Origin of the sequence: Nocardia gipuzkoensis, from assembly GCF_021183645.1 — a bacterium.
Lineage (GTDB): Bacteria > Actinomycetota > Actinomycetes > Mycobacteriales > Mycobacteriaceae > Nocardia > Nocardia abscessus.
On the sequence record NZ_CP089225.1, the window covers coordinates 7,486,574 to 7,543,765 of the forward strand.

Annotated in this window: 55 protein-coding genes (1 of these 55 running past the window's edge); 24 read left to right on the forward strand and 31 right to left on the reverse strand. The window is 68.4% G+C overall.

Annotation, left to right across the window (positions count from 1 at the left end):
• Positions 1-86 precede the first annotated feature (86 nt).
• The 4 genes from LTT66_RS33980 to LTT66_RS33995 form a co-directional block, all read right to left on the reverse strand.
• On the reverse strand, positions 87-1,793 hold the full coding sequence (locus LTT66_RS33980; RefSeq protein ID WP_233062583.1) for a DUF4153 domain-containing protein: 1,707 nt from the start codon (positions 1,791-1,793) through the stop codon (positions 87-89).
• A gap of 75 nt (positions 1,794-1,868) precedes the next feature.
• On the reverse strand, positions 1,869-2,798 hold the full coding sequence (locus LTT66_RS33985) for a HAMP domain-containing sensor histidine kinase (RefSeq protein ID WP_233069491.1): 930 nt from the start codon (positions 2,796-2,798) through the stop codon (positions 1,869-1,871).
• A 170-nt stretch (positions 2,799-2,968) separates the two neighbouring features.
• Entirely contained in the window at positions 2,969-3,664 is a 696-nt protein-coding gene (locus LTT66_RS33990) for a response regulator transcription factor (protein ID WP_233062584.1), read from the reverse strand.
• A gap of 78 nt (positions 3,665-3,742) precedes the next feature.
• A complete protein-coding gene (locus LTT66_RS33995; protein WP_233062585.1) occupies positions 3,743-4,192 on the reverse strand; it encodes a MarR family winged helix-turn-helix transcriptional regulator in 450 nt (149 codons plus the stop codon).
• A gap of 153 nt (positions 4,193-4,345) precedes the next feature.
• Here LTT66_RS33995 and LTT66_RS34000 point away from each other — a divergent pair, with 153 nt between their 5' ends.
• Positions 4,346-5,785: an MFS transporter gene (locus LTT66_RS34000; RefSeq protein WP_233062586.1), complete on the forward strand. Its 1,440-nt coding sequence runs from the start codon at positions 4,346-4,348 to the stop codon at positions 5,783-5,785.
• Positions 5,786-5,807: 22 nt separating this feature from the next.
• Here the strand turns inward: LTT66_RS34000 and LTT66_RS34005 are convergent, their stop codons facing one another.
• Complete coding sequence (locus LTT66_RS34005; RefSeq protein WP_233062587.1) at positions 5,808-6,944, reverse strand: lipase family protein; 1,137 nt, start codon at positions 6,942-6,944, stop codon at positions 5,808-5,810.
• Positions 6,945-7,058: 114 nt separating this feature from the next.
• Between LTT66_RS34005 and LTT66_RS34010 the strand changes: the two genes are divergently transcribed.
• From LTT66_RS34010 to LTT66_RS34030, 5 genes are all read left to right on the forward strand, one after another.
• Positions 7,059-7,688 (forward strand): TetR/AcrR family transcriptional regulator, encoded by a 630-nt coding sequence (locus LTT66_RS34010; protein WP_233062588.1) that lies wholly within the window; start codon positions 7,059-7,061, stop codon positions 7,686-7,688.
• 65 nt (positions 7,689-7,753) lie between these two features.
• Positions 7,754-8,467: an endonuclease/exonuclease/phosphatase family protein gene (locus tag LTT66_RS34015; protein ID WP_233062589.1), complete on the forward strand. Its 714-nt coding sequence runs from the start codon at positions 7,754-7,756 to the stop codon at positions 8,465-8,467.
• 206 nt (positions 8,468-8,673) lie between these two features.
• Complete coding sequence (locus tag LTT66_RS34020) at positions 8,674-9,198, forward strand: hypothetical protein (RefSeq protein ID WP_233062590.1); 525 nt, start codon at positions 8,674-8,676, stop codon at positions 9,196-9,198.
• Between the two features lie 321 nt (positions 9,199-9,519).
• A complete protein-coding gene (locus tag LTT66_RS34025) occupies positions 9,520-10,077 on the forward strand; it encodes a copper chaperone PCu(A)C (protein ID WP_233062591.1) in 558 nt (185 codons plus the stop codon).
• A complete protein-coding gene (locus LTT66_RS34030) occupies positions 10,070-11,281 on the forward strand; it encodes a Dyp-type peroxidase (protein WP_233062592.1) in 1,212 nt (403 codons plus the stop codon). The genes LTT66_RS34025 and LTT66_RS34030 overlap by 8 nt, the downstream gene beginning before the upstream one ends.
• 46 nt (positions 11,282-11,327) lie before the next feature.
• On the opposite strand, the gene LTT66_RS34035 is transcribed toward LTT66_RS34030, so the two are convergent.
• Entirely contained in the window at positions 11,328-11,633 is a 306-nt protein-coding gene (locus LTT66_RS34035; RefSeq protein ID WP_233069492.1) for a hypothetical protein, read from the reverse strand.
• A gap of 220 nt (positions 11,634-11,853) precedes the next feature.
• Here LTT66_RS34035 and LTT66_RS34040 point away from each other — a divergent pair, with 220 nt between their 5' ends.
• A complete protein-coding gene (locus tag LTT66_RS34040) occupies positions 11,854-12,084 on the forward strand; it encodes a DUF6400 family protein (RefSeq protein WP_233069493.1) in 231 nt (76 codons plus the stop codon).
• A gap of 244 nt (positions 12,085-12,328) precedes the next feature.
• Here LTT66_RS34040 and LTT66_RS34045 read toward each other — a convergent pair whose 3' ends face one another.
• Both LTT66_RS34045 and LTT66_RS34050 read right to left on the reverse strand, forming a co-directional pair.
• Positions 12,329-12,778: a hypothetical protein gene (locus LTT66_RS34045; protein WP_233062593.1), complete on the reverse strand. Its 450-nt coding sequence runs from the start codon at positions 12,776-12,778 to the stop codon at positions 12,329-12,331.
• A gap of 301 nt (positions 12,779-13,079) precedes the next feature.
• Positions 13,080-13,775, reverse strand: coding sequence for a TioE family transcriptional regulator (locus LTT66_RS34050; protein WP_233069494.1), 696 nt, complete (start codon positions 13,773-13,775; stop codon positions 13,080-13,082).
• Between the two features lie 113 nt (positions 13,776-13,888).
• On the opposite strand from LTT66_RS34050, the gene LTT66_RS34055 reads away from it, so the two are divergent.
• Complete coding sequence (locus tag LTT66_RS34055) at positions 13,889-15,106, forward strand: erythromycin esterase family protein (protein WP_233062594.1); 1,218 nt, start codon at positions 13,889-13,891, stop codon at positions 15,104-15,106.
• Between the two features lie 150 nt (positions 15,107-15,256).
• Here the strand turns inward: LTT66_RS34055 and LTT66_RS34060 are convergent, their stop codons facing one another.
• The 3 genes from LTT66_RS34060 to LTT66_RS34070 are packed head-to-tail and all read right to left on the reverse strand — an operon-like array spanning position 15,257 to position 17,341.
• Positions 15,257-16,048 (reverse strand): SAM-dependent methyltransferase, encoded by a 792-nt coding sequence (locus LTT66_RS34060; protein ID WP_233062595.1) that lies wholly within the window; start codon positions 16,046-16,048, stop codon positions 15,257-15,259.
• A gap of 59 nt (positions 16,049-16,107) precedes the next feature.
• Entirely contained in the window at positions 16,108-16,461 is a 354-nt protein-coding gene (locus LTT66_RS34065; protein ID WP_233062596.1) for a DoxX family protein, read from the reverse strand.
• 1 nt (position 16,462) lies between these two features.
• Positions 16,463-17,341 (reverse strand): hypothetical protein, encoded by an 879-nt coding sequence (locus LTT66_RS34070; RefSeq protein WP_233062597.1) that lies wholly within the window; start codon positions 17,339-17,341, stop codon positions 16,463-16,465.
• A gap of 90 nt (positions 17,342-17,431) precedes the next feature.
• Here LTT66_RS34070 and LTT66_RS34075 point away from each other — a divergent pair, with 90 nt between their 5' ends.
• Positions 17,432-18,124: a TetR/AcrR family transcriptional regulator gene (locus tag LTT66_RS34075; protein WP_233062598.1), complete on the forward strand. Its 693-nt coding sequence runs from the start codon at positions 17,432-17,434 to the stop codon at positions 18,122-18,124.
• On the opposite strand, the gene LTT66_RS34080 is transcribed toward LTT66_RS34075, so the two are convergent.
• The 3 genes from LTT66_RS34080 to LTT66_RS34090 form a co-directional block, all read right to left on the reverse strand.
• Entirely contained in the window at positions 18,125-18,925 is an 801-nt protein-coding gene (locus tag LTT66_RS34080) for a PAS and ANTAR domain-containing protein (RefSeq protein WP_233062599.1), read from the reverse strand.
• A 144-nt stretch (positions 18,926-19,069) separates the two neighbouring features.
• On the reverse strand, positions 19,070-19,336 hold the full coding sequence (locus LTT66_RS34085; protein ID WP_233062600.1) for a hypothetical protein: 267 nt from the start codon (positions 19,334-19,336) through the stop codon (positions 19,070-19,072).
• Positions 19,337-19,372: 36 nt separating this feature from the next.
• Positions 19,373-19,810 (reverse strand): Hsp20/alpha crystallin family protein, encoded by a 438-nt coding sequence (locus tag LTT66_RS34090; RefSeq protein ID WP_269821987.1) that lies wholly within the window; start codon positions 19,808-19,810, stop codon positions 19,373-19,375.
• A 480-nt stretch (positions 19,811-20,290) separates the two neighbouring features.
• Here LTT66_RS34090 and LTT66_RS34095 point away from each other — a divergent pair, with 480 nt between their 5' ends.
• Both LTT66_RS34095 and LTT66_RS34100 read left to right on the forward strand, forming a co-directional pair.
• Positions 20,291-20,545, forward strand: a complete 255-nt coding sequence (locus tag LTT66_RS34095) for a hypothetical protein (protein ID WP_233062602.1) — start codon at positions 20,291-20,293, stop codon at positions 20,543-20,545.
• An 80-nt stretch (positions 20,546-20,625) separates the two neighbouring features.
• Positions 20,626-21,342, forward strand: coding sequence for an alpha/beta fold hydrolase (locus LTT66_RS34100; protein WP_233062603.1), 717 nt, complete (start codon positions 20,626-20,628; stop codon positions 21,340-21,342).
• A gap of 560 nt (positions 21,343-21,902) precedes the next feature.
• Here the strand turns inward: LTT66_RS34100 and LTT66_RS34105 are convergent.
• From LTT66_RS34105 to wrbA, 3 genes are all read right to left on the reverse strand, one after another.
• On the reverse strand, positions 21,903-22,511 hold the full coding sequence (locus LTT66_RS34105; protein WP_233062604.1) for a hypothetical protein: 609 nt from the start codon (positions 22,509-22,511) through the stop codon (positions 21,903-21,905).
• Between the two features lie 264 nt (positions 22,512-22,775).
• The gene (locus LTT66_RS34110; protein WP_233062605.1) at positions 22,776-23,378 is read right to left on the reverse strand and encodes a hypothetical protein; all 603 of its coding nucleotides are present in this window, start codon (positions 23,376-23,378) and stop codon (positions 22,776-22,778) included.
• Positions 23,379-23,584: 206 nt separating this feature from the next.
• On the reverse strand, positions 23,585-24,199 hold the full coding sequence (wrbA, locus tag LTT66_RS34115) for an NAD(P)H:quinone oxidoreductase (protein WP_233062606.1): 615 nt from the start codon (positions 24,197-24,199) through the stop codon (positions 23,585-23,587).
• 147 nt (positions 24,200-24,346) lie between these two features.
• Between wrbA and sigJ the strand changes: the two genes are divergently transcribed.
• Positions 24,347-25,282, forward strand: a complete 936-nt coding sequence (sigJ, locus tag LTT66_RS34120; protein ID WP_233062607.1) for an RNA polymerase sigma factor SigJ — start codon at positions 24,347-24,349, stop codon at positions 25,280-25,282.
• A 154-nt stretch (positions 25,283-25,436) separates the two neighbouring features.
• Here sigJ and LTT66_RS34125 read toward each other — a convergent pair whose 3' ends face one another.
• Positions 25,437-26,714 (reverse strand): glycosyltransferase family 87 protein, encoded by a 1,278-nt coding sequence (locus LTT66_RS34125; RefSeq protein WP_233062608.1) that lies wholly within the window; start codon positions 26,712-26,714, stop codon positions 25,437-25,439.
• A gap of 246 nt (positions 26,715-26,960) precedes the next feature.
• Positions 26,961-27,896, reverse strand: coding sequence for a GlxA family transcriptional regulator (locus LTT66_RS34130; protein WP_233062609.1), 936 nt, complete (start codon positions 27,894-27,896; stop codon positions 26,961-26,963).
• Positions 27,897-27,968: 72 nt separating this feature from the next.
• On the opposite strand from LTT66_RS34130, the gene LTT66_RS34135 reads away from it, so the two are divergent.
• Positions 27,969-28,304 carry a cupin domain-containing protein gene (locus LTT66_RS34135; protein ID WP_233069495.1) on the forward strand — a complete coding sequence of 112 codons (336 nt, stop codon included), beginning with the start codon at positions 27,969-27,971 and terminating at the stop codon, positions 28,302-28,304.
• Between the two features lie 55 nt (positions 28,305-28,359).
• Here LTT66_RS34135 and LTT66_RS34140 read toward each other — a convergent pair whose 3' ends face one another.
• Positions 28,360-28,743: a DoxX family protein gene (locus LTT66_RS34140; RefSeq protein WP_181721162.1), complete on the reverse strand. Its 384-nt coding sequence runs from the start codon at positions 28,741-28,743 to the stop codon at positions 28,360-28,362.
• Between the two features lie 290 nt (positions 28,744-29,033).
• On the opposite strand from LTT66_RS34140, the gene LTT66_RS34145 reads away from it, so the two are divergent.
• Positions 29,034-32,951 carry a CHAT domain-containing tetratricopeptide repeat protein gene (locus LTT66_RS34145; RefSeq protein ID WP_233062610.1) on the forward strand — a complete coding sequence of 1,306 codons (3,918 nt, stop codon included), beginning with the start codon at positions 29,034-29,036 and terminating at the stop codon, positions 32,949-32,951.
• A 47-nt stretch (positions 32,952-32,998) separates the two neighbouring features.
• On the opposite strand, the gene LTT66_RS34150 is transcribed toward LTT66_RS34145, so the two are convergent.
• Positions 32,999-34,927, reverse strand: a complete 1,929-nt coding sequence (locus LTT66_RS34150) for a tetratricopeptide repeat protein (RefSeq protein ID WP_233062611.1) — start codon at positions 34,925-34,927, stop codon at positions 32,999-33,001.
• A gap of 206 nt (positions 34,928-35,133) precedes the next feature.
• On the opposite strand from LTT66_RS34150, the gene LTT66_RS34155 reads away from it, so the two are divergent.
• Both LTT66_RS34155 and LTT66_RS34160 read left to right on the forward strand, forming a co-directional pair.
• Entirely contained in the window at positions 35,134-35,481 is a 348-nt protein-coding gene (locus LTT66_RS34155; RefSeq protein WP_233062612.1) for a hypothetical protein, read from the forward strand.
• Positions 35,482-36,423 (forward strand): hypothetical protein, encoded by a 942-nt coding sequence (locus tag LTT66_RS34160; RefSeq protein ID WP_233062613.1) that lies wholly within the window; start codon positions 35,482-35,484, stop codon positions 36,421-36,423.
• A 79-nt stretch (positions 36,424-36,502) separates the two neighbouring features.
• Here the strand turns inward: LTT66_RS34160 and LTT66_RS34165 are convergent, their stop codons facing one another.
• Together LTT66_RS34165 and LTT66_RS34170 are read right to left on the reverse strand one after the other, a co-directional pair.
• A complete protein-coding gene (locus LTT66_RS34165; protein ID WP_233062614.1) occupies positions 36,503-37,093 on the reverse strand; it encodes an LppA family lipoprotein in 591 nt (196 codons plus the stop codon).
• A 67-nt stretch (positions 37,094-37,160) separates the two neighbouring features.
• On the reverse strand, positions 37,161-38,441 hold the full coding sequence (locus tag LTT66_RS34170) for a TIGR03618 family F420-dependent PPOX class oxidoreductase (RefSeq protein WP_233062615.1): 1,281 nt from the start codon (positions 38,439-38,441) through the stop codon (positions 37,161-37,163).
• Between the two features lie 344 nt (positions 38,442-38,785).
• Here LTT66_RS34170 and LTT66_RS34175 point away from each other — a divergent pair, with 344 nt between their 5' ends.
• From LTT66_RS34175 to LTT66_RS34205, 7 genes are all read left to right on the forward strand, one after another.
• Positions 38,786-39,727 carry an RNA polymerase sigma-70 factor gene (locus LTT66_RS34175; protein ID WP_233062616.1) on the forward strand — a complete coding sequence of 314 codons (942 nt, stop codon included), beginning with the start codon at positions 38,786-38,788 and terminating at the stop codon, positions 39,725-39,727.
• A gap of 115 nt (positions 39,728-39,842) precedes the next feature.
• Complete coding sequence (locus LTT66_RS34180) at positions 39,843-40,082, forward strand: hypothetical protein (protein WP_233062617.1); 240 nt, start codon at positions 39,843-39,845, stop codon at positions 40,080-40,082.
• 741 nt (positions 40,083-40,823) lie between these two features.
• Complete coding sequence (locus tag LTT66_RS34185) at positions 40,824-42,299, forward strand: NAD(P)/FAD-dependent oxidoreductase (protein WP_233062618.1); 1,476 nt, start codon at positions 40,824-40,826, stop codon at positions 42,297-42,299.
• A 49-nt stretch (positions 42,300-42,348) separates the two neighbouring features.
• The gene (locus LTT66_RS34190; protein ID WP_233062619.1) at positions 42,349-44,178 is read left to right on the forward strand and encodes a 3-deoxy-7-phosphoheptulonate synthase; all 1,830 of its coding nucleotides are present in this window, start codon (positions 42,349-42,351) and stop codon (positions 44,176-44,178) included.
• Between the two features lie 725 nt (positions 44,179-44,903).
• On the forward strand, positions 44,904-47,231 hold the full coding sequence (locus LTT66_RS34195) for a sensor histidine kinase (protein ID WP_233062620.1): 2,328 nt from the start codon (positions 44,904-44,906) through the stop codon (positions 47,229-47,231).
• A 32-nt stretch (positions 47,232-47,263) separates the two neighbouring features.
• Complete coding sequence (locus LTT66_RS34200) at positions 47,264-47,680, forward strand: roadblock/LC7 domain-containing protein (RefSeq protein ID WP_233062621.1); 417 nt, start codon at positions 47,264-47,266, stop codon at positions 47,678-47,680.
• Positions 47,677-48,051: a DUF742 domain-containing protein gene (locus LTT66_RS34205; RefSeq protein ID WP_181721174.1), complete on the forward strand. Its 375-nt coding sequence runs from the start codon at positions 47,677-47,679 to the stop codon at positions 48,049-48,051. The genes LTT66_RS34200 and LTT66_RS34205 overlap by 4 nt, the downstream gene beginning before the upstream one ends.
• Positions 48,052-48,073: 22 nt before the next feature.
• Here the strand turns inward: LTT66_RS34205 and LTT66_RS34210 are convergent, their stop codons facing one another.
• Positions 48,074-50,029 (reverse strand): GMC family oxidoreductase N-terminal domain-containing protein, encoded by a 1,956-nt coding sequence (locus LTT66_RS34210; protein WP_233062622.1) that lies wholly within the window; start codon positions 50,027-50,029, stop codon positions 48,074-48,076.
• Between the two features lie 196 nt (positions 50,030-50,225).
• Positions 50,226-50,897, reverse strand: coding sequence for a hypothetical protein (locus LTT66_RS34215; protein WP_233062623.1), 672 nt, complete (start codon positions 50,895-50,897; stop codon positions 50,226-50,228).
• 194 nt (positions 50,898-51,091) lie between these two features.
• Here LTT66_RS34215 and LTT66_RS34220 point away from each other — a divergent pair, with 194 nt between their 5' ends.
• Positions 51,092-52,291 (forward strand): lipase family protein, encoded by a 1,200-nt coding sequence (locus tag LTT66_RS34220; RefSeq protein WP_233062624.1) that lies wholly within the window; start codon positions 51,092-51,094, stop codon positions 52,289-52,291.
• Between the two features lie 36 nt (positions 52,292-52,327).
• Here LTT66_RS34220 and LTT66_RS34225 read toward each other — a convergent pair whose 3' ends face one another.
• From LTT66_RS34225 to LTT66_RS34250, 6 genes are all read right to left on the reverse strand, one after another.
• The gene (locus LTT66_RS34225) at positions 52,328-53,083 is read right to left on the reverse strand and encodes a DUF6882 domain-containing protein (protein WP_233062625.1); all 756 of its coding nucleotides are present in this window, start codon (positions 53,081-53,083) and stop codon (positions 52,328-52,330) included.
• 58 nt (positions 53,084-53,141) lie between these two features.
• Complete coding sequence (locus tag LTT66_RS34230) at positions 53,142-53,495, reverse strand: hypothetical protein (protein WP_233062626.1); 354 nt, start codon at positions 53,493-53,495, stop codon at positions 53,142-53,144.
• 237 nt (positions 53,496-53,732) lie between these two features.
• Positions 53,733-54,266: a hypothetical protein gene (locus LTT66_RS34235; RefSeq protein ID WP_233062627.1), complete on the reverse strand. Its 534-nt coding sequence runs from the start codon at positions 54,264-54,266 to the stop codon at positions 53,733-53,735.
• A gap of 423 nt (positions 54,267-54,689) precedes the next feature.
• Entirely contained in the window at positions 54,690-55,841 is a 1,152-nt protein-coding gene (locus LTT66_RS34240) for an acyl-CoA dehydrogenase family protein (protein ID WP_233062628.1), read from the reverse strand.
• Between the two features lie 13 nt (positions 55,842-55,854).
• Entirely contained in the window at positions 55,855-57,000 is a 1,146-nt protein-coding gene (locus LTT66_RS34245) for a thiolase family protein (RefSeq protein WP_233062629.1), read from the reverse strand.
• 3 nt (positions 57,001-57,003) lie between these two features.
• Positions 57,004-57,192 carry the 3' portion of an enoyl-CoA hydratase/isomerase family protein gene (locus LTT66_RS34250; protein ID WP_181721183.1) on the reverse strand. The gene runs 639 nt beyond the window's last position, so 189 of the gene's 828 nt are visible here — the last part of the coding sequence; its start codon lies beyond the right edge, outside the window — the gene reads right to left on this strand; its stop codon occupies positions 57,004-57,006.

The following is a 57,192-nucleotide window of genomic DNA, read 5'->3' on the forward strand; positions in this document are numbered from 1 at the left end:
GTTGATCCCCATCAGCGACAACAGTGCCTACTCAGGCCAGTTATAACCCACGATCAGCGAATAATACAAATGTATTGCCCGGGAGCTCAGCGCGCTCTCGCCCGCGAGAGGTTCCAGCTCTGCCAGGAGTCCTCGTCGAGGTCGGCGCGTACCCGGGCGCGCACATCGGCGCGCAGGGGTTCGGGAAGCCGATCGACCGCGGGCAGGATGTCGGGCGAGAGGGTGAGCAGGTACTCGGTGTCCAGCGACTTACCCCGTTGCCAGCGATCGATGTTCTCATTCGCGATCAGTCGTTCCGGGTCGAGGACGGCGAGGACCAGCAGCGTGGCCATCGCGGTGCCCAGCACGGCGCGCGGCAACCACGCCCGGCGCAGCCGCACGACCGCCACCAGGACCAGGATGTAGACCAGGCCCAGCCACAGTTCGCAGGCTTCCACCAGTAGACGCAGCACGGTGAAGCCGTAGGCCTGCTGATAGGTCCACATCCGGCCGAGGGCCGAGGCGACGATGACGAGGGCGAGCAGGCTCACCGCCGTGAGCAACCCGCGCAGCCACCATCGATCGGCGGCGGTGTCCTGGGCGGCCCAGCGCAGCACGATCAGCAGCACCGCGAGGGTCAGCACGGTGACCGCCGAGAGCTGCCAGAACCCGGTGCGGGCGTATTCGGCGTAGGTCAGACCCGACGTGTCCTGGACGTAGTCGTCGCCGCCGAAGAGCGCGACGAATTGCGTCGCGACGAACGCCGCGAAGAGGATCGCGAGCGCACCGACCGGCAGCGCCCATTCCGTCCGGCGCAAAGTCCGCCCGCCCGCTGCCGCGGTCGCGGGCGGCGGCGGGCCCGCGAGCACGTACATCGCGCCGAGCGCGCCGAGCGCCACCACCGCGAACAGGACGACCCACCGCACCACCGACGGCATCTCCAAGTCCGGGGTCACGGTCTCGAGCAGCGCGGCGAACATCGCGTCGGCGCTGCCGAGCAGCGGAACGAACACCGCGAGCAGAGCGAGGGTCACCGCCACCGACAATCCGAGACGCAACCGGCGTGCGTTGTTGCCGGCGCGCACCCGGGCGGTGCCCGCGTACGCCCACGGCACAGCGGCCACCACCTCCAGCCCGACCGCGAGGGTGTCGTAGAGGATGCCGTTCGCCGACCGGCGTCCGACCACCGCGAGCGAACCGGCGACGCATGCCGCCACGACGCACAACGCGAAGAGCCAACCCGCGGCACGGACGGCCCCCACCGCGAGCAGAGCGAGTGCGACGGTCGCCCACCACAAACGGCCCGCGTTCCGCACATAACTCGCTGCCGCCGTCGACCGTTCGGGCCCCACTTCCGCGTCCCCGGAGGCTTCGGCCGTCGTGTCGGTCACACTCTTGCGGGCATTGCGGTCGACGAGGAAGACCGCCGAAGCGGTGATCGCGGCGGCGAGGACCCAGCCGATGCCGGGCCGGTCCCAGTGGATCAGGATCGCCGCGGCGAGTCCGGACCCGAGCGCCGCGAGCGCCACGCCTGGAGGGCAGGCGACGCGGCGCCATTTGGGCGGCCGCGGCGCACGCACGAACACGCCGGTGGGCGGCGCGCCGGGCTTGTCGTCCCGGGCAGGCGAATCGGAAGCGGCGGTACCCGATGCCTCCTGCTCGCGGCCCGCCGACGCGTTCGATACCGCGGCGGTGGGCGCGGCGGTCTCCTCCCTGGAATCGGTAGTCGACCGCGTGGTTTCAGCGCTGGAGGCAGGCGGTGCGGACGCGGGCGACGGCTCGGCCGCCGGGGCGGATTCGGGTTCTGGAGGCATGGTTCGTCCCTTCGATAGGCGTGCGGAATGGCCCCGGGGTCCGTCCTGGCGGTCCGGGTCATGGCGTGTGGCAGATCAGCGACCGGGCAGAACCACCCGGATGCGGGAGCCGGGATCGGCGACGGCGATGGTGCCGCCGTGCAGGTCGACCACCCAGCGGGAGATGGCGAGCCCGAGCCCGGTGCCGCCACCCGAGGTGCGGCCGCGGGTGAACCGGTCGAAAACCCGGGCGCGTTCGGCGGGCGGTATGCCGGGGCCGTCGTCCTCGACGTCGATCACCACTTCGCCCGGCACCACGCGCACCGCGAGGCGGACCTCGCCGCCCGAGGGGCCGTGCCGAGCGGCGTTGTCGAGCAGGTTCAGCAGCACCTGGTGCAGACGCGCGCGGTCGGCGTACACGCGGGCGGTGCGGGGCAGCACGTCGGTGCGGAAGCGCACGCCGCGCCCGAGCGCGGCGGTCATGACCTCCGCTTCGGCGACGACGTCGGCCAGCAGCGGCGCGATCGGCAGATCCTCGCGGTCCAGCCGCAAGGCGCCCGCTTCGATGCTGGAGAGGTCGAGCAATTCCGAGACCAGCAGCGTCAGCCGTTCGGTCTGGGCCAGCGCGGTGCGCAAAGTCGCCGGGTCGGGTTGGGAGACGCCGTCGACCAGGTTCTCCAGTACCGCGTTCAAGGCGGTGATGGGGGTGCGCAATTCGTGCGAGACGTTCGCGATGAGGTCACGGCGCTGCTGGTCCGCCGCGGCCAGGTCGGCGGCCATCTGGTTGAACGCCTCGGCCAGTTGCCCCACTTCGTCGCGGGAGCTCGCCCGCACTCGCAGGGTGTAGTCGCCCTGGGCCATCCGCTTGGCCGCGGCGGTCATCTCGCGCAGCGGCCTGGTGATGCCGTGGGCGAGGAATTGCGAGGTCACCAGCGCGATCACCACCGCGGTGAGGGTGGTGCGCGGCGGCAGCCACCCGATCTTGAAGCGGAAGAACCCGAACGCGACCCCGCCGGAGCACAGCATGAGGATCGCCAGCTTCAGCTTGATCGACTTCACCGGGTCCAGCGGCCGCGGCAACAGCTCGGCCGCGCGGTCGCCGACCCTGCGCACCACGCTCCACCTGGCGCGAACGGCGCCGCCGGGCGGGTCCGAGCCGATCCGTTCCACCTCCGGCGCCCGGCCCGGCTCGGCGCTCATCGGGCCTCCAGGGCGTATCCGACGCCGCGCACGGTGCGGATCAGGTCGGCGCCGAGTTTGCGGCGCAACGCCTTGATGTGGCTGTCGACCGCGCGGGTGCCCGCCGCGTCGGACCAGTCCCAGACGTCCTCGAGCAGCCGCTCGCGGGCGAGCACCGTGCGCGGACGGCGAGCCAGCCGGGCGAGCAGTTCGAATTCCAGTGGCGTGAGCCGCGCTTCGACCTCGGCGCGCCAGACCCGGCGCTGATCGACGTCGATGCGGAGGTCGCCCACCAGGATCGTCGCGCCGTCGCGGTCGGCCGCGCGATCCATCCGGCGCAGCAGCGCGTGCACCCGGGCGGCGAGCACACGCAGCGAGAACGGTTTGGTCAGATAATCGTCCGCGCCTACGCCCAGGCCGACCAGCTGGTCGGTTTCGTCGGCCCGCGCAGTCAGCATGAGCACGGGCACCGGCCGACGCGCCTGGATGCGCCGGCACACTTCCAGCCCGTCGAAGCCCGGCAGCATGACGTCGAGGACCACCAGATCGGGCTCGACGGCCTCGGCGGCGGCAACGGCCGAGGGACCGTCGTGCGCCAGATCAACGGTGAACCCCTCCGCCCGCAGGCGCGCCGCGACGGATTCGGCGATGGTCAGCTCGTCGTCCACCACCAGGATCCGCCGCGCGGCCCGCGCCGGTGCGCTGTGTTCCATGCCCGGAACCCTAGCCATCGGCCGTGGAGAGATCCGGCGGCGATTGTGGAGGTTTCGTGTACATCCGGGGGCCCGCGTTCACGGCCGGGGCCACGGGCGCTTGTCGATGCGTTCGATGTCGGTGTTGAACCGCTTCAGGAATCCCGCGAACGCGGCGACGTCCTGCGCCGTCCAGTCCGCCAGCACGGTCTCGAGTGCGCGCACGTTGTAGGCCCGTTCGGCGTCGAGCTGCCGCCCACCCTCGGTGGTGATGCGGAACTTGCGTGCCATGCCGCCGTCCGGATCCGGAATGCGTTCGATCAGACCGGCTTTGCGCATGGCGGTCGTCTGACGGTGCAGCGTGGAGGTGTCCAGACCGAAGGCTTCGCTGAGCTCACCCACCGACATGGGACCCTGCACTCGCAGCCTGCTCAGCACGGTGTAGGCGCTGCGGTCGAGGTGGCCGCTGCCGCGGCGAGTCTTCGCGCTGAGGCTGTGCCGCCCCAGCAGCATGGTTTCGAACTCCACCGAAGGTACGGGCTTGTCCACGCGACGCTCCTGCCGATCTCGCGAGCCACGGGCTCATCACCCCGCAGCTATACCACATTCATGCACCTGTTCAGGGAATTTGCATATTACAACTCTTGTGCATGATGCAATGAATATGTAGCGTGCACATCGATTCGAGAAAGGGAGATTCGCGTGGCAGCACCATCCGCAGTCCGGTCCGAGGGCATCGTCGGCGTGCTCGCGGCGGCGGGCATCGTCGCCGCTCTGATGCAAACCCTGGTGGTGCCGTTGATCGGGGATCTTCCCCGGCTGCTGCACACCACCCCGTCCGATGCCTCCTGGGTGATCACCGCGACGCTGCTCGCCGGCGCGGTGGCCACTCCGATCACCGGAAGGCTCGGCGATCTCTACGGCAAACGCCGGATGCTGCTGGTGTGCACGTTTCCGCTCATCGCGGGGTCGCTGGTGTGCGCGGTGGCGAGTTCGGTCGTCCCGATGATCGCCGGACGCGGCCTGCAGGGCATCGGCATGGGCGTCGTCCCGCTCGGCATCAGCGCGTTGCGCGACCTGCTGCCCACCGAACGGCTCGGCACCTCCATCGCGGTGATGAGCGCGTCGATGGGCATCGGTGGCGCACTGGGACTTCCGCTGGCCGCGGCGGTCGCCGAGAACGCCAGCTGGCGGGTGCTGTTCTGGGGCTCGGCCGTGCTGAGCGCGGGCGTGGCCACGCTGATCTGGCTGCTGGTGCCCGCCATCCCGGCGCGCGGAGGCGGCGGCTTCGATCCGCTCGGCGCCCTCGGCCTCGGCACCGCGCTGGTGTGCCTGCTGCTCGCGGTGTCCAAGGGCGCCGACTGGGGGTGGGCCGGCGCAACCACCCTGGGCCTGTTCGCGGCCGGTGCTCTGGTGCTGGTGATCTGGGGCTGGTGGGAGCTACGGACCGCGGACCCGCTGGTCGACCTGCGGGTGACCGCGCGCAAGCAGGTACTGCTGACCAACGCCGCCTCCATCGTGGTGGGGTTCGCCATGTACGCGCAGTCGTTGATCATCCCGCAGCTGCTGCAACTGCCGATGGCCACCGGTTACGGCCTCGGGCAGTCCATGCTCGCGATGGGACTGTGGATGGCCCCCGCTGGGCTGGTGATGATGGCGGTCTCGCCGCTGGGCGCCCGGCTCTCGGCCGCGCGCGGCCCGAAAGTGACGCTCGTCGTGGGCAGCGCGGTGATCGCCCTCGGGTACGGTTCGTCGGTCCTGCTGCTGGGCTCGACCTGGGGCCTGCTGGTCGTCACCTGCGTGTGCAGCGGTGGCGTCGGCTTGGCCTACGGCTCGATGCCCGCGCTGATCATGGGTGCGGTCCCGCTGTCGGAGACCGCCTCCGCCAACAGCTTCAACACCTTGATGCGCTCGATCGGCACCTCCGTGTCGGCCGCGGTCGTCGGCGTCGTGCTCGCGCAGATGAGCACCCGCCTCGGTACCCACACCATCCCCACCGAAGCCGGGTTCCGCACCGGTTTGCTGATCGGCTGCGGCGTCTCCGTGCTGGCCGCGCTCGTCGCGGTCGCCATCCCGGTCCACAACCCGGCCGCGCCGCGGCAGGACGCCCTCGACCTCGAACCGGCGGCCGCACGCGCCTGAGTCCTCGCCCCGGAATCCCGGGTCAGGCGAACAGGCGCGCGACGAACGGGACGCTGTCGGCCAATGAAGCGGCCATGGTGGCGCTGTGATCCTTCCCCGGATACACATGGACTTCGGGCCGCACGCCGTGCGATTCCATGTCGGTCACCAACTTCGCGGTCAGCGGGGCGGGGACGTCGGTGTCGTTCGTGCCCTGACCGATGAAAAGCGGGCGGTCGTAGCCGGTGAGGGGAACGTCCATCACGGGGCGGGCCGTGGCGACGAAATCCCCGTCCGCGAGCGGGCGCGAGAACAACCGGTTGACCGGAATCCCTCGCGCGCGATCGGCCAGCGGTTGAAAACACAGCGCCTGCGCGGCGTTCGCCAACTGCTTGCCGTCGGGGCTGAGGTAGCTGTCCAGGTCGAAGCCGGGGCGCGCTGCCTTCAGTCCGTTCATCACATATGCGAGGTAGGCGGTGAGGTGCGCGTTGTCGATCGCCGGCGCGTTGGGCCCGAGGAACGAAGCGGCGTCGACGATATTGGCGGCCGGACCGGTGGCGACAGCGCCGCGATAGTCGAGCTCGGGGGCGTACCTCGTGGCCAGCGACGCGGTGAACAGCGCGGCGCCGCCGCCTTGGGACTGGCCGATCGCGACCCACTTCGACGACAGCGAACCGTCGACGGCGCGGGCCGCGCGCACCATGTCGATCGCCGCGTGCGCCTCGGCGCGCCCATCCAGGTACGCGTGCGGGCCCGGGGTGCCCAACCCGATGTAGTCGGTCGCCACGACGGCGTAACCCTGCCGCAGCCAGGTCGCCAGGTAATCCAGGTCGCGCTTGCTGCGACCCACGGTCGAAGGAGCGCATTCGTCGGCGAGGCCGACCGTTCCGTGCTCCCAGGACAACACCGGCCAGCCGCCACTCGGCGGTGCGCCCGCGGGAACGAACACGGCGCCGCTGGAAAGTGCGGGCCGGTCATCGGAGGTCCGGGTCCAGTACGTCACGCGGCGGGCCGTGCCCGTGCCCTCGATCCGGAGCTGTTCGGGCAGCGCCGCATCGGTCGCGACCGTGCCCGGCGCCGCGCCTGCGGCGACCGGATCGGCCCCCGCCGAACCGACCGACGGCCCCGCGAAGAGCAGTGCCGCCACGGCCACGCTGATTCCCGCACGTCGCACCGACATGGCGCCACCTCTCGTTCTCGGCTCGATGTCTCGACGACACTGTAGCCCGACTCTGCCCTAAAGTGTCACTTTGAGACACCAATGTCCGCCGACATCGGGATGAGGGATTGCGGCATGACGGGCGTGAACGGTCCGCGCGAACGCGAGAAGGCGCGAGTTCGACGGGAATTGGTCGATGCCGCGCTGCGACTGTTCGAGCGGCACGGGTTCGAGCAGACCACGGTGCAGCAGATCGCCGACGCGGCGCACGTTTCCCGGCGCACCTTCCACCGGCATTTCCCGTCGAAACTCGCGGTCGTCTTCAGCCATGAGGAAGACCTGATGGCGCAGTTGCTCGCCGCCGTCGACCTGCGCCCCACCAGCGAGTCGGTGCTGACCGCGCTGCGTGCGGCGCTGAGCGACTTTCTCCTCGACGAACAGAACGCGCGGGCCCGCGACCGCCAAGCCGAGACGGCGCGGCGGGCCAGGCAGCTGCTGGTCGGCAACCCGGAACTGCGCCGCGAGAACTTCATCGGCGCCCTGGGACGCCAGCGCGCGATGGCGCTGAACTTCGCCGTCCGCGCCGGGCTCCGCGCCGACGATCTGCGGCCGCAGCTCACCGCCGCGGCTTGTTTCGCCGCGTTCGGCGTCGGCCTCGATCACTGGATGCTGGGCGAGGACCATTCCGTCGCGGCCTTGCACGGCATTCTCGATCGCGCGGTCCGGTCGCTTCAGCAAGGCATCGACATCCAGGGCGCCGGGTGAGCACATCGGTCTCGGCCCAGCCCGCGCGGCAACCTGTTTCACCCGGTTCGCCTACGATCGCGAGGGTGATCACGGTGGCCACTTGGAACGTTCTGCATCGCGTCCACGCCGATAACTGGTACGAGGACGTCGCGACCCGCTGGCCGGACGAGGGCGCACGGATCGCCGCGATCACCGCGCGGGTGGCCGAACGCACCGAGCGGATCATCGCGTTACAGGAGGTCAGCGGTGATCAGCTGGCCAGCCTGCGAATGGCGCTGCCGGACCGGACGTTCCACGCGATGCGGTATCAGCGGCTGCCGACGCCGCGGCGCATGCCCAGTGCCCTGCTCGACGGCGGCGAGTACCTCGTGGTGCTCACCGCCGAACCGAGCAGGGAGCTCGCGGCCGAATCCTTCGCCCACGATGGCGGCAAAGGCGCCCTGGTCATCGACGCGGGCGAGCTGACGGTGATCGCCACCCATGTGACCGGCGACCGACGGCGCGCCGACCAGCTGTCCCGCCTGGCCGAACTCGTCTCGGACGCACCGGCGCCCGCCGCGGTGCTGCTGGGCGACTTCAACACCGATCGCGCCTCGGTCGCCGCCGGGCTCGGCGACGACTTCGTGGTCGCCGAGTGCGTCGCCGGTGCGCTGCCGACCCGCCCGCGTTCCTCGGGCGCGAAATCCCAGTACATCGATCACGTGGTCGTGCACGGCGCGAGCGTCACCGGGGCATCGGTCGACGACGTCGGCGGAGTATCCGACCACAACCTCGTCCACGCGGCCGTCACGGTGTGAGCGGACCTCGGCTTCCACGTCGCGCGGACCCCCTTCGACAGGATGAACGGATCCGCGGATCGGCGTCGGACACGGAAAGTATCGCGCGGAAAGCGGTCTCGCTCCGTTTCCGCGCCCGCCCGGCTCGGGCCGGGGCCGGACCGGAATGCCGCGGCGGGGCTCGATCCGATGCCCACAGCGGCTACGACAGACGGTAGTATGAGACGGTGCGAAATCCGACGGTGATGGCGGCGCGGCTGCGCGGCGCGTTCGTCGGATCCGCGGCGGGGGCGGTAAGCATCGCCGCGCACGCACTCGGTGGGGGCGCGATGTCTGCGGGCACCTCGCCGATCGCCACACTGATCGCGGCCTGCGCGGCGGTGGGCGTGTTCGTCGGCGCGCGACCACACCGCCACGGGCTCGGCGAGATCATGGCGACGCTGGCGATCGCGCAGGCTGTCGCGCACCTCGCATCCACCTTGCCGACCGCACACCACCACGACGCGGGCGCGACATCCGTCATGCTCGGCACGCACCTCGCGGCTGTGCCGCTCGGCGCGCTGCTCATCCACGCCGCCGAACAGGCTGTGCTGCGTGCGGCTTCCGAGATGCGGCACGCCGTGCGGGTCCTCGCCGATCGCCCAGGCGCACCGGTCCGGATCAGCTCGGTCGCGTTCGGTCGTGCACTCCCCCAGCCACGGCGCCTGCTGCTCAGTTCGGGCTCCGGCCTGCGTGGCCCGCCGCCGGACTGACCCTTCACCTCGCAGGCGGACATCGCAGCCTCATCGCCGCCGGGCGCGCGATGCGCTGAGCGCTGCCGCGCCCGATCCGGATGAACCCGCCGATCCCGTGCGACTCATAGCGGCCTTCGGCGGCGTCGATCACCACCACGGTCTCGCACTGCACGACATGGTGGCCGACGAACGATTCGTCCCGAGATCCGGTGAGCAGCGCCTCGCTCCGCGCATCAGCAGTTCCGCATCCGGGCGACGACTCTGCGGCGTTGCGAGCGCCGCACGGCCTTCGCCTGTCCCGCCATGCGCCACATCACATCTCACACCTTCGGAGTTCTCATGCATACCTTCACTCGGCAACGCACCGCGCGCTTCCTGCCCGGTGCGATGGCCGCCGCCGCGGCGCTCCTCCTGACCGCCTGCTCGTCGGCCGACCCGACACAGGCCGCCGCCTCGGCCGATACTGTGACCATTTCCGATCAGTGGGTCAAAGCCGCCGACAGCGGAATGTCGGCCGCGTTCGGCGACCTGACCAACTCCGGCGACACCCCCCGGATCATCGTCTCCGCCACCAGTCCCGCCTCGGAGCGGATCGAACTGCACGAAGTGGTCACGGACGCGAACGGGACGAAGGCGATGCGGCCCAAACGCGGCGGCTTCGCCGTTCCCGCGCACGGGCGCATGCAGCTGCGACCCGGCGGCGACCACATCATGTTCATGGGCCTGCTCGGACCCTTGCGCACCGGGTCGGAGACGTCGGTCACGCTGACCTTCGACGACGGCTCGAGCACCACCTTCACCGCCCAGGTCCGCGACTTCTCCGGCAATCAGGAGAACTACGTGCCCGACCACGGCGAGTCCCATACCGGCGCGCAGACCCCCGCGCACGGTGGCTGAGCGGATCGAACCGCGACCGGCACGGATCAACCGGCGGCGTCTGCTGGGCGGCGGCGCCGTCGCGGCAGGCGCCGCCGGTATCGGGCTCGGCGCGGCCGCCCGCACCGGGCGGCGGGGGCCCGATCCGTCGTCGGGGGACGCGACGGTGCCGTTCTACGGGCCACACCAAGCGGGCATCGACACCATCCCGCAGGAGCACGCGGCGTTCCTCGCCTTCGATCTGAAGCCGGGCGCTCGCCGCGACGACCTCGTCGGACTGCTGAAGATCTGGACGGGCGACGCCGCCCGGCTCACCCAGGGCAGGCCCGCGCTCGCGGACACCGAACCCGAACTCGCGCTGCGCCCGGCGCGGCTCACCGTCACGGTGGGTTTCGGACCCGCGGTGTTCCCGGCGGCCGGGCTCGAGCAGCATCGGCCGTCCTGGCTGCGGCCGTTGCCGCCGTTCGCCGTCGACCGGCTCGAACCGGCATGGACCGGCGGCGACCTGCTCCTGCAGGTCTGCGCCGACGAGGTGACCACGGTCTCGCACGCGGTGCGAGTGCTGTGCCGCAGCGTGTCCTCACTGGTCACGGTGCGCTGGGTGCAGCGCGGATTCCGGAATGCCGCGCCGGGCAGGACACCGCGCAACCTGATGGGCCAGGTCGACGGCACGGTGAACCTCGCGCCGGGCACGCCGGAGTTCGCCCGTCTGGTGTGGGATGACGGCGCGGCCCGGCCGTGGCTGGGCGGCGGCACGTCGTGCGTGCTGCGGCGAATAGCGATGGCACTGGACACCTGGGACGAAATCGACCGAGCGGAAAGGGAACTCACCGTCGGCCGCACCGTCGCCAACGGTGCGCCGCTGACCGGCGCCGACGAGTTCGACGAGCCGGACTTCGCGGCGGTGGACGCGAACGGGATACCGGTCATCCCTCCGTCGTCGCACATCGCGCGCGCTCATCACACGCACGACGGCGAGCGCTTCCTGCGACGTGGCTACAACTACGACGACGCGCCCGCGCCCGGCCGGCTCTCCAACTCGGGCCTGCTGTTCGCCGCTTACCAGCGCGACGTGGACGCCCAGTTCGTTCCGGTGCAACAACGGCTCGCGGAGTTCGACGCGCTCAATGTCTGGACGACGCCGATCGGCTCCGCGGTGTTCGTCATCCCGCCCGGAGTTCCGGCACCGGGCGGCTACCTCGGGCAATCGCTGTTCGAGGCCTGACCCGTGTTCGGCGCCGACGAGCACGCACCCGCCGGCGCCGAACAGGTCAGGTCCACAGGACGGCTACGAGAACGTTGACGATCGCCAGCACGCCCGCGGCGTGGGTCAGCCATGGCACCGACTTGCCGCGCTTGTCCCGCCCGCGCCCGATCTCGGCGAATGCGGCCACCGCGAGCGAAACGACCAGCTTCACGCCGATCTTCGCCATGTCCGGGTCCTTGCCCAGGGAGTCGATCGATTCGGCCATGCCGACCAGCATCACCCCGGTGACGATCTGCAATCGCGCACCCCAGACCATGAGTTCCGAGACGCGGGGCTGCCCCGCGGCATAGCCACCCACCACTGCGGCCATGCCGAGCAGGTGCGCGACGACTACGACGTTGTAGACAACTTCTGACACGTTCACGCTGCAAACATGCCACGGTTTCGGTGCTCGTGCGCTATGTCGTGGTCCGGCCCCCGCACGGGCATCGACTGTGACGAAGTCCAGCCATGAAACGTGATGCACGTCATTGCCCGCGCAGGCGTAGTTGGGCATCGTCATCAAATCGTTTCCGGAAAGAGATGCCCCCATGGCCGACCACGAATTTGCTTACGACCTCACGCTGGACGAAGTACGACGGCGCGGCGCCGTCGTCGCGGCGCTCGGTGACGACTGGGATCCGGTCGCGGTGCTCGCCGAGGAAGATCTGGCATACGACATGCTGTACTCGAATCTCGACGATGAGCAGCAGCGGATCTACGAGGAACTCGTCCAGGCCGGGATCCTGCCGGATCGGGCAATGCGCAATATTGCCGACTGATTTTCGAAGGGGCAGACGCGCTACGTGCGCCGCACCCTGATAACCGATTTATATACGAGTTCTGAAATGGACGAATGTTCAGATCGATATCATTTCCGGCATCATCGGGGTAATAATCGCCGCACTGCCGGATCTTCTACCGCCCCGCCGAACCAAACGACCGTTTCGGACAGTGCGCGGCCGGGCGGATTTGTGACCCGCCCGGCCGCGTCCACTACTCGATTCGGTTCTTCAGGATGCTGGATCAGAACGGGGTGAAGAAGAAGCCGAACCAGGCACCGACGGCAGCGCCGACCGCGCAACCGATGACGGCGCCGACGATGAAGAACCAGATTCCGATGGCGATGCCGATCGCGCAGCCGATTGCCGCGCCCACCAATGCACCGCCGAACAGGGCATCGTGCATCAGGCCCTGCAACTCGGGTGAGACCGCGGCGGGTGACGGAACGCCTGCCGCCGGTGTCATCGTCAGCGTCCTACCCGACGGGTCGAGCGAGGGTGTGACGCTGAAATTCTGGCCGGTCTCCATACGCAATGTCGTCGGAATCGCGCCGACGATCGCGCCGTCGTCCGCGATCACGTTGACCGCGTCCGGCGTCACCTCGAATCTGCCAGAGGCCAGATCGACTACTGCGCTGCGGTGATCCGCGGCCAGCGTTGTGGTGTAGGAGATAGGGCCGTCCACTCCGTTCATCGTGAGGCTTGCCAGAGTGCCCTCACCATGCGCTGTGGCCATTGCTATGCCCGTCGACGCTATGGCCAACAGAGCGGTCGCCACCAGTTTTTTGATAATCATTGGGAGTCCAATCATCGGACCGATGTGTGGATTCTTTCCCCCGGGCGGGCGACGTTGACCGTCAGGTATGATTTACCACTTCAACTTATCGCTGTCGATAGGTGTCCGCTATTGGGGGTTTTTTCGTATTCGAAGTCGGTATTTGCCCCTATTCAAACAGCGGCGCGAATGGCGAGATCCGTACCGACGTACAAACCTGCTACGCCTGGTCGAGCATGGTGAGGTAGGTGTCGAGTCGGGCCGCGCCGGCGAGAAGGTTGCGGCTGCGCGTGGCCAGCCGCTCGTGCCAGGCGTCGAGGAAGGCGCTCAACGCGTCCGCCCCGCCCGCCTCGCGCAGCGCATCGATGAACTGCGCGACCTGGGACAGCAGGTACCCGCCTCGGCGCAGCTGTCGCGCGATCTCGGCGTCGCGCACGCAGTCCGGTCCGTACAGGCGATAACCCGTTGCTCGATCGCGTTCGGGGCGCAGGATGCCCTGGGTCTCCCAGGTACGCAGCGTAGCCGGGTGGACGCCGAGCCGGCGCGCCAGTTCGCCCACGGTCAGCGGTCGACCGTGGAGCGGGGTCGGCATCCTGGTGGCCAGGCTGCCCAGGGCCGTTGCGACCTCGGTGCGGGTGTCGCGTTCGGCCAGCAGCGCGACGTGTGCGGCGTCGATGAGCCGGTAGGCGGACTCGGTGTCGCCGCGGTTGACCGCGCGCATGATTTCGATCGCCCGCTGATGCCCGTGCCCGCCGCGCAACGCGAGGAATGCGCGCAGGGCCTGCGCGTGCAGGGGCGTGTAGCGCCGGTAGCCGGTGTCGCTGCGCTCGGTCGGCGGGAGGACGCCCGCGTCGTCGTAGTTGCGGATCGCCTGTGCGGACAATCCGTGCTCCCGGGCGAGGTCGATGGGCCGCAGCTCGCACCTCCAGTTGAGGCTTTTGTCTCTGAATGCCAGCTAGAAGCTGAAGAAGTTTCACTCGAACGTTCAACGATAGCGTAGAGGGCACTCGATCTGGAAAGGGTGTGTTCATGTCTACTGCCACATCACTGCGGGGAATCGGCCGCCAACTCGACGACCCGGAAAGCCTGGGCCGCGCCCTCGACGAACTGCTCGCGGCACGAACCGAGCCGCCGGCCCTGCTCGCGCTCGGCGAGCCGACACACGGGATCGAGGCGTTCGCGTTGCTGCGCAACGAACTCCTCCGTCATCTCGTCGAACAGGGCTACCGGTCGATCGTGTTGGAGACCGATATCTTCGCCGCGTCCGTTGTCGACGACTACGTGGGCGGGGCAACGGCGGAGGTCGACACTGTGCTCGCGACCGGGTTCAGCCACGGGTTCGGCGCCGTGCCGGGCAACCGCGAACTCGTCGAATGGCTCCGCGCGCACAACGCCGGCCGCGCACCGTCAGAGCAGGTCCGCTTCCACGGCTTCGACGCACCGGTGGAGCACTCCGGCGCGCCGAGCCCGCGGCGCGCACTGTCCTCGGCCGCCTGCTACCTGCCCGAGGCGCTGCGGCCCGAATCGGTCCGCGACCTCGACGCGCTGCTCGGCGAGGACGCGGACTGGACGAACCAGGCGGCCATGTTCGACCCGGCAGCGTCCATCGGCGACTCCGACCGAGTTCGCGCCCTGCGCATCGTCGCGGACGACGTCGCAAGCGCGCTGCGTCGCGCGGCGCCCGGCCTGCGCCGAGCCGACCCGGCCGGCTACGACCACGCCGTCGCGCACGCGCGCACCGCCCAGGGCCTGCTGCGCTATCACGCGGCCATGGCCGCCCGCACACCCGATCGCATCGCGACCTTGCTCAGCCTGCGCACCGAGATGATGGCCGAGAACCTGCTCGCGATCGTCGCCCAGGAGCGGCGACGCGGGCCGAGCCTGGTTTTCGCGCACAACGTGCATCTGCAGCGTGCGCGGTCCCACATGCCGGTCGGCCAGGACGACGTGAACTGGTGCGGCGCAGGCGCGCTCGTCGAACTCAGCCTCGGCGAGCGCTACGTGTTCCTGGCGACCGACGCCAGCCCCCACAGCGATCCGGGCACCCTCCAGCATGTACTGGCCGAGGCGACCGATCGCCGCGCCCTGTTTGCGGCACAGGCCCTGCGCGCGGCGCTTCCGCCGTCGATCGGCACGGGCGAACCGATCGTGCCCGGCCACATCCCGCTCACCCCGGCGGACTTGACCGGCGCCGACGCGGTCATCTTCGTCGCCGATACCGACGGAAAGCGGCATCAGTACTGGTAGCGGCACTGGGCATGAGCAGCGCGTGCCGACCACGGCACTGCGCCACGGCCCCGTCGACGGGAACTGCGCTACGGCTCAGCATGAACGATCTGAATATGAGTTCTGCGCTGCTGTCCGTTGAGGGCGGCTCCCGTGTCGGCGGCCTCGTCGTCAGTGCTCACGCAGCAGCGGCTGGGGCTGGTAGGTGGTGTCGACCGTGGTGATGTGCGGGTCGAGGGGGCGGTCAGCGCGCTGGGCGACCACGCGCACGTAGCCGAGGTAGTCGCCTCGGTCCTGTCCGAGGGCCTGAATCTCGGTGGTGTTGTCCGGTGCGACCTCGTGCTGCCAGTCGAGCCAGCGCCGCCATCCGTCAGGCATGGTGCCGGCGCGCGTGACGTCGAGGACACCGCTGCGCTGCCAATGGCGCCGCCACCACGGCGCGGAGTGCAGGCAGGCCATGCTCGGTTCCCACCAGGACCGCAGGTGCTCGGGTATCGGGCCGTCGATTTCCCGGGTCAGCCCGGCTCCGGCGATGGCGATGGTGGCGCCGGGGCGGACGAACGATGCCAGGTAGTTGGCGTACAGGTCGTCGGTGCCGTAATAGACGAAGGAGTCGATGCAAACGATCGCGTCGAAGAATCCGGCGGCGAACGGCAAGGCGCGGGCGTCCGCGCGGATGGCGTACACCGAGTCCGCGACTCCGGCGTCGCGGAAGCGTGCCGCTCGTTCGTCAGGGCTGAACCATAGATCGGTGGCCCAGACTTCGACTCCGAATTCGCGGTGCAGAAACACCGACGAAGCACCACGTCCGCAGCCGAGATCGAGCACGCGCATGCCGGATTTCAAATCGATGGCCTCGGTGAGCCATTCGGTGAGCCACAACGAGTTCGCGCCGCCGCTGACGCCGGCGCGAATCCAGTCGGGGTGGTAGGCGTTGGTTCGCGGGAAATTGTCGTTGATCAACAGGGTTCCTTATCGGATGGGACCGAGTTCGCCTCGGCCTGGACGCGAGCCGACGGCGGTCACGGCCCGACTCCGGCCATGAGCATCAGGGACGCGGCCGACAGCGCGAGGAAGACGGCGGGTGCGGCGACATCACGCCGGCGCGCACGCAGATGCATGCCGATCGCCGCGACGAAGTAGACGACGAGACCGAGCGCTGCCGCGACCGACACCGGCCACCACCACACCAACCCGCAGGCGAGCCCAGCGGCGGCGGCGAGTTTGACGACACCCAGCATCCACACATGGTGCACGGGGAAGCCGACGGCGGCGACCGTGTCGACGATCTTCGGGTGGCGGACAAGGGTCGCCACGCCCGAGCCGGCCACCGAAAGGGCCAGGCAGCCCGTCACGAATACTGCCGCGATATTCATTTCACTCCTGAGTAGTCCGGGAACGAGGTACGGCGGTCGCGAGGATCGCGGCGCCGAGGGCGTAGGGAATCAGCGTCGCCATGAACGGGATGCTGGTGACGAAGGCGATCGTGGCCGGTACCGCGTCGGCCGCGTGTGGCAGAGCAACCGCCGCGGCGACGCTGACCGACAGCGTGGCGGCCAGGAGGCAGGCCGTCGTGGTGAGCACTGTTCCGATCCGGCGTGGCACCGCGGTTTCCCCAAGCGCCAGCCAGGCCAGTGCCGCCGCGGCGGTATAGGCGGAGACGACGTAGGCGATCTGGACCAGGTCCAGCCAGACCAGGGTGTAGCCGACGAAGTCGACCGGCCCGGTCGTGCCGCGCAGATACTGCGCGGCCGACCAGTGCGTCGCCTCCACCGCCAGCTGTTGGTCCTCGGCGCCGGTGAGCACGATCGCCAAGCGCGCCAGCAGGTTCAGCACGAACCCGCCGGTCCCGAGCGCGAACACAGCCACCGCGGGCACCGCCACTCCCACGCGGGGCGACCGCCGGAACTGCAAGAGCAATCCGACCGCGCCGACCAGGACAGCGATCGACACAACCAATAACACCGCAGTGTTGATCACCATCGACGACGGCCGGCTCGCTGTGGGCTCTCCGGTGAAACCTGCGATCGCGAACAGCACGACCGCGGCCGCCACCAACGTCACCGCTGGTGACCACCCTGGAGTGGCGACACGCCTGATCGCCACCGCGGCGAGCGCGACATAGATCCCGGCCGGCACCGCGAACACCGGGGCGGTCACGACGGCGACCGCGGTATTCACCAGCGCAAGCGCCAGTCCGACCGGCCACAGCGCGAGCACGCCGTAGCCGACTCGCCAGGGAGAGGGACCACTCATCGACACTCCATTTCATCAGACATACTGTCTGACGAAATAATGCGCTTTCATCGGACAGCTTGTCAATTGAAATATGCGACGATGAGCCTCATGACCAAGCGCAAATACGACCAGGCCGCACGGGCGGAAGCCGCGGTCCAGACCCGGCGCCGCATTCTGGACGCCGTCGCAGGCCAGCTCCGTGCGGCGCCGACCGAGCCGTTGAGCCTGGACAAAGTCGCCAAGGCCGCCGGTGTGTCACGGTCGACGATCTATGTGGACTTCGGTTCCCGCGCCGGGCTTTTCGACGCGTTCGTCGCGGATCTGTCCAGCCGCACCGGCTTGCCGGAACTCACCGCGGCCGTCGACTCGGACGACGCGCGTGCACACCTGCGGGGCGCGATAGCCGCCGCGAGTCGCATGAAGGCCCGCGACCCCGAGATCTATCGCGTGCTGCACGCCATGGACCGCCTCGATCCGTCCTCGGCCGCCGAAGCGGTGCGGGCTATGGAGGAGGATCGCCGGGGCGGGGTCGCCCACCTGGCCCATCGGCTCGCCGCGGCGAACGTACTGCGCGAGGACGTCTCGGAAGAATGGGCGACCGACGTGTTATGGATGGTGACCAGCTTCGAAAGCCTCGATCTGCTCATCACCGGTCGCGGCCTGCCCGTCGAGGAGGCGATCGAGCGACTCATCGTGACCGCCGAGCGGACGCTGTGCCGCCCCGCGGAGCCCGGGGAATCCGGTCACCCTGACCCGCGCACCTGCGGTGGAGCATCCGCACAGCGCGAATCAGGCCGGTGACTAGGTTCGATCCGGCCGTTCGTGGACGGTCAGCAGCAGATGGTCGAACTGGGTGCGCTGCCGAACCGGCCCGCCGCCCAAGGCAACGACCGCGGCGACGAGTTTGGCCGCCAGGTCGCGAAGTTTGGTGTTGGTTTCCTGGGAGCGCCACTGCAATACTCCGAACGCCTGCTCGGCGTTGACGCCGTAGACGAACATCAGGATGCCTTTGGCCTGCTCGATGACCTCCCGCGCGGCCACGACTTCCGGCAGGGTCTCCTGCAGCACCTTTTGCCGGTTCTCGTCCAGCCGTCCGGTGAGATCGACGTAATAGCCGGTGGTCCCCACCGTCGCACCGGTCGAGTCGTGCAACCGATCCCCTACGACCAGCACGTGATGCACCCGGCCGGCCAGATCGATGACGCGGTGACGACTGCAGAACGGCTCTCCGGTCCGCACCGCCGTGGCCAGCGTTTCCGCTACCGTGGCACGGTCATCCGGGTGCTTGTGCGCGAGCAGCAGCTCCGTGGTCGGTTCCACCGTTCCCGGTACGTACCCGTGCAACCTCGCGACCTGTTCGGACCACTCCCACCGCTGGTCGGCAAACCAGAATCGGAAGCTCCCGATGGTCTCCAGCCCTTGCCTGCCGTTGCCATCACTCTGCGCAGGACTGCCGTTGCCGAGGTCGACCGCCTTCATCGTCACCCGGGCGTCCACTACCCGAGACGCACCGACGACCAGGTCTCGGGTGCCCGTTGACCGAGGGGCGTGGGTGTTCCGGCCGGCGCCGTCGGAGTCGCTGCCGGCCGGGAGCGTGGTCATGGCGATTCCTCCTCGAACGCGATCGTGTGTGGAGTCGGGAAAGGAGTGGGTGGGCTCGGAGGATCATGCCGACCGAGCCCACCCGTCGGAGGAAGGGATCGACGGGCCGCTGAGCCCCGCGCGAGGCGGGGCCAGCGCGGCGGGCTACCAGCAGCGCAGCATGCGGGCGGGTGGGCTGCGCTGGGTAGCAGGCACCGGTCGCGGGCGCCGTCCCCGTAACCGGGGAGGCTGCCGCGGACGCGGTCTACCGCGGTTGCGCGCCTCGCCGGGGCGTCGCCGCCACCGCGCCCTTGCCTCGCACAGGATGTCGTCGACCTCGGCGAACAACTCCTCGAGGTCGGGGTCCAGCGCGAGCAGCCGGGCATCCAGCCACGACAACTCGGGCGAGCCGATACCGGTTGCGGCGGTCATCACCGGACCTCCTGCTGGCAGCGCGACCTGGACAGCTCAGGCGTTGATCGCCTGGCGCTCATGGCCGTGGCGGGCGATCTCGATCTTGCGGGGTTTGGCCTTCTCCGCGACCGGGACGATCAAGCGCAGCACCCCGTCGCGGTAGTCGGCGCGGATCTGGTCGGTGTCGAGGTTCTCACCCAGGAACAGCCGGCGGCTGAACACACCGCGGGCGCGTTCCGCGGCGATCATCGACCGCCCAGGGTCCAGCTCCGGACGCGAAGCTCGCACGGTGACCACATTGCGTTCGACATCCAGCTCCAGCGAGTCCAGGTCGATTCCGGGCAGGTCCAATTCCACGAAGAACTCGTCCCCGTCTCGCCAGGCGTCCATCGGCATCACCGCCGGGCGGGCGGGTGCACCGAACACCTGCTGCGTCAAACGATCCAGATCACCGAACGGATCGGTACGCATCAGCATGGTCGACACCTCCACTCACTCTGTCTCTCGCGCGTCTGACTTCAGCTAATCTGCGCCATCTGACATAGATATTATCTAGCACTTTACATAGAAGAGTGCAAGTACTCGAGTCAGATAGTGCCGGAAGCACACAATCACCGCAGCCACGGCGAAGCGCGCTGCAGCGGGCGGGTGCCACCGCGTGATCGCGAGAGCCACCGCACCTGCGCCAGAGCGGGCGCGGAGTACGAATGAGGCGTCCGGGCCCTATGAAACAGTCCGGGACGCCGCTTTCGAACGCTGCCCGGGAGATCGTGGCACCGATATGCTCGGTCGGTGCCGAACGATCCGCACGTGCCCGGCCCCGGCTTCGGGCCGCGTCCACCGAGCCCACCACCCCTGCCGAGTCAGCAACCGCCGTACCTGGACCAATTCGGGCGGCCCTCGAATCAGCCGCATCAGTTCCACGACGGTCCGCCCGCAGCGTGGCCCCAGCATCTGCCGAATGCTTCCGTCGTGCCCCCCGAGGGAATCGGGTTCGCCGTGATCGCCTTGATTCTCGGTGTTGCCGGGTTGGTCGTGCCCTTTCTGCCGATCGACCTGTGGGAGATTCGTCAGTACGTGGCATACGTGTTCGCGCTGCCCGGACTCGTCTTCGGCATTATCGGCTGCGCCGGTCCGCGCAAAGGCAAGGCTGTGGCGATCACCGGCTCGGTATTCTGCGCACTGGCACTGGGGATTTGGATGGTATCCGCTGCAGTGCAGCTGTGATCGGCGCCCTGCGCCGTCCGGGAAGACAATGTTCGACTCCACAGAACGGACCTCGGCTTCGCTGCGACCAGGGGGGTGAAATGCGATCGACAACGGTGCCCGTCGATGACGGGACCTTGCTGCACGTCGGTGTCACGGGAGAGGGTCCGGATGTCGTGGTTCTGTCGGGTGGACCGGGCTGCGTCCACTACCTCGAGGACGACCGGCTGGCGCCTCGCGGGATGCGGGCCTGGTACCCGGAGCCGAGAGGTGTCGGACGCTCCGGCGGTGGCCCGCACGACCTCGGCCGGGCAGTCGCGGATATCGAAGCGGTGCGGCGGGCCGGAGGGATCGACAGCTGGGTGGCGCTCGGCCATTCCTGGGGCTCGGACCTGGCGGTGCGTTACGCGTTGGATCATCCCGACCGAGTCGGATCCGTGGTCGGCATCGCAGGACACGGACTACACAAGGACCGCACCTGGTCCCAGGCATACGAGTCCTCGCGGCACCTGGAAACCGACATCGAGATCGACTGGGCAGCAGACGTTCACGCCGCACTGAGCGCATCGTTCGTGCGGTGGATTCACGAACCCGACCTGCTCCGCCGACTGGCCGACTCCGACGTCGCCATGACGTTCATCGCCCCGCAGCACGACATCCGCCCGTCCTGGCCACTGCGGCAACTCGCCGCCTTGGTCCCCCACGGCAGGTTCGAGGAGCTACCCGGAGTCGCGCACAACCTGTGGTCGACCGATCCGCAGGTGTGGGTCGACGTCGTCACAAGAGCATGCACGGCAACGGCGCCACCGAAGTCGTAGTTCGATAGCCGCATACCAGCGCGACATCCGCTCATACCGCGCCTCGGATGTCCGAACGAGCCGTTCTTCCGCCCACCGCGTAACCTCACTGTCACCAGCTCCATCGAATGACCTTGCATCACAGAGGATTTGAGATATGGCGAGGTCTCCGGTCGTTGGTTGATCGACCGAGATAAGTCGGGCCAACCACTCAGCCGCCCCGCGCAAGCCCGAGGATTCAGCAACCAGCCCGACAGCAGAAAGGCTCCGCCGTCGTGTCGGTGGTCAGGCCGAGCGTCGGCGGCCTCGGGAGGGCGGCCCAGGCGCGGCCCTGGTCTCGTGCCGCGGACCGCACACGCAGCCATATCGACCCGTTTTTGGACCGGTGGAGCGGACAGTGCCGGTAGGTACGAGCTTCGCCGGGATCAAAGCTCTTCTCGCGCAAGAACAGGACGAAGGATGGTGGCGTTACGAGGTCGGCTGTGGCACAGATGAGTGGTGGAACGCCTGACCTCGAGCAGCAGACCGGCAGTGGCGTGGACTCGGTGAGTGGTGTCCACGCCGTCGGTGGTGGCTCAGCGTCATCGCCGCCGTCGGGGTGTCGAGGTGCTCGCACCATATTGGCCCACCAGCGCGATACCGACTCCGATCATGAAGACCACGAAACCGTTTGTGGCGTCGTTCATGTGTCCCGGTGTGTGCTGGGCAATCGCGATCCCGGCGATCGCCCAGCCGGTTACTCCGATCGTCGTGCCGATCCAGATCAGGACCCTGCTCCACAAAGGCGCCCGCGACAGATCCCCTGGAGCCGGGGAATCGTAAGTCGTGTGATAGACGTCGTCACCAGCGGTCATCCCATCTCCGCCGGTGACGATTCGGCTGCCGTGGGTGGCGGTGTTGATGATGGTCGAGCCGTTCATCCGGTCGAGTCCGGCCCGGAGTTCGGCCAGTTCGCGGGCGAATTCCGCGTCGGCGGCTGCCACGCGTTCGATCTCATCGGCGAGTTGGCGGCGTGCTGCCATACTGGCCGGGTTTCGGTCGAGGTCGTCGAGTGCGCGCCGTCCCAGTCTGCGCGTGACCGCGCCGGTAAGAGCCGTCAGTCCTTGATCCAGTGATCGGTCGACCAATCGTCCACCGGCTGCCCCCAGCGCCGCAGCCACATATGCGGCAACGACCATTCCGTCGATCATGTCAGTCTCCTCCACAGCCGCCCCGGCAGCATAATCATCTCATCGAATGAGCCACCGGCGTTGTTTCACACATTCCGACTGACGATCGATCTCAGAGGATTGGGTACGACCTACCAGGAATGGACACGATCGCGCACCATGGATATCGAAAAGCGTATACCCGCAGCTTGTTTCAACCGCCGAGCGAAAATGCCTCGACCCAGCTGTCTTCCAGTGAACTGCCGCGCGTGTGACGAGCTCGAAGTTGCCCTGCGGAATTCCGACCTACCGGCGGCGTCGAGGCGTCGACGTTCTTGCGCCGAGCTCGGCGAAAGTCATGAGGATACCGCCGATGAGGAAGAACGGCAGCAGGTTGAACTGTCCCGACACCGACGCGCCTTGGGACATTCCGATCAGACCGCCGACGAAGCCGATACCGACGAACATCAAGCCGATCCACAACAGTGCCTTGGCCCAGCTCGGCGCCCTGGACAGATCCTCATCCGACGCTATGTCGTATGTGGTGTTGTGAATGCTGCCTCCGGCCGTGATGCCTCTGCTACCGGTGACGATCCGGCTGCCGTGGGTCGCGGTGTTGATCACGGTTCCGCCGTCCAGCCTACCGAGCGTGGCTTGCAGGGCCGCGAGTTCGCCGGCGAATTCCGCGTCGGCGGCTGCCGCGCGTTCGATCTGATCGGCGAGTTGGCGGCGTGCTGCCATGCTGTGCGGGTTCTGATCGAGGTCGTCGAGTGCGCGCCGTCCGAGCCCGCGCGTGACCGCGCCGGTGAGAGCGGTCAATCCCTGATCCAGCGATCGGTCCGCGGTCCGTCCGCCCGTCGCCCCCAACGCCGCAGCCACATATGTGGCCACGACCATTCCGTCGATCATGTCAACTTCCTCCGCGGCCGCCCGGCAACATAATCGTGTCATCGAACGAACCACACGCGGCGTTTCACACATTCCGAGCCCAAAGTCGTTCGTACGCAAAGCTAACGCGCCAGGTGCCTTTGGTCAGACCCGTTCGGCTAGCCGCCGTTGTGAAGCCGCCATCGCAGAGCGCACGAGTCGCGTCGTGAAACCGATGTCGTCGGACATCAGCCCTGGGCGGTGCGGCCGGTCGCGAGGGCGGCGGCGATGTCGACGGCGCGGCGCGCCTGATAACCGGCCGCCTGCAACGCCACGGTGCCGGGCAGGCCATCGCGCGCCACGTGGGAGGCGCCGTATGGGTTCCCCGACTCGAATTGGACAGGGTCGGTGTAGCCGGGGGGCACGATGATGCCGCCCCAGTGGTAGAAGGTGTTCGCGAGCGCCAGGAGAGTGGATTCCTGTCCGCCGTGGGCGGTGTTGCTGACGGTGAATGCCGAGTACACCTTCCCGGCGAGTCCGCCCTGCGCCCACAGCGGACCGGTGGTTTCGATGAATGCCCTCAGCTGGCTGGCCGGGTTGCCGAAGCGGGTGGGCGTGCCGAACAGCACCACATCGGCCCAAGCCAGATCGTCGAGGCCCGCTTCATCGATGTCGGCGGTGTCTCGGAGATGCCGGCTCCAGGCCGGGTTGGCGTCGACCGCGGCCGGTGGGGCCGATTCGGGAACTCTGCGCAGCCGCACTTGTGCGCCGGCCTTCTCCGCACCTTCGACTGCGGCTTGCGCCAGGGCATGCACGTTGCCGGTGGCGCTGTAGTAGATGATCGCGGCGTTCACGGGTTCCATGGCCGGTTTCCTTCCTTCGCTGGTGTTCCTCCGATCAGTCCGACGACGCAACCCTCGGGAATGTGAGGCGACGCGCCGATCTCACACTTCGGTGCGCTGTTTCGTCGGACCTATGACGGCAGACGCGACCAGAGGAGCCTGCTACCCATGACCACCCCATCCGCCCCGGCGGAGGACGAGTCCGATCCGAGCCTGGCTGCGATCATGAGCGAGCGGCGCGGGCTGATCAATCTCGCGTACCGTCTGCTCGGTTCGCTGGCCGAGGCCGAGGATGTCGTGCAGGAGACCTACGCCCGCTGGTACGCCATGTCCCGCCGCCGGCAGGAGGCGATCGAATCTCCCGGCGCCTGGCTGACGAGGGTCACCGGCCGCATCTGCCTGGACCAGCTCGGCTCGGCACGCGCCCGCAGAGAGCGATATGTGGGCGAATGGATTCCCGAGCCGCTGCCGGAGCGCACGGAGTGGATCAATGGATGGTCTCGTGGCGCCACGGACGACCCCGCCGACCGAGTCACCCTCGACGAGTCGATCAACATGGCATTCCTGGTCGTGCTCGAATCGATGACCCCGGCCGAGCGGGTCGCGTTCATCCTCCACGATGTATTCGGCTTCGCCTTCGCCGAAGTGGCCGAAATCGTCGGCCGTACCCCGGCGGCCTGTCGGCAGCTGGCTTCCTCAGCCCGTCGGCGCGTTCGCGCGTCTCAGGGCCCCGCGGTTCCGGAGGTTCAGCGGGCCCGAATCGTCAGGGATTTCAAGCGAGCATGGGAAGCCAAGGACATCGATGCCTTGATCGGTCTCCTCGACCCCGATGCCACGGCGATCGGCGACGGCGGCGGCCTCGTCAGCGCCCAGCTCCGCCCGGTCGAAGGTAATGAGCAGATCGCGCGTACCCTCCTCGACGTCGTCGAAAAGGTATCCGACATGACGTTTTCGGAGCGTACGGTCAACGGCCAGCCCGGACTGGTAGCTCAGCAAGACGGCGTCACGGTGACGGTGATCGCGTTCGATTTCTCCGGCGACCGGATCACCCGCATCTGGGCAGTTCGCAACCCGGACAAGCTCCGGACCTGGACAACGGGTTAGGGCTGCTCGACGGCACGCAGAACTCGCAGGCTTCCGGGACCGATGTCGTCGTGGTGGATACTCCGGCGCGCCGTGCGGCACTGAGCGGCCACCCACACTGCCTCGGTCACCTCACCCGGCAACCAGGAAACCGGACCGGCCTCGACCGGCAGGTTCAGCGACGGGCCGCTGTCGCCCGCAGTCGTAGTGCGTCCGGAGTGACAGCGTGGCGCTCACGATCGCCGTCGGCCTTCGGCAGTTCCGCGTATTCGCGAGAGGTTCGAGACCCGTTGCGGTACAGCAGCACAACCGACCACACCGTCGCCCAGAGCAGCATTCCGTTGCGCACTGTCAGAACGATCACTCCCGGCCAGCTTCCGGTGGCCACCCGGTCGTAGAGGAACGGAAATTCCACCTGGCTCACCAGCGCTGTCGCCAGTACCAGTCCCAGCACCGGCCGCTGCGTGGTGCGCGAGTCGAGCGCGCAGACCGAAGCCACCGCCACCGCCCACACCAGATATTGCGGGCTGAGTACCCTGCTGGTCACCAAAGCGAGCAGCACCGCGGCCAATACCAGATCCGCTGCCGGTGGCCGGATGCGCCACCAGATGACCAGCAACACCGCGCCGCCGAGGAGCGTGGCCGCCACGCACGCCCGAGCCACGGCTGACACCGCAGGCCCGGACAACTCCTCGGCCCCGTAACGATGCGCGATGGTCCAGCCGTCGTTCACCAGCCGAGCGACCAACAGCGGTGTGGCAGCGGGAGATTCGATCTGCAACCCACGCTGAGACTGGAACCGCAGGAAAGACCACGCACCCGGACCCAACGCTGTCATTCCCACGGTCACCGTCACACCGACACACGCCATCGCGGCACTCATCCGCCACAGCGCTCGCCGGCGCAATCCCAGCACGACCACCACCGGCCACAGTTTCAGCAACGCGCCCGCGGCAGCGGCCGCACCGGCCACCGCCGGACGGCGCATCGACCACAGCAGCGCCACGACCGCGGTCGCGGCCACGATCAGATCGAATCGGCCGTAACAGACCCGGCCCAGCAATGCCACCCCGACCGTCCACAGCCACGGCCCGTCCTGCGCTGCCTCCCAGCCGGTGCGGCGGGCGGCCCGGATCAACAAGCCCAGTACGCCCGCGTCCGCCACGGCGACCAGGGCGAAGAATATCCAGTTGTAGCCGAGCCCGCCGCCGAGCAGCCAAGGCACCACCAGCAATGCACCCGCTCCGGGCGGGTACTGCCACCGCTCGTCGTCCAGCGGGAAAGCGTTCTGGTACACGATGAACTCGGCCCATTCGCGGTACAGGGTCAAGTCCGCGGCCGAGGCATCCCAGATGCTGTGCGGCAGGACCGTCAGCCCCGTGAACACCACCATCAGCATCCGGGTGACCACCCACACCAACCACAACCTCGATACCGACGACAGCAAGCGCACAAGCCCGCAGCCTATCCACCGCGACACCCGACCCGCACATGATGCAGGCACCGTCGACCAGGCGCCGGTAACCCCGGGATGACAACTCGGACAACGCGATCAGCGGAATGACGGGATGTTTCCCCGCCTGCCAGTCGGCGCCGACTCGCGGCCGGTCGTGGTTACCGCGGCACGATCGGGATCGCCGCACTCGTTGCCCACCGCTCCTCGCGCTCGGTGGTGCGGCCGGGTGGCCGCCTCCGTGCGTCACGACACCCGGAACGCTCGCCGGTAGGCGCCCGGCGTCGTGCCCACCTGGTCACGGAAGCGGCGGCGCAGATTGACCGCGGAGGTGAGGCCGACGCGGACCGCGATAGCCTCCACCGGCAGGTCCGTCTGCTCCAGCAGGGTGCGGGCTTCGGCCACCCGGCGCGACAGCAGCCACGCGCCCGGGCTGGTGCCGAGCTGATCGGCGAAGCGCCGGGCCAGCGTTCGGGGTGAGACGCTGAGGTGCGCGGCGAGAGCGTCCACCGACAGCGGTGTCCCGAGGCGCGCGCCCGCCCACTCGAGCAGTCCGTCCAGCGCGTCCGCCTGCGGTGGTGGCGGCGCGTACTGCGCCTGCCCGCCCTCACGGTGTGGTGGCAGAACCATGTGCCGCGCGATGAGCGCGGCATGTGCGGCACCGTGGTCCCGCCGGACGAGGTGCAGGCACAGGTCGATCCCCGCGCCCGCGCCGGCGCTCGTCGCGACGTCGCCGTGGTCCACGTAGAGCACGTCCGGCTCCACCCGCACCTGGGGGAACTCTCGCTCCAGCTGTGCGGCGCGAGCCCAGTGCGTTGTCGCCGAGCGGCCGTCCAGCAGCCCCGTGCGGGCCAGCGCGAACACTCCGGAGCAGATCGTGACCAGCCGCGCCCCACGGGCGTGTGCCCGCAGCAGCGCACGGCGCACGGGGGCCGAGAGCGGTGCCTCCACCGGCGCCCAGCCCGGGATGAGCACGGTATCCGCGGCATCGAGTGCCGAGAGCCCCTTCGCGACCGAGATCGCATACCCAGCGGTCGTCGGTACCGGGCCGGGCCTCTGCGTGCACACCTCGAACTCGTAGTACTGCGGCAGCCCCGGCCGTTGCGTGCCGAATACTTCGACGGCACAGGCGAGCTCGAACGTCGACTGCACGGGCCGCACGAGAGCCACCACGCGATGCATGGCAGAAAAGTACCCCATGACGTCTTACCGGACACTTTTCTCCGCGTGGCCACGCACGGCACCGTGGGAGACATGTACCCCGAGATCCTCGCCCAAGAGGGCTACACCTCCGTCTCCGTCCAGGAATCCCCGGTCCGCGAACTCTTCCCCGGGATCCGGGTACGTCCACTCTGGAAAGGTCCGTCCGGGGCGCACGCCAACGTGCTGGAGATGGACCCGGGTACCTCGTGGCCGCACCGCGACGTCCACGAGCCAGGCCCGGAGGAGGTCTACGTGATCGCGGGCACGTTCAACGACGGCGCCCGTGACTACCCGGCCGGGACGTTCCTGCACGCCCCGGCCGGATCGTGGCACGTGCCCGCGACCACCACCGGCTGCACGCTGTTCGTCTTCTATCCTGTGGGTTAGTAGTACGACGGGTGGGCGAAGCCCGACGTCTCCCTCGGCCGACACGTCTTCTGTGTCAGCTGGTGAAGGACTCGGGTCCGAATCGGCCCCAGGCCACGTAGGCGGCCAGAGCGAGATAGACCAGGTTCAGCACGACGAATTTGGCTTCGCCATCGCGGAGATGGGTGACCATCGCGCCGACCATCAGCAAGATCCAGCAGACGGCAGTCACCGGGACCATCACCGGGGCGATGTCGAGCACGGCAGGCAGGATCAGGCCGACCGCAGCCAGGAGTTCCACGACCCCGAGGGTCTTGACGAAGCCGACGCTTGCGTGTGCGGTCCATCCCCCACCGGCGGCCTCGGCCAGTTTCTTCTTCGGGACGAATGTCTTGGTGATGCCGCCGGCCAGGGCGACTGCGGCCAACAGTCCGGCAGCGATCCACAGACTGAGATTCATGAGGTCTCTCCTTGCAGGGTGGTCGGCGACTCCGGTCTCGAAGCCAGAGCCGCGATCGGGTCCTGCATGAGATGCCGACGGACCGATTCCTGTGACGGATCGGCTAGGTGATGCGCGTCACGAGGGCGGTGGCCGCGTACTCTCGGCCGCCGCTGTGACCCGTTCCGGCCGCTCGACAGGGGTGTTCGGGGATTCTCTGTGTACCAACGGATTCGGCCGGCTCACCGCGGCCCGGATTGTATTCTCGGCGGTAGGTAGTGATGACTGGCGCAGGCGGCGAGGTGTGAGTCATGGGGCGGGAATCGGATGTGCGGGCGCGACGCCGGGCGGCGGCGCGGGATGCGGTCGATCGGCGCCTGGAACGGATTGACAGCACCGGCGATTTCTCGCTCGCGCTGTCGAGCGAGTCGGACTACGAGATCGAGCAGCTCGGGCTACCCGACTGCGACGCCGAGGAGGCCGTCGCGTCTCAGTTCCTGCTGGGATGGTTGCAGTGGTATCGGTATCTGGCCCGGCCGGACGGGCCGAATCCGATGAGTTGGCAGGACGCGGTCGAGCTTTTCACCGCGTGTTTCGTCGCGGGCGCCGGCGCGGAGTCGATGCCCGGTGAGCTGCTGCCCAGCCTGGTCCTGCGGGCCGGACAGGTCGGTTCCGTGCTCCTGCACGAGAGCCAGAACTCCCGCGATGATGACGTCGTGTTCCATACGGTCGACCTGTGGCGGCGCTTGCACGACCTGGCGTCGACCGACGACCTGCTCCCCGCCGACCATCCGCTCCGAGTGGGTGCGGTGAACAGCCTCGGCGTCGCTTTGCGGATCGCCGCGCAGCGGCAACCGGAATCGGTGGATCTGGAGGAGGCGATCGACCTCGGTCGAAAGGCGTTGGCGGCGACCGCATCCGATGATCCCAGCCGCACCGGACGACAGTACAACGTGGCCGCCGCCCTCCGAGCCAGATATTCGCGCTCGCACTCGCTGTCCGACCTCGATGAGGCGGTCGCTCTGATCCGCAGCGCCATCGAGGTCTCCCCCGTCGATCAGCCGCGTCACGAGGCGACCTACACCGGTTTGGCGACCACGCTCTTGGACCGCTTCCGCGCCACGGGAGCGCAGGCCGATCTCGACGAGGCGGTCGAGTGTGGGCGTCTGGCCGTCACCGCGGTGGCCGAGGTCGACGACTACGCGGTGTCCGGAGTGGTTCTGGCCAATCTGGCGACCTCGTTGCGAACCAGATTCGAGGTGACGCATTCGGCACAGGATATCGATGAAGCCGTCGATATCTCTCGACGGGCGGTGGAGGCGGCGCCGGTCGGGCACAGCTCGCACCGCGAAGTACTCGCCAATCTCCTGGTGACACTCCGTCACCGCGCCGACAACCACGGTGGCCGAGCGGATCTCGACGAGGCAGCCGACGTGTGCGGGCGATCCGCCCGCACTGTCTTGCCGGACGACCCCGATGGGCACGCGATCCAGGCGCTGTGGGCCCTCGCCCTCCGCATGCTGTTCGAACACACCGACGCGCAGGCCGATCTCGATCGCGCGATCGATGCCACCCGCATCGCCTCGACCGCGACGCCGACCGGCCACCCCGAGCGAGCCGAACGCCTGGCAGGCCTTGCCCACCTCCTGCGGCTCCGGCTCGAACGCACCGGCGAACACACCGACTTCGAGGAAATCGGCCGGGTGATAGGTGAATCCGAGCCGACCCTGACCTCCGGCCACACACCACACACGACCGCGTTGACCTCGTATGCCCTGGCCTGTTTCGCCAGGTTCGAGGGTCGCGGTGATGCGGCGGATCTGGACGCTGCCGCCGATCTGGGCGAGCGGGCCGTGGCGACGACCGCGGCCGAGGCCGACAGTTCGGCGCTGGAGGCGAAAAGCGCGCTCAGCCGAATTCTTCAGGCCCGTTTCGAGAACTTCGGGGCGGTGTCGGACCTGAACGAATCCATTCGACTGGCCCGCGACGTCGTCCTCGCCACCCCGATCGATGCGCCGGATTTCGTCCGATCGGTCGCCAATCTCGTCGGGGTACTGCGACTGCGCTTCGAGCGGACCGGCGATGTGGCCGATCTACTCGAGGCCATCGAGGTCGGGCGGCACACCGCGGCGCGCAGCACCGGCGACGGTCCCGATCGGGGTTCGCTCCTGCTGAATCTCGCATCCGCGATGCAGACCTGGTCGGGCCACACCTCCGAACAGTCCGACCTCGACAGTGCGGTCGAGGTGGGCAGACAGGCCCTGTCCGCCATGCCGACCGGCAGTCGCGGGCATACCTTCGCACTGTCCAATCTGGGGGCCATGCTGTTGGCCAGATTCCAGCGATCAGGGAATCGTGCCGACCTGGACGAGGCCCTCGAGCTCACCGAGGACGCGTTGACGTCGGCCGGCGTATCCGCTCCGCAGCGAAACATCCTGCGATACAACCAGGGTGTTCTGTTGTGCGCCCGATTCGGGCGCACCGGGGCGCAGCCGGATGCGGAGCGGGCGATCGCGATGCTGTCGGCGGTGGCCGACAGTACCGCAGCAGCGCACCTTCGTATCAGGGCCGCTCGGGTGGCGGCCGAACTCCTCGAGCACTCGCAGCCGGGGCGCGCGGCCGAGTTGCTCCGCACCGCCGTGCGATTGTTGCCGGAGCTGGCCTCGCGTCGACTCGACCTGCGGGATCAGCAGCATGCCCTCCGCAACTGGTCCGGCATGGTCTCCTGGGCGGTGGCCCTGACATTGGCGGATTCGACCGCGCCCGCGGGCGAGACCGCGACGCTGGCCCTCCAGATGTCCGAGGCCGGGCGGATGGTCGTGCTCAGCGAGATATTGCACGCGCGAAGTGAACTCACGGACCTGGCCGATCGGCATCCGGCGCTGGCCGAGGACTTCATCCGAATCAGGGATCTGCTCGATCTCGCCGACGCCGAGCACTCCCCGCGCAGTAGGACCGGATTGCTCCGCGAGTTCGAGAAGGTCCGGCATCGGATTCGCGAACAGGACGGATTCGCCTCGTTCGGACTGCCGCCCGCGATCGACGACCTGGTCGCCGAGGCGGTGCACGGACCCGTCGTCGCCTTCAACATCAGCGCGCTGCGCAGCGATGCCCTGCTGTTGACCGCTGAGGGAGTCGTGAGCCTGCCGCTGCCGGGGCTGAGTTTCAAGACGGTCGTCGAGCAGATCGGTGTCTTCAACAACGCACTGATCAGCGCGCACGAAGGATCCAGCGGCGTGGAGCGCCGAGATGCTCAGCAACAAGTGAAGCGGGTGCTCGAGTGGCTGTGGGACAACGCCGCCGAGCCCGTGCTCGATGCGCTGGGATACCGGAGTGAACCCACCGCGGACCACGAATGGCCGCGGGTGTGGTGGTCGTCCGGCGGGTTGATGAGTCTGTTGCCGATCCACGCCGCCGGGTACCACGACGGATCACGCGATCCCGCCGCCCGCACGGTACTGGATCGCGTCGTCTCCTCCTTTACGCCGACGGTTTCCGCCCTGCGGCATGCCCGCGCACGATCACGCGGCGCCGCCGGGCGAACCCAGCGGGCGCTGACGGTCGCCATGCCCACGACGCCCTACCTGCCCGCGGGCAGCCTCGACCATGTCCGTGACGAAGCCGCACTGCTCGTCGCGCGACTCCCCGGATCCGTCGCGATCATGGAGCCGGAGCCCGTGAGCATTCAGAAGGCGTCCGATCCGGCAGCCGAGGCGCCGTCGTCGAAGTGGGTCGACGAACTGCCGACCAGGGCCAATGTCCTTGCGCTGCTTCCCGAATTCGAGATCGTGCACTTCGCGTGCCACGGTGTGACCGAGGCCTCCGATCCGGCCCGGAGCAGGCTGCTGCTCCACGACCACGCGCGCAACCCGTTCACCGTCGAGTCATTGACCGCGCTTCGCCTCGACCGCGCCGAACTCGCCTTCCTGTCCGCATGCGATACCGCGGTCAACACCGATGCGGGCTTGATCGATGAAGCGATCCACCTGACATCGGCCTTCCAACTCGGCGGTTACCCCCATGTGATCGGCACACTGTGGTCCATCGATGACACAACCACGGTCGACATCGCCGAAATGTTCTACGACGAGCTGATTTCCGGCGGCGCCACGAAACGGCTCGATTGCGGCCGGGCGGCGGCGGCACTGCATCGGGCCGTGCGCACGATGCGCGATCACCGCATCAATACGCCCACGCTCTGGGCGGGCTATATCCACGCGGGCGCATAGCACCCCGGAAGATCTCCCTTCGTGCGCGAGCGCGGGATCGGGACCGCTCAGTCCCGTCTCGAGCGCCGGTGTTTTCGATACCGGCGCAGATTGCGCCGCGCACGCTCGTCTCCTGCCGCCGCGGCGAAGTTCCACCACATCTCGGCCTCGGCATCCTCGCCACGCCTATGGAGCAGCACTGCGAGTTCGTTCATCACAATGGTCTCACCCTTCTCCGCGGCGGCGCGATACCACCGTATGGCTCGGGCCGGGTCGTCGCGCCCGTCGTAGAGCGCACCGAGATAGGCCATGGCACCGATTTCGCCCAGCGCGGCGGCGCGTGTCAGCCACTCCTCGGCTTCGGTCTCGGCACCTCGCTCGGCGAGCGAGGTGCCGAGACCGAATATCGCGCGAGCGCGGCCGGTCTCGGCGGCTGCCCGAAGCCAGAACTCGACCTCGGCGGAATCCCCACGCTCATGGGCCGCCCGCACCATCGCACCCCACAGCCCGAGCCCCTCGGTATCGTCGATCCAGGCGGGCGCGGTCCTGGCATAGCCGTGGTGCTGGAGTCCCGCTACGAAGTTGAGCATGAGGCCGGTCAGCTCGTCGGGCAGTTGCCGCCCAGGCTGCGCGGTGAGTTCCCGGCGGCGGTCTATCGCCTCCTGGGCAGCTCCGATAGCCTCGCGCAATTCCCGTCCGGCTTCGAGGCGGGCGTTCGCGAACATCCACAACTGCCAGATGTAGTGGAGCTCGTTCGCGCTCGAATCGGCGAGGACCAGTTCGCGACAGATATCGACAGCCTCCGAACTCGACCTCAGTGCTTCGTCGTGTCGCCCCAGCACCGTCAGCGATGATGTGCGCAATACCAACACCGCGGCCAACTCGGGGACTGCCGCGTGCACACCCTGCCGCATCAGCCGAAGCCCGACGCTCGCGGCACGTTCGGCGCAGTCGTACACGAGATCGTAGTGTCCCGACCGCCCGTGCACACCGCTGATGAGGATCAGCGCGTCGAGCAGGCCACGGCCGTAGGTGACGACATCGCTCTCGGCCAGCTCGGCCAGGAGCATCGCGGCTTCCATCGCCGGTGCGAGAGCCTGTTCGTCACTCTCCGACTTCGACAGCTCGGCGACGAGCTGCTTCAACGAGACTGCCAGGGTGGACTTTTCCTCGTCGTCTCCCGAGCGGACCGCCCAGCGCAGGAGGGCGGCGGCCTCGGTGTAGAGCGCCACCGCCCGTTCGGCTCGTCCGGATTCGGACATCAGCACGCCGAGATTGTGCAGTGCCTTCGCCAGCGCCGGAGCCCAGACCGCATCGTCGGACGCGAGCAGCTCACGCAGGAGGCCGATGGCCTCCTCCACCGCGGCGATACCGTCGTCGAATCGGGCCATCTCGCGTAGCGGTCCGGCGCCGTAGGCGATCAGCGTCGAGATGAACTCGGCTCGGCGGCCCGGGTGCCCTCGGTCCTGTTCGCGATACAGCGCGATCGATTCCTCGAAGGAGGCGAGCGCCTGTCGATGCAGACCCAGAGTCGTCTGCACGTTGCCGAGCACACGGAGCGCCCCCGGGACATCGTGATCGTCGGCCGCCGGATCCGCCTGCGCGCGTTCCCGATACAGCGCCACGGCTTCCGCTACCACGGGTAGCGCCCGGTCGGGACTCTCCAGTTCCAGCAGAACCAGGCCGAGGTTGTAGAGCGAGTCGACGAACTCCGACCGACGGTCCGAATCCGCTTGCGTCAATCGTCGATAGCGGTCGACGGCCTCCTCGATATGGCTCAGGGCCTGTGCCCGGCGACCCGCCTGCGCCAACCTGCTGCCGAGTTGGCCCATCGCCTTGGCGAGCGGATATTCGTAGGCGGCCGGGTCCAGCATCGCCAGCACGCGGTAGCGGGCCACGGCCTCCTCGGCGGCCCGGCCGTCGGGTCCGATGACCGCCTGATCCACGGCCTCCAACAGCGCGGGCTGGATTCCGGTCGGCATGTCGTTCGGAAGCACGCGTACACCCCCCGAATGTCGTCTCCCTGAGCATAATCCGCTTCGGCAGCTACCGTGGGTGGTCGCGATGCTACGTTAGGACCCGACGTTCACCGGAGTGCACGAGACGGGCACCGAGTGGCGTGTGGAGTTCGCGCCGCATCACACGACGGGGAGGGATTGGGGTGGAGCCTGCGCAGCGGGATGCCCTTCGGGTAGGCGCCGGCTTGGCGTACGTGTGCCGGAATCTGCCCGAGATCCGCAGCCTGCTCCGAGACGACGGCGGTGACCCGTCCACCCCACTGCAACGGCTGCTCGCTCGCGCGCGATCCGGTGACTCGCCCGCCATTTCGCCCCTCCTCGACGCCGTGCACTCCGCGCTTCAGCAGGCCGGTGACGCCCGCGGGATCTTCGGGAACCTACGCGGTATGGCAGGTGTCGGGCTGCGCCCGATCGAAATCGTCTACCGGTGTCCCAACGCGCTGTGCACCGGCCGTCAGGACGACGAGGTCGGTGCGGAAACTCCCCGGTGTGCCGTCACAGACCGGGAACTGATCAGGGATACGAAGCGCTGAATGGGCGGCCTGTGGAGCGAACTCGGCAAGAAGCTCGCCGAGCGATGGGTCTCGTTGCTGGTACTGCCCGGCGCGCTGTACCTGGCGATCGCCGCGATCGCGGTATTCCTCGGGCAGGCACACGCGCTCGATATCGGCCTCCTCGTCCGCAAGATCGGCGCTGCCGCCGCGAACCCGACGGTGTCGAGCGCCGGTGGTCAGGCCATTCTGCTGGTCGCGATATTGGCGGGCGCGACAATGGCGGGCCTGCTCGCCCAGGCGATCGGCACGGTCGTCGAGCGGGTCGTGCTCGCCGCGGATTGGCGGAGCTGGCCGCGGCCGCTGGCGACGGTGGCCGCCCGCGTGGTGAACCGACGGCAACGCCGGTGGAAAGCGGCGCACGCGCGCTACCACGAGCAGGATCGGCGTGCTCTGGCGCCGAACCCCGCCGACCGTCCCGATCCGGCCGTACGGCATCGAGCGGCCCGCGACAGGGCCAGGATCTCGGTCGAGGAACCCGAGCGCCCGACCTGGAGCGGTGACCGAGTTCATGCCGCGGCACTGCGCCTCGACCGCGACTATCACCTCGACCTCGCCACGGTGTGGCCGTTCACCTGGCTCGTGCTGCCGGATGTGGCCCGCGATCAGGTCACCCAGACCAGGTCCGCCCTCACGCGGGCCTCGAATCTCACCGCGTGGTCAGCGCTGTATCTCCCGCTGGGCGTGCGTTGGTGGCCGGCGTTCGTGATCGCGGTCGTCGTCGCCGCATCGGCGCGCAATCGCATTCGTGCCTCGGTGGACGCCTACGCCCAAGCCCTGGAGGCCACCACCCGCCTGTATGCCACCACCCTGGCCGGTGAGCTCGGCATCGGCCACACCGGTTCGCTCACCAAGGAACTCGGCGGCGCGCTCACCCGTGCGCTTCGTGCGTCGCCGCTGCCGCCGGACTCATCGCCGCGGTAGTCGCCCAATTTCCTTCGTGGCCCTGCGAACAGGGCCACGGCCGCCAGGCCCGGTACGACTTCTTGTCCGAATCGGCTTTTCATCCACCTGCCCGATCGCCCGCGGGCAAGCGGCAGCCGATGGTCGCGGTGATCGTCATCGACCGGGTATCGGCGAAGACCGACACCTCGGTATCGCTGTCCCACTCCGCACCGTCACCGCCCTCGAAGGTGACGTGCCGGTCCGGCGACGAGCTGCTGCCGGGCAGCATGTCCGTCGCGCCGACGGACGCGGCCAGCGCGCGGGCCGTCTCCTGAAACCCGGGCCACGCCGCCTCGGCCACCGAACCATCGGCTCGGTAGCGCGGTAGGACGACGCGTATGCCGCCGGTATGCCCGTACGGGCCGTAACAGGGCCCGAGCGCGCGGTCCTCGCTCCGGCTCCACCGCAGCGCCGGTTCGATCGCCGAGGCGGCGGCCGCGATCCGCTCGACGACCGACGCCATCTGCTGTTCCGCCACCTCGGAGGACGGCAGGGCGGCCAATTCGGCGGTGGCGGCGGCTATTTCCTCCGCGGAAGGCGGCGGGGCGGGTTCACCGAGCAGGGTCGCGCATCCGCTCGCCGTCAGCGCCGCGGCCAGGAGCGTGACAAGACAGCGCGATGCGACGAGCAGCCGTCGCGATCCGGTCATCGGCACCTCCCCCGCTTCCGGCGGTCGCACAGAACGGCCCGATTGTATTCGGATCCAGGGTGGTAGTTCAGAGCCGGCCGACGATCCGTTCCGGAGTGACCCGCACGGTGACCACCGGGATGTCGCCGTAGGTGGCCGCGGCGTCGGGATTGGATTCCGCGTAGGTCGCGCCGGTGTACTTCAGCGACAGCCGATCTCGCAGTTCGTGCCCGCCCTCGACCAGGGTGGCGGTGCCGTGGATCGCGGCATAGGTGTAGGGCTGCTCGGGCGGGCTGACCAGCACGCTGACTCGCCCGTCACGGCGCAGGTTGCGCTCCTTGCGACTGCCCGCGCCCACCGCGAAGAGAACGTCGTCGCCGTCGCGAAGGATCCACACCACCGACTGATGCGGGCTGCCGTCCGGCTGGATCGTGGCGACGGTGGCGAACACGGGCGAATCGAGGACCTGCCGCAATCGGGCCTCGGACACACCGAGCGCCGCTGGTTGCAGCCGGCCGAGCAGGCGCGTCGTCTCGCGGTACAGTCGCGCCGCCGCCGCGGTATCGAACGCGGGCCCGTGCACGTCCACGTGCTCGCCCTGCACGATCGCGGTGAGTGCGTCGCCCGGCGGGTTGTCCAGCACAGCCAGGATCGGGCCGATCGCCGTATCCACCGATTGCGCGGTGCGGCGCAGTATTTCGATCTGCGCCGCCATCTCGGCGTCGTAATCGCCGGACAGCGCGGTGTTCACCACCCCCGGATGCAGCAACACGTACCGCACCCTGGCCGATACCGGCCGGCGCGCGAACTCGATGCCGAGCAGATCGTTGAGCTGGCCGCCCTGGCTGAGGGCACGCAAACCGTGGTAATCGCGTTCGTGGCCGAGGTCGTCCCAGCGGATCTCGCTCGTACCGCTGCCCGGACCGCCCACATTCACGATGACCGGGTTCTCGGCCCGGTCCAGCAGGTCGATCAGTTCGTAGCTGAGCACGAATCGGCTCAGGTAGAACAGCGCGAAGGTGTACTCGAACCCTTCCGCGGTGACGAGCCGATCGGACCGGTAGTGCCGGGCACACAGCACCAGGGCGTCCAGCGTCGTGAACCGGGCCCGGATGGCCTCGATGGCACTGCGCGTGTCACCGAGGGAACTCAGATCCGCCGACACGAAATGCGCCCGGCCTTCCGCGCCCAGCGCTGCGGCGGCGTCGACAAACTCCTTGCCTTTCACCGGGTTTCGCCCGATGACCAAAACCGCGTCTCCTTCGGCCAGGCGCTCGAGAGCGACAGCCCGACCGATACCGTCGGTCCCACCGGCGACTACAACATGCTTCATAGCATCGAAGCTAACGCATCGGTCCATCACTGTCATCAGACAAGTACATACAATTGAACCAATCGGTAAACTCTGGAGCCCCGCCGGGCTATCTGGCCTGTCGCCGATACAGTGCCCGCTGCCATCCGCCTGAACTCGACCCGGCGGGCAACCGGTCCGTGTCCCGCCCACCCACCGTCGCGTTTTAGGCCTCCGGGTCCGCCCGCGAGTCCCAGCTCGCTCGGATTCCGGCACGGTGGATCTGTCGGTTCACGAAGCCACGCCGCCTCGGCGGGACGTAGTTCGGCACCGAATCGCATCGGCTACCGTCCTCCGGTGTCACAAAACGGCAGGGACCGGCGTCTTGTGGGTGACACAGTCAGCGTGAAGAGGAGCCACTTATGACCGGCACGTCGCAGAACGCGCCCGGAGCTCACGACCGGGGCACGAGCCAGGGCCACAACGCGAACCCCGCGACCGAGGCGTTTCTCGCTCACCGCAATCTGCTGTTCACCGTCGCCTACGAGATGCTCGGCTCGGCCGCCGACGCCGAAGACGTCCTGCAGGAGACCTGGCTGCGCTGGTCGGGCGTCGACCTCGGCACGGTGCGGGATCACCGCGCGTACCTGGTCCGGATCACCACTCGCCAAGCACTGGTCCGGCTGCGCACGCTCGGCCGGCGAAAAGAGTCCTACGTCGGGCCCTGGCTACCCGAACCGCTGCTCACCGCACCCGACGTGGCCGAGGACGTCGAACTGGCCGACAGCGTCTCGATGGCGATGCTGCTGGTGCTGGAGACGCTCACGCCGACCGAGCGGGCGGTGTTCGTGCTGCGCGAAGTGTTCGACGTCGGGTACGAGGAGATCGCGGACGCCGTCGGCAAGAGCCCGGCGGCGGTCCGCCAGATCGCGCATCGGGCGCGGGCGCACGTGGCCGCACGCCGACCGCGCGGGGTCGCTTCCCCGGCCGAGACCCGCGACGCGCTCGAGGCGTTCCAGCGGGCGGTCGAAACGGGCGACCTGCAACGACTGCTCGACATCCTCGCACCGGATGTCGTCCTGCTCGGTGACGGCGGCGGCGTCGTGCAGGCCCTGCCACGCCCCGTCGTGGGCGCAGGCCGGGTGGGCCGCGCGCTCACCATCGGGCTGCGCAGGTTCGCCGCCGCGGTGTCTCTGCGGCCGGCGCAAGTCAACGGCTGCCCGGCGCTGATCGTCCGCCTCGACGAGGACGTCGACTCCGTCTTGGCGGTGCGGGTCGACGACGGCCTCATCACCGGGATCTACGCCGTGCGCAATCCCGAAAAGCTCACGCGCATCGGGCAGGAGACAGCTCTGCGCCGCTGATGAGCCGTTGCCCGTCCGCGAATCAGCCACGGACCCGATCGCATCCGCCCGACGACTCCACAAGCCCAGCCTGGTCGTCTTCGACCAGCCGACACCCTCCGAGGACCAGCGACCGATGGACCCGCGACGGATCGAGCTCAACCGCAGGCACAGCCGGGAGATGGGTTCGCTGTTCCACCAGTTCCTCGACGCCCATCCGGACGTCGAATCCGAAGTCGGCACAGCACCGATGACGGACGCCCAAGAGGCCGCGTGGACCGCCTTCGGCGCCGCGCTGCCGGCTCGGCATCGGGCCGAGCGATCGGCGCTCGCGGCCGAGATCGACGCCGAGCAGCGACAGCGCGACGAGCGGTAGCTACGGCGCAACGACCGCACAGCCGTTCGAGGCCCGCAAGCCTGAGCGGGACAGAGGAATTGCCATGTGCGGCGCACGGAGGCGTCGCGTCCTCCGACGCCGTCGCCGAGGGATTCGCGGTGAGTGTCACACCTACCGACATCACGACGTGCAGTGCACGTGCAGGCCATATCTTCGGCAAATCGACCGCGCCGGAACGTCGTCCGCCCGCGCGGCGCATCGCCCGGAGTTGGCCGGAGCGGCGATGAGGTCACCGGCAGAGTAACTCCGAGTGAACGGCCGGTGCGATCCGAGCCCCCGCCGTATCCTGAATCGGTACGGAGAGCGGGGTGATGTGCAGACGACATACGCCATCGCCGCCTACCCGAAGTTCCACGTTCCCCGGCGCGTTCCCATCGCGCCGACGAATTATCCTCCCCCGCAATGGTTTCTGTATCGCCGGTGATGTCCGTCTCTTTCGGAGTCGCAGGCCGTCCCGAGTGATGCCACTTCGGCAGAAGGTCTCCCGCGGGGATTTTCGCGACCCCGTAGCAATCTTCCGAGCGATAGACCGCGAGTTGCCAAATGCGTTCTCAATATTGAGGATTCGCTATCGATTGCTACAATCAAAACGTGCACCGTTAGCATAGCTAATCAGTGGCAACACTCTGTCCGGCCCGCCCACCACCATGGCTCGCCCGGAGTTCCGCTGTCACTGAAACGGGCGCACGCTCCGTTGTCGGCAGTTCCAGGGAGTTTGCTATGGACAATCCGCACGTTCTGGTCATCGGCGGCGGCCCAGCCGGGTCGACCACCGCAGCCCTGCTCGCCAAGTCGGGGGTCCGGGTGACCCTCCTGGAACGAGATAAGTTCCCGCGCTATCACATCGGCGAAAGCCTGTTGGCGTCAGTGCTGTCGACACTGCGCCTCTCCGGCGCCTACGACGCGGTCGCCGCCCATGGCTTCCAGATCAAACGCGGCGGCCATTTCCAGTGGCAGAACGACAACTGGCTGCTGGACTGGTCCAAGCTCGTCGACGCGGAGGCCTGGTCGTGGCAGGTCCAGCGCGACGTCTTCGACGAGATACTGCTGCGCAACGCCGCCGAGCAAGGGGCGACGGTGATCGAGCACGCCACGGTCACCAATGTGCTGTTCGAGGGTGATCGCCCCACCGCCGTCGAATGGACCATCGAGGGTGACGACCAGGTCCATACCGTCGAGATCGACTTCCTCGTCGACGCCTCTGGACGGGCCGGTGTGCTGGCCAAAAAGCAACTCGTCGAGCGCCAGCAGCACCCGGCCTTCCGCAACGTGGCGGTCTGGTCGTATTGGGAAGGCGCACACCTACATCCGGACAGTCCGGAAGGTGCGATCAACGTCGTGTCCACCCCCGAGGGTGGCTGGTTCTGGAACATTCCGCTCTCGAACGGCCGCCACAGCGTCGGCTACGTCGTCTCCGCGCGCAAAGCCGCCCCGAAACTCCGTGAACAAGGACGCGAGGCGTACTACCTGGACACCCTCCGCGACAGCGCGGCCATGACCGAACTGCTCGACGGCGCGCGACAGGTCGCCGAAGTCAAGGCGGAGCAGGACTACTCCTACAGCTCGGACCGGTTCTGCGGTCCCGGCTGGGTCGTGGTCGGCGACGCGGCGTGCTTCCTCGATCCGCTGTTGTCCAGCGGCGTGCACCTGGCGACCTACTCGGGTCTGGTCGCGTCGGCGGCGATCGCCACCATCTTGCGCGGCGAGCTGAGCGAGGCCGACGCCCTCGGCTTCTACGAACATGCCTATCGCCGGGCATACACCCGGTTCCTGGTCCTGGTTTCCCGGATGTACGAGCAGTATGTCGGGTCGGAGGAATACTTCGCGCACGCGGGCAGCCTGACGACCGGGCACAGTGGCGACTCGAAGCAGGCTCAGTTCACCGAGATCATGGCGGGCCTCACCGACATGGACGAGTCCTCGGGTGCGCAGCAGCGCGCCGCGACCGAAACCATCGTCTCCGCGGCCGAACGACTCCATGACGAGTCGGCGAATCTCGAATACATGGGTCACCTGGATATGTCCGTCGTGTGGGATCATTGGCGTGATCCGCTGGCCGACACGACGACCGGCGAACTGCGCATCACGACCGACCCGGTGCTCGGCCTGACCGATCGCCCCAGGACGGACACGGAAATCGCCGCCGTGGCTCGCCCCGTTCTCCCGCCGACGGCGGCCGGCGCCACCACTCACTAGCGCCGGTTCGGTTCGGACTTCTCGTGACAACCACCGCACGGAGCCGGCCGTGACGATCACGCACACCGGCCCCGAACCACCGGGTGATTGCCCGCCCGGTGGTTCGGGTCTGCGTCAACCGGACGGGATCGAACGATTCGGCCACCCGGTGACCAGGATGCTGCTGGGCAGCGTCGGCTTCACCACCCCCGTGCTCGCGGCGATTCTGGGCACCGAACTGGACATTCGGGTACTGCGCCAGGACGACATCGCGGCCGGTCGGTTGCCGGGCACCGTCACCGATGCCTTGCGCGTATCCGGCGCCGATCGCGTCATCGTCCGCCGCTCGTGTCTGGTCAACCCCGATCTGGTCACCGCATCCGTCAACTACGTCGTCGCCGTGCGCGGACCCGCGGCCGCGTCCGGGGTGGACGATCTGCGGGTGCCCATCGGGTCCGGCCTGATTGCGCGCGGGATGTCACAGCGCCGGCATCTGCTGCGGACCGGCGTGACGAGATGGCCGGACGGCAGGATGTGCGCGGCACGGTCCTACGTCATGCTGCTCGGCGATCGGCCTCTCTGCTACATCCGGGAGTCGTTCAATCCCAGCGTTATTCCACCCACCTACGTCACCGCGACCGATGACGATCCGCCCTGGGCCGACGAACCCGAACGCGCGGAGCCGGGGGCGTTCACCCTTCGAACAGCACTCCCGGCGACGCAGGAGCCCACGGGCGACGAGCGGACGGACACCCCACCCACGACACTGTGGGGCCGCGTGCGGCGCTCGCGCCCCCTGCCTGTGCTGGTCCACCCGGACGAGTGCGATTCCCTCACCGCCGGTTTGGCCCGGGCAGCGCGCGGGCAGGGCTTCGTGCTGCACCTCGGTGGCGGCGACGGCCGATCCGCCGCAGGCGGTTCCCGCGCCGTCGATGCCCGCCGGGCGCTGATCTACGCCGCGGCGGCGGTCATGGCGCACGGCTCGGGTGAACCGGTCGTCGCCATCGAAGGAGCGGCCAGTCGATGTCCCGGACCCCACTGGATGCCGGAGGTACTCGGCCCCGCGGCGGCGTCTTTCGTCGGCGCTGCGACCGATGACGGAGGCGATCCGGCCGGCCGCAGGCCGCACCCGGTGCCGAACAGGTCCGTTGACGCGGCTCGGGACGGCCTGCGCGGCGATCGCCTGCCGCTCACGCTGTCTGTGAACATCCTGCGCCGCGCCGGGGATCGGTGCCATGACCCGGTGCGCCGCGACCTGCTCCGCGAGGTCGGTGGACTGTTGCCCCTCGCCGCGATCGCACCGCCGGGCGCTCACGAGCTGCACAGTTCGCTGGGGCCGCTACGCGTCTCGCGGGAACCGGTCCTGCCCTACGCGGACGCCGCTGCCCCGCCCAGCGCCCACCGGCGCGGGTGGGATCGTTCGGCACACCTGCTCTGGATCGGTGACGAGGCCCGCCCCGCCGCGCGCGCCCAGCTACGGTTCGCGGCCGGCCTCGGCAACCCGGTTGCCGTAGCGCTCGGTCCCACCACCACACCGCACGATGTCGAGTTCCTGTGCCGGACGTTGAATCCGCAAAGGCTACCCGGCAAACTCACCCTCGTTCCTCGGCTCAGCGCCGCCTGCACCCGTGACAAGCTCCCGGCCTTGTTGGATGCGGCTACCGCGTGCGGAACTCCGGTCTGCTGGGTGTTCGATCCGCTGCCGCCCGCCCCGCGTACCCGGCGTGGCCGCATACCCCTGCTCGGCGAGGTCGCCATCGACGGCATTCGCGCGTTCTTCCAGACCTGCCGGGCCACCGGCACCGCTCCCGGCGGCTTGCATCTCGAATGTGCGCCCGGCCTCGATCCGGCACAGACGCTGCACTGTGTCATCGCGGCGCTCGAGTCGAGGGCTGCCTGACCGATGGCGGTCCGCGCGCCACGGTCTCCCGTTCCGCGACGGGTCCGGAAAACCGGAGCCGGGCAGCGCGTCGCAAGTCCTCCGGCATCGGCCGTCCGTAGCGACAACCGGCAGCCGAGTCCCCCTGACTGGGAAGCATATTCGCGCATCCGTCCACTTCGGGTACTGTCCCACCCGGGTGCACTCGGCAAGTCGAGCTGCGCGGTTGGCAGATTGATGACAATTGAGCAGAATCACCGGTAAGTTCGCGGGTAGTCTCCACCGTTCCGGGCAGTTGCGGATTCACCCGCAGAGCCCGAATCCTGGCACCGGAGAACTCGTCCGGTATCGACGCCGTTGCCCACTCACTCAGGATCGCTACGCCAACTCACCTGCACTGATTCGATACCATCGCCTGCTGTCCCTCGCCGCAGACCGCGGTCCCGAGCGAAGGCGCATCCCAGCAAGAAAGAGCAGGGCCTCCTGCGCCACCCCAGCGGTCCTACGGAAGGCGCAATATAATTCAGGAATAATTTTGGTTCACTTGTGGAGTATCACAAATCCGTGTGATTTGCGATGTGATCGCTACGCTTTCGTTATTCTTCGGACGGGTACAGGTGAGGCGTCGGCCGGCCGGGGCGGCGCCGTGTTGGAGGTAGGCGTTTCCAGCCGTGAGCAAGTGGTCTGAACTACGCACGTCCGCTGTGGGACTGGTGCGGTCGAGTCAGCGCGATGTCCGTGGTCGAGTGAGTGTGCGGGTACGCCTGCTGGCGATCGTGCTCATCTCCAGCGTCACACTGCTCACTATCGGCGTCGGAGCGGCGGGCTATCTGGTGAAATCCGCTCGTGCGGCAGAGGAATGGGCGGAGCTGGCCAGTAGCACGACAGCGCCTGCCATTCTCATGGTGCAGGCGTTCCAGGAGGAACGCCGGTTGTCGCTGTTGTATCTGGCCGGTGATGCCGAGGTCTTGCCCGGGCTCGCCGCCGCACGGCAACGCTCGGACGCCGCGCTGGCGGCGGTGATCGACAAAGGCGATGCCGCCCGCAAACTCAATCCCGGCGGCTCGGCCTCGGATATCGAGGGCTACAACAAGCTGTTCGCCATGGTTCCCACGCTGCGCGCCGGGGTCGACGCGCAGCAGGCGCCACCGAACGATGTATTCCAAGTATTCAGCCAGGTCATCGGCACGATCGTCGCCGCGTCCATGCTCGCCGCCCGGGTAGCGCCGCAAGCCGACATCGCCATCGAACTCGGCAATGGCGTCGAGCCCCTGCGAGCAGCCGAGGCATTGTCGATGGCGGACACACTGGGAGCGGTGGCATTGACCCGCGGCGAACACACTCCCGCGCAACTGACCGAGTTCAACCGGCTGGTCGGCGAATTCCGCAGCCAGGTCGCCTATTCCAGCCGCGTACTGAAGGGCACCCGGCTCGCCCAGCTCGAGGAGATCACTGCCGGAGCGGCCTACCAGAAGGTGATCGCGATGCAGGACGCGGTGATGGTGCGAGGACCGGTGGAGGCGGGCACCGATTTCGAGGATTTCACTCGCTCCACGGACGGTACCGGCAGAACCCAGGGCGCCCGCTCGACAGCCACGACCGTGGCATTGCCCATGGGCGTCGCGGCCTGGCAGGATGCCTCCGGCCAGGTGGGCTCGGCGCTGCTGAAGCTGTGGGATTTCCAGAGCCGCGACGCGCACGACATCGCCCGCGAGCAAGGCGACCGGACCGCGCGGCAATCCCTGCTCGGCGGCGCGGCGGTGTTGCTCGTCGCGACCCTCGCCTTCGTCGCGGCACTGGTCCTGGCCAATCGCTTCATCGCGCGGATGCGCCGATTGCGGCGCGACACGTTGGAGCTGGCAGACCAACAGCTGCCCGATCTCATGCACAGGCTCGGCCGAGGCGAGAGCCTGGACTCCGAGAAGGAGCTCACCCGCCTCGATTTCGGTTCCGACGAACTGGGTCAGGTGGCCGACGCCTTCAACCGTGCGCACGTCGCGGCCGTGGCGGCCGCGGCGGCGGAGGCGAAGACCCGCGCGGGCGTCAACGCGGTGTTCCTCAACATCGCCCATCGCAGTCAGGTCGTGGTGCACCGCCAGCTCGCACTGCTCGACCAGGCCGAGCGCAAAGAGGAGAACGCCGACCAGCTCGAGCTGCTGTTCCAGCTGGACCACCTCGCGACGCGGGCCCGGCGCAACGCCGAGAACCTCATCATCCTCGGTGGCGAACAACCGGGTCGGCGCTGGCGCAAGCCGGTGCCGCTGCTGGACTTGGTCCGGGCCGCGGTCGCGGAAAGCCTCGACTACACCCGCATCCAGATCGGCCGGCTACCGGATATCCAGGTATCCAGTAACGCCGTAGCCGACCTGATCCATTTGATGGCCGAGCTGACCGACAATGCGACAGCCTTCTCACCCCCGCAGGCGCGCGTAGAGGTGACCGGCGTCGTGGTCGGGCGGGGTGTGGCAGTCGAGATCGTCGATCAGGGTCTGGGCATGTCGGACGCCGACTTCAGCGCGCGCAACGAACTGCTGTCCAACCCACCCGATTTCAGTGTGGTGACCTTGTCCAGCGAGACCCGGCTGGGCTTGTTCGTCGTCGCGAAGCTGGCCCACCGCCACGGCGTTTCGGTGCGACTGGGTGAATCGGTCTACGGCGGCGTCCGGGCCGTGGTGCTGCTTCCGAACGCCCTTTTGCAGACGCAGACGCGGCCGTACGAACAGAACGACGGCGGCCTCGTCGAATCCCCGGAGACACCGATGCCGGACAACCCATCGCCTCGGCCGTCTCCGGTGCAACGATCGGCATGGTTCACCCCGCCTTCCGAGCAGTCCCCCGCGCCGGGCACGCACAGCGAACGCCGTGGATTCGGCTCGGACGCCACACCGTATTCCGGCCCTGCCCCGGATAACCGGCCGCCGTTGCCACGTCGCCGCCGCCAATCCTCCGAGGAGCAGGCGGCGCCCCCCGCCGCCCCGGTGCGGCAGCGGACCGCCGACGAAGCACGCAATCTGATGAGTGCCATCGAGAACGGAACCCGCCAGGGACGCCGGAAGCGTCCCGACCTCGACTAGTCCGCGATCCACCCCACCATCGGAAGGCGACGATGACTACTTCCCAGGGAACCGGCTTCGGTTGGCTGCTCGACGAGCTGGTCACCGGACTGGTCGGAGCCCAGTCCGCGGTGCTGCTGTCCTCGGACGGGCTGCTGCTCGGCCATTCGAACCAGCTGGACAAGGCCGACGCCGAGCGGTTCAGCGCCATGGCTTCGGCGCTGCACAGCCTGTCGCGCAGCGTCGGTCACCATTTCGACGCCGGTGGCGTCTGCCAGACCGTGGTGGAACTCGACCGGGCGGTGCTGTTCGTCACCGCGGCGGGCGTCAACGCGTGCCTGGCGCTACTGGCGTCCGAGACCGCCGATATGGGTATGGTGGCCTACGAGATGAACCAAACGGTGCAGCGAGTCGGAACACATCTGTCGGTCGACACGCGCCCGCACCCACCCGCCTCGACACAGCCATGACTTATCCGCACGATCCCTGGTACGAAGAAGACGCCGGACCGTTGGTCCGGCTCTACGCCATCACGCGCGGCCGGGGTCGTGCCGCGCGACCGGAACTTAACCTGACCACCCAGGTGGTCGATGCCGCGCCCGGTACCGCGCTGCGGCGCACCGAGCCGGAATACGCCGCGATCGTGCAGTTGTGCCACACTCCGCAGTCGGTGGCCGAGGTGTCCGCGCGACTGCACCTGCCCCTGACGATGACGAAGGTCCTCGTCGGCGACCTGCTCGACGACGGCCGGCTGATCTGCCGGTCGCCCCAGCCCGCGATGGGGGCGGAGTCGGATCTCGGTCTGCTGCGCGCCGTGCTCGACGGCATTCGCGCGCTGTGACCGCACCGGCTCCGGCCGATGCTCAGGTCAGCTGCGCGGCAAGCCTTTTCGCGTTCATGTAGGCGATCGCCTCGATCGACACCATGGGGTTGACGCCCGACGCCGTGGGGAAGCAAGACGCGTCGGCGACGACGATGTTCGCCACTTCCCAGGTGGCGCCGTCCGGGTTGGTGGCCGAGTTCGCCGGCGAGCCGCCCATCCGGGCCGAACCCATGATGTGGAGCGCGCCGAGGGAACATTGCCCGGGGCCGTACCCGGCGGCCCGGCATGCGGCGGCGAACTCGGCGTGCGAGCCGCGCCGGCCCGGTTCGTAGGAGATGCCGGCCTGGTGCCCGGAAAAGATGCGGTGTGCGCCGGCCGCCTCCAGAATGCTCGCCGCACCCTCGATTCCGGTATGCAGATGGGCGGCGTCGTAGTCCGACAACCGGTACTCGACGATCGGCTCACCGCCGCGGTCGACGGACACGCTGCCCGGGTCACGGTCGCGCGTGATGATGCCGATCGCGTTCGATTTCGCGAAGTCGAGCATGGTGGCGCGATGGTTCTCGGCGCCGCGCCAGCTCATGAACCCGGTGGCGAGACCGGGATGGATCGGACCGGTTTCGTAGATCACGCCGTAGCCGTTGCCGTCCAGGTCGCTGTGCCTGCGGCAGATCCGGGTCTGCAAGCCGCCTTCCCACGGCCTGATCTCTTCGGAGAACACGCCGAACACCGCGGCCGCCGGGTGCAGGCGCAGGTAGCGGCCGATGTTGTCGTTGCGCAACCCGGAACGCCGCAGCAACGCCGGGGTCTGGATCGCGCCGGCCGACACCACGACCGCACGTGCGTGCACCTCGATCGCCACGCCGTCGGAGGTGACCGCCGAAACTCCCTGGGCCCGGCCGCCGCGCACGAGGATCCGCCGCACGTCGGCGTCCACGACGAGGCGGGCGCCCTGGTCGGCCGCGTCGGCGAGCCAGGTCTTGGTCACCGACTGCTTGGCGCCGAGCCGGCAGCCATATCCGCATCGACCGCACTCCACACCGGCGTCGCAGGCGTCGGTGACGTTGCGCGGCAACGTATCCACTTCCCAGCCCAGCGCCTCGGCGCCGCGCTCCAGAACGCCGTCGCGTGCGGACAACACCGAACGCCGATCGGTGACACCGAGGCGCCGCTGCACCACTTCGAGCGCCTCGTCGAATTCGGTCTCGGCGAACTGACCGGCGCCGAGCGCTGCCCACTCCGCCCGCACGTCCTGCGGCGTCGGCAACGAGGTGCTCCAGTTCACGACCGTCCCGCCACCGAGGCAGGTGCCCGCGACGAGGGTGATCTGACCTTCGGTGGACGCGGGCGGGCCCGGCGCGTACAGCTGCTGCAGTCCGCCGAGTTCGCCGGTACCGAAATCGCGGTCGTCGTAGTAGTTTCCGCGTTCCAGCACCACGACGTCGAGACCCGCTTCGGCCAGGACCGCCGCCGCGACACCGCCACCCGCACCGGATCCGACGACCACGACATCACACCGCAGTTCGGTGGTCTCGCTGCACCGCAGCGGCGTCAGCGCGGGCGCGGGCGCCGTCGGCAGCGGACCGGTCGGGGCCGGATAGCCGATCTCCTTCCACAGCGGATTGGCGCCCGCCGGGCCGGGAGTGATGTTGTAGGACAGCAGCGACGCCTGTTTGAGCGCTTGGAAGATCACCCGCACCGGCTCGAAGCGGGAATCGGCCAGCCGCAGGAGCGCTCGCTCCCGTTGCTGCTGCGACAAGCTGGAGAAGCGGCGCGGACCGCTGCCGGTGAGCAAGCCGGTCAGCCGGGAATCCCACAGGTTCAGCAGCGTGGCCAATTGCTTCTTCTCGGCCTCGCGCGGGTTTCGCCCCAGGATCTGGAAGACGGTGTCGACGGCGCCGAGTGCGCTCGCCGACGGCAGCGTCAACCCGTCGCCGGGGTTGAACGTGTCGCAGATCAGGTTCAGCGCCGCGCGTTGCTTGGCTGTTGGTTCCATGTCGAACAGTCCCCTTCGTTTCGCCGAGTGAGTTCTATCACAGGACGTGAACTACCACTAACTAAACGACTGTTTGCACTGGTCGTATCGTTACCAGACCGGAAAGAATGAGTGGACACATACTGCGACCTTCGACGCGCGAGCCGGACTTGGCGGCGGACGGGTGACGCGCCGAAGCCCCGTTCGTGCCGGAGGTTCATGCGGGAATGACGATCGCCGCCGCACAGCCGACCGCCAGGAACGCGTGGACGACCGAGACGAGCGCTCCGGCGAGTTCCATTGTCCGGTCCGCACCGGCCCGCGGCCGCGTCAGCGACCACCGGGTGAACGTTTGCTCGGCATGCACCGCGAGGCGCAGCAACTCGGCGCGATAAGACCCGAGCAGCGGTTGGTCGCATGCGCCCAGTGCTGCGGCGGTGAGGTGCGCGCAGCGGCCTATCGTCATCACGACCTCGAGCACCTCGTCCGGCACCGCCGTGATGACGTAGGCGTCCGCGAGGGCGGCCGCCACCCGCGTGCGTTCGACGACGCGGCCGAGCGCCCGGCCCAATTCGGACAGCCTCGCCCCCTCCGCCGCCCCCGCCCCGGACCCCAGGGCAGTGGTCAAGTTCGCGATCACCACGCTTGCCGTGTGCTCGACGCGGTGCAACCGGTCGAGAATCCCGGAGGCGTCGATCGGCGAGCAACCGAAATCCGCCAGGACCGTCGCCGCCTCGACCAGCGTCGCGGCCGCCGCACGGAAGTAGATGTCCGTTCCCGCACTCGCCGACAGCGTGCCCATGCCCACTCCCTTCGGGTAGAGACCCTCGATCAGCAGCCATCGCGCGGCGGTCCGATCCGGGTCAGGTTTGCCGCAAATATGCGTCAATGGGTCATAACATATCGCAGTATTTAGCAGGTAGATAGAAGAAATGACACAGAACAGTCATTCACTTAGATCACGGCGCCGCCGCGAGCGAACGCGGCGGATACGTCCAAGACCGTCCGACCGGCGTTGGTCCGCACATGCCGTCGCGGGCACGATGATGGAGCCGAGCCGATGTCCGTCGAGAGGATCGACCGATGTACCGTCCGAGTCGCTGTCTGGTCGCGGTCGTCGTCCTGTTCTGTGCCGCTGTCGGGTGCGGGGACACCGAGCCCGAACCGCGGCCTGCCCGGGGCGAGATCGTGTCGACGACCCCCTTGCTGAGCCTGCCGCTCGAACAGACCGCCGCGCTGCTGGCCGACGGCGGAATCCGGACGCCCGTCCGCAACGGTGTGGACGCGTTTCGCGTCGACTACCGCACGATCACCCCGGAGGGCGAACCGACCACCGCGAGCGGGCTGGTCGTGCTGCCGCGCACCGAGGCCGGGCGCCTGCGGGTGGTCAGCTACGAGCACGGGACCATGACGCTGAAAAGTGACGCGCCGTCGGTCGATACCCGTAACCTCCCCGACCGGCTGCGCGCGGTGATGTTCGCCGCGGCCGGCTACGCGGCGACGGCGCCGGACTATCTGGGCCTGGGGACCGGCCCAGGACCGCACCCCTACACCCACGCACCGTCGGAGGTCAGCGCGTCGGCCGACTTGCTGCGCGCGGCGCAATCCCTCGCCGCACGGCAACGCCGGGAGTTTGACCCGAACGTGCTGGTGACCGGTTTCTCCCAGGGCGGCCACGCCGCGATGGCGCTGGGCAAGGCGCTACAGGCCGGAACGATCCCGGGCTTCGGCGTCGCCGCGCTGGCCCCGATCAGCGGCCCCTACGACCTACGGCAGGTGCAGGCGCCGGCCGCGCTCGACGGCCGGGTCGTGCCGGGCGCGGCGGTCCTCTTCCTCTCGTATTGGATCACCTCGATGAACCGGATCCACCAGCTCTACGACGACCCGACCGAAGCTTTCCAGCAGCCCTACGCCGACAAAGTCGAAGAACTCTTCGACGGCTTCCACAGCGAGATCACCATCGTGACCTCGCTGGCGACCACACCCGGGCAACTGCTGACCGCGCGGTTCCTCGGCTTGGCCGCCGATCCGACCGGCGCCGCCGCGAAGGCGATCGCCGACAGCGACGGCACCTGCGACTGGACGCCTCGGGTGCCCGTCCAGCTCTACGCCTCCCGCGGCGACCGCGCCGTCCCGTACGCCAATACCGAGCACTGCCTGCGAGCCCTCGCCAGCCGCAACGCCACGCTGCGCGACGTGGGCGAGGTGGACCACGCCGGGACGGCCAGGGTTGCCCTTCCGGAGATTCTCAGCTGGTTCCAGCAACAGTTTCCGCCGAGCTGACGGCGCCGTAGCGGCAGGTCGCCGCGTGATCGGCGGTCAGTGCGAGTCGGCCGGTTGTGTCTTCGGCTCGAAGGGTGACTCGATCCGATCCATGACGATGCGGATGTCGAGGTTGGCGACCTCACCGGACGCGTCGAACTCGACATCGCCCGCGATACCGTGGCCGCTGAATTCCAGCCACCGGTAGTCGTCGAGGAATTCGGTGACCAGCCCGCGCCGGGTCAGGTAGCTGTGCACGGCACGCCGGTGATCCGTCAGTGGCAGTGCCCCGAATCCATAGGCCAGCACGCGAGCGAGGCCGGAGGCGGTCGGGGCGGGCAGCTCGAATGCCGGATGATCGATGAGAAACGCGACGCAGGCGCCATCGATGACCCCACAGTAGGAGCTCCAGCGGCCACAGACGATCTTCGCCGCGTCCGCCATCAGCCCGGCCACCTGATAGGGCTCCGGTGCCGCACCGTTGAGCACCACGGGCAGTTCGGCCGAACACAATTCGGCGACGCCGTATCGAAAGCCGAACTCGCGCACCGTCTGCGCCGAGCGCAGCAGCGACCGCGGGTAGCCCCAGGGATTGACCCATCCCCACAGCCACGACTCCGCGTCGGCCGTTCCGAGCAGGTGGACGTCGGTGCACACGATGGAGCGCTCGTCGCCGAGGAATTCGAGCCGGCGCCCTTCCAGGTCGGCTTCCCACACGTGTGCGCCCAGCACTTCTTCCAGGTGCAGTCGGTGCTCGAGCGACAGCAAGCCCGCGTCATCGAGAAGTCTCGTCAGTGGCACGGATTGGGACACCGAGTCAGCGTAGTCAACGCGGGCCGGTGGCCGCGCCTCCGACCGGATGTCGCGCCGGCTATTCGAAGGAACTGACGTTGTTCACCTGGTTCGAGGTGGTGTACCCGCTGACGTGGTAGGTGATGGTGAACGAGAGGTCCGAGCCGGTCCACGTGATCGGCGACCACTCACCGGCCTCGGAGAACAGGATGTAGATCTCGTGCCCGGCCTCGTACTCGGCACTGGTAGCGCCGGGGGCCAGCACGAACAGCTCTTTGGGATCGTCCCATTCCTGCCGGTAGACCGAGACGTGTCCCCCCGAATCGTTGTGCAGCTTGTACCAGCCGGGCGAGCTGCGCGTTGCGGGCTCCGGGGCCGTCGGCGACACGGTGACGGTCTTCTTCTTGAGCGCCATTCGGGTGGTCTCGGTCATTCGACTCTCCTTCGGTCCGAATCAGGCATGCCAGAAATCGAACGCGAACCCGGTTCGACAACGTCGGCGCGCTCGAATTCCCGCACGACGAAACAGCCGACCAGGTCGCGAAGAATAGTGACCAGACGAGACTCGGAGAGCTCGCCTGTTCTCACCACACAGTCTGCCTATATTCAGGCGAACTCGATTCACCCCTTACGGGTGAAATACCGCGCAGCGCAGGGACGGCCGGGACGCTCAGCCCGCCGCGGCCGGGCGGCCCGGCAACGGGTGCGGCAGGAAACCGTCGGCGAAGTACATCATGGAACCGCACTGATCACACCGGTAGGTGTGCTGCTTGAGTATCTCCTGGCCCAGCTCACTCGGGTGATCGGTCATGAAACCGGCGTGTCCGGTGATGAAACCGACAACACCGAGGTAGGTGCGGCGCCGTTCGCACCACGGACACGTCAGGTCGACGGACTCCTGTCTGCGACGGATCTCGTTTTCCTGCAGCGTTATCCGACGCTTCACCTGATCGATGTAGTGCCGCGCCTCCGACAGCGACAGTCGCTGTGGTTCGCTCCACGGGCCTTCGTACACAGTGTCGACGGCCGTCCGGAGTTGCGCGAACTCCGCTGCCGAACAACGCACCACCCGGGTACCCCGGATGCCGCCCTCGACGCGATAGGTGATTTCCGCTCGCGAAACACCTTTCGGCAACCCTTTGTTCAGCTTCACCCGTTTCGGGTCATCCGCATCCGGCTTGAATTCCAGCCCCCGGTCCGACACACCATCACGATACCGTTCGAATCGACTCGGCGGCCTGCCGTCGGACGGCTACTTCGAGTAATGGAAACCGACCGGCAGCACGCCCGCGCCGGCAAAGGGCGCGCCGTCGTAGGCAGTGCTCACCGGCAAGGGTCGGTGCCTCTCGAGTTCCGTCGGACACGTACCACCTCGCGGATCGTCGTCGCCCGACCCCGATGGCAGGCGACAGGCGATGTCAATAATAGCGATCAGCTATGTCGTGTACTCCGTTCCGGCGAAATTCGCGAAACTTAGAAATCGGACGAGATCGACATGCTGGTCCGAGTTCGGCGACGCGGACGTCGAGCCGAGGTTCTTTGTCGTCGGTGCGCCTCACGCGAGGGTAGCCGCCAGGACTACGGCCGAACATGGGCCTCGAGTACCCCGGCGTCGACGGCGGGTATTTCAGGACAGCCCCAGGTCCCGGGCGACGATCATCTTCATCACCTCACTGGTGCCCGCGTAGATGCGGGCCACTCGGGCATCGGTGTACAACCGGGCGATCGGGTACTCCATCATGTATCCGTAGCCACCGAACAGTTGCAGGCAGCGGTCCACCACCCGGGCTTGCACCTCGGTGCAGAACAGTTTGACGCGGGCGGCGTCCGCCCCGGACAGCGTCCCCGCGACCAGGTCGAGCACCGCCCGGTCGACCATGGTCTGGGCTGCCTCGACTTCCGCGGACATCGCGGCCAGTTCGAACTTGGTGTTCTGGAACGACGCGACCGGCGTGCCGAATGCCTTGCGCTGCTTGGTGTATTCGACCGTCGCGGTGATCGCGGCACGCGCTTGGGCGACCGATCCGATCGCGACGGTCAGCCGTTCCTGCGGCAGGTTGTGCCCCAGGTAGCCGAACGCCGCACCTTCGGCGCCGAGCCGGTTGGCCACCGGCACCCGGACGTCCTGGAACGACAGCTCCATGGTGTCCTGCACCTTGCAGCCCATCTTCTCCAGCACGCGCCCGCGGGTGAAGCCGGGCATCCCGTCCTCCACCACCAGGAGGGTGAGCCCGGCGCGCCGGTCGTCCGGATCGGCAGACGTGCGCGCCACCACGATCACCAGGTCCGCGAGCAGGCCGCCGGTGATGAACGTCTTGGCGCCGTTGAGCACGTAGTCGTCGCCGTCGCGCACCGCGCTGGTTCGCATGCCCGCCAGATCCGAACCCGTACCCGGCTCGGTCATCGCGATGGCGGTGAGCAGCTGCCCCGATGCGAGCCCGGGGAACCATCGGTCCCGCTGCGCGGCGTCGGCGTACTCGAGGAAATACGGCAGTATCACATCCAGCTGGGTGCGCACGGTCCCGAGCGTGACCAGCGCCCGGGCCGCTTCCTCTTGCAGGATCACGTTGTAGCGGTAGTCACGAATCCCCGCTCCCCCGTGCTCCTCGGGCAGCGCGAACCCGAGCAGCCCGAGTTCGCCCATCGCCGCGAAGATCTCGCGCGGCATTCTGCCGTCCTTCTCCCACGCGGAGTAGTTGGGCTCGATCTGTTTCGCCACGAATTCCCGGACCAGTTGCCGGAACGCCTCGTGGTCGGTGCCGAAAAGCTCTCGTCGCACGCCGCGCCTCCGCTCAGGACATCAGTTCGACGACGGTGGCGTTGGCGGTGCCGCCGCCTTCGCACATGGTCTGCAAGCCGTAGCGGATCCCGTTGTCCCGCATGTGGTGCAGCATCCGCGTCATCAGCACGGCTCCGGACCCGCCCAGCGGATGCCCGAGCGCGATCGCTCCGCCCAGCGGATTGACCAGGGCCTCGTCGGCGCCGGTCTCGGCGAGCCAGGCGAGCGGAACGGGGGCGAACGCCTCGTTCACCTCGAAGACACCGATGTCGGCGAGCGCGAGACCCGCTTTGCGCAGTACCTTTTCCGTCGCGGGAATCGGCCCGGTGAGCATCAGCACCGGATCGGAACCGGCTACGGCGCCCGCGCGGTAGCGCGCCAACGGCGTCAGGCCCAGCTCACGCGCCTTGCGCGGGGTGGTCACCAGCAGGGCGGCCGCGCCGTCGGAGATCTGCGAGGCGTTGCCCGCGTGGATCACGCCGTCGTCCTGGAACGCGGGTTTCAGCCCGGCGAGCTTGGCGGCGGTGGTGCCGCGCCGGATCCCCTCGTCCGCGCTCACCACGCCCGATTCGGTGGTGACGGGCACGATCTGGTCGGTGAACGCGCCCGCGTCCTGGGCGGCGGCGGCACGTTCGTGCGAGCGCGCGGAGTACTCGTCGAGCCGGGTCCGGGTGAATCCCCACTTCTGCGCGATCAATTCGGCCGAGATGCCCTGGTTGAAGGCGAAATCCTGGTAGCGCGCCAATGCTTTCGGTCCATAGGGAGTGCCGGAGGCCTTCGCCGCGTTCAACGGCACCCGGCTCATCACTTCCACGCCTCCGGCCACGACGACGTCCTGCTGCCCCGACAGCACAGCTTGCGCCGCGAAGTCCAGCGCTTGCTGGCTGGAGCCGCAGGCCCGGTTGACCGTGACGCCCGGAATGCTCTCCGGCCAGCCCGCCGCCAGCACGGAGTAGCGGCCGATATTGCTGGACTGATCGCCGACCTGGGAGACACAGCCCCAGATCACGTCGTCGACCAGCGCCGGATCGAGGCCGCAGCGCTCGGCCAGCGCGGTCAGCACGAGCGCGGACAAGTCCGCCGGGTGTACGCCGGACAGCCCTCCGTTGCGTTTGCCCACCGCGGTGCGGACCGCACCGGCGATAACTACCTCACGCATCTGTCATCTCCCGTTCTCGGAATTCCTGGCGGCGCGGATCGGCGGCCGCCGGACCGTCCAGTGGCCGGTGAACCGCGGCTCACGCTGTTCCGCGAAAGCCGCGAAAGCCTCAGGGGCGTCCGCGGTGGCGAAGTTCAGTCCCTGTGCCCTGGCTTCGGCCGCGAGCGCCTCCCGGAGGGTCGAGCCCGCGCC

Coding starts and splice junctions, on each gene's coding strand:
- LTT66_RS34245 (WP_233062629.1), bottom strand. CDS start 57,000: ATGCGTGAGGTAGTTATCGCCGGTGCGGTCCGCACCGCGGTGGGCAAA.
- LTT66_RS34210 (WP_233062622.1), bottom strand. CDS start 50,029: ATGGAACCAACAGCCAAGCAACGCGCGGCGCTGAACCTGATCTGCGAC.
- LTT66_RS34170 (WP_233062615.1), bottom strand. CDS start 38,441: ATGACAGTGATGGACCGATGCGTTAGCTTCGATGCTATGAAGCATGTT.
- LTT66_RS34180 (WP_233062617.1), top strand. CDS start 39,843: ATGGACCCGCGACGGATCGAGCTCAACCGCAGGCACAGCCGGGAGATG.
- LTT66_RS34130 (WP_233062609.1), bottom strand. CDS start 27,896: ATGCATCGCGTGGTGGCTCTCGTGCGGCCCGTGCAGTCGACGTTCGAG.
- LTT66_RS34035 (WP_233069492.1), bottom strand. CDS start 11,633: ATGGCCGCAGTGGTGGGTGGCTATGCCGCGGGGCAGCCCCGCGTCTCG.
- LTT66_RS34175 (WP_233062616.1), top strand. CDS start 38,786: ATGACCGGCACGTCGCAGAACGCGCCCGGAGCTCACGACCGGGGCACG.
- LTT66_RS34025 (WP_233062591.1), top strand. CDS start 9,520: ATGCATACCTTCACTCGGCAACGCACCGCGCGCTTCCTGCCCGGTGCG.
- LTT66_RS34135 (WP_233069495.1), top strand. CDS start 27,969: ATGTACCCCGAGATCCTCGCCCAAGAGGGCTACACCTCCGTCTCCGTC.
- LTT66_RS33985 (WP_233069491.1), bottom strand. CDS start 2,798: ATGCTGTGCTCCGGCGGGGTCGCGTTCGGGTTCTTCCGCTTCAAGATC.
- LTT66_RS34220 (WP_233062624.1), top strand. CDS start 51,092: ATGTACCGTCCGAGTCGCTGTCTGGTCGCGGTCGTCGTCCTGTTCTGT.
- LTT66_RS34005 (WP_233062587.1), bottom strand. CDS start 6,944: ATGTCGGTGCGACGTGCGGGAATCAGCGTGGCCGTGGCGGCACTGCTC.
- wrbA (WP_233062606.1), bottom strand. CDS start 24,199: ATGGAACCCGTGAACGCCGCGATCATCTACTACAGCGCCACCGGCAAC.
- LTT66_RS34105 (WP_233062604.1), bottom strand. CDS start 22,511: ATGATCGACGGAATGGTCGTTGCCGCATATGTGGCTGCGGCGCTGGGG.
- LTT66_RS34110 (WP_233062605.1), bottom strand. CDS start 23,378: ATGATCGACGGAATGGTCGTGGCCACATATGTGGCTGCGGCGTTGGGG.
- LTT66_RS34230 (WP_233062626.1), bottom strand. CDS start 53,495: ATGACCGAGACCACCCGAATGGCGCTCAAGAAGAAGACCGTCACCGTG.
- LTT66_RS34100 (WP_233062603.1), top strand. CDS start 20,626: ATGCGATCGACAACGGTGCCCGTCGATGACGGGACCTTGCTGCACGTC.
- LTT66_RS34010 (WP_233062588.1), top strand. CDS start 7,059: ATGACGGGCGTGAACGGTCCGCGCGAACGCGAGAAGGCGCGAGTTCGA.
- LTT66_RS34160 (WP_233062613.1), top strand. CDS start 35,482: ATGGGCGGCCTGTGGAGCGAACTCGGCAAGAAGCTCGCCGAGCGATGG.
- sigJ (WP_233062607.1), top strand. CDS start 24,347: ATGACCACCCCATCCGCCCCGGCGGAGGACGAGTCCGATCCGAGCCTG.
- LTT66_RS34165 (WP_233062614.1), bottom strand. CDS start 37,093: ATGACCGGATCGCGACGGCTGCTCGTCGCATCGCGCTGTCTTGTCACG.
- LTT66_RS34070 (WP_233062597.1), bottom strand. CDS start 17,341: ATGAGTGGTCCCTCTCCCTGGCGAGTCGGCTACGGCGTGCTCGCGCTG.
- LTT66_RS34075 (WP_233062598.1), top strand. CDS start 17,432: ATGACCAAGCGCAAATACGACCAGGCCGCACGGGCGGAAGCCGCGGTC.
- LTT66_RS34145 (WP_233062610.1), top strand. CDS start 29,034: ATGGGGCGGGAATCGGATGTGCGGGCGCGACGCCGGGCGGCGGCGCGG.
- LTT66_RS34205 (WP_181721174.1), top strand. CDS start 47,677: ATGACTTATCCGCACGATCCCTGGTACGAAGAAGACGCCGGACCGTTG.
- LTT66_RS34045 (WP_233062593.1), bottom strand. CDS start 12,778: ATGAACGGAGTGGACGGCCCTATCTCCTACACCACAACGCTGGCCGCG.
- LTT66_RS33990 (WP_233062584.1), bottom strand. CDS start 3,664: ATGGAACACAGCGCACCGGCGCGGGCCGCGCGGCGGATCCTGGTGGTG.
- LTT66_RS34200 (WP_233062621.1), top strand. CDS start 47,264: ATGACTACTTCCCAGGGAACCGGCTTCGGTTGGCTGCTCGACGAGCTG.
- LTT66_RS34085 (WP_233062600.1), bottom strand. CDS start 19,336: ATGACCGCCGCAACCGGTATCGGCTCGCCCGAGTTGTCGTGGCTGGAT.
- LTT66_RS34055 (WP_233062594.1), top strand. CDS start 13,889: ATGTCTACTGCCACATCACTGCGGGGAATCGGCCGCCAACTCGACGAC.
- LTT66_RS34065 (WP_233062596.1), bottom strand. CDS start 16,461: ATGAATATCGCGGCAGTATTCGTGACGGGCTGCCTGGCCCTTTCGGTG.
- LTT66_RS34185 (WP_233062618.1), top strand. CDS start 40,824: ATGGACAATCCGCACGTTCTGGTCATCGGCGGCGGCCCAGCCGGGTCG.
- LTT66_RS34140 (WP_181721162.1), bottom strand. CDS start 28,743: ATGAATCTCAGTCTGTGGATCGCTGCCGGACTGTTGGCCGCAGTCGCC.
- LTT66_RS34080 (WP_233062599.1), bottom strand. CDS start 18,925: ATGACCACGCTCCCGGCCGGCAGCGACTCCGACGGCGCCGGCCGGAAC.
- LTT66_RS34040 (WP_233069493.1), top strand. CDS start 11,854: ATGGCCGACCACGAATTTGCTTACGACCTCACGCTGGACGAAGTACGA.
- LTT66_RS33980 (WP_233062583.1), bottom strand. CDS start 1,793: ATGCCTCCAGAACCCGAATCCGCCCCGGCGGCCGAGCCGTCGCCCGCG.